This window comes from Microbulbifer litoralis (assembly GCF_023634065.1).
In the GTDB taxonomy this organism is placed as follows: domain Bacteria; phylum Pseudomonadota; class Gammaproteobacteria; order Pseudomonadales; family Cellvibrionaceae; genus Microbulbifer; species Microbulbifer litoralis.
Genome location: NZ_JALKCV010000008.1, coordinates 173,015 through 214,754, shown reverse-complemented (window position 1 = coordinate 214,754; position 41,740 = coordinate 173,015). Strand labels below are relative to the sequence as shown.

Here is a 41,740-nt window from a genome sequence, read left to right as displayed (position 1 = left end):
TCGGGTGGAGATCGAGGCGGTCTCGGACAAGATGATTACGCGGGCGCGGGTGAAGAAAATGGATCGGCGGGGTTCGGAGTAGGCGTAAGGCGCGCCGCGCGCACTGAACGACACCCGTCTCGTGGAGAATCCGGCAGCAGCCGGTGCGCACAGCGCACCCTACCGCTCAGCCGAATTCCATCGACAACCGCCTGACCGGCGCAAAACTCTGTCGGTGAATGGGACTGGCCCCCAGCGTTTCCAATGCCTGCATATGCGCTTTGGTCGGGTAGCCCTTGTGCCCGGCCAGGCCGTAGCCCGGATACTGCCGGTCCAACTCCACCATTTCCCGGTCCCGCGTCACCTTGGCCAGGATCGATGCCGCACCGATTGCGGCCACGCGGCCGTCGCCCTTGACGACCGTATCGCAGGCGTACTGCCAGTCCGGCTTGCGATTGCCATCCACCAGCACAAACTCCGGCTGCACGGGCAACTGCTCGACCGCGCGCCGCATCGCCAGCAGGCTTGCGTGCAGGATATTGAGCCGGTCGATTTCGGCCACCGTGGCGCGGGCGACGGCAAAACTTAGCGCCCGCTCACGAATCAGGTCGAACAGCGCCTCGCGCTTTTTCTCGGTCAGCTTTTTCGAGTCCGCCAGCCCCTCGACCGGCCTCGCCGGATCCAGGATCACGGCCGCGGCGACCACATCGCCGGCGAGCGGGCCGCGACCGACCTCATCCACGCCGGCGAGCAGTTCTCCACCGTAGGGGCAGACATAGGGTGGCAATGTTTTTTTTGTACTCATCGGGCTTCAATCAATTGACAGACGGCGTCCGCCGCGCGCGCGGAGGCATTGCGACGCAGCTGCTGGTGCAGATCGTCGAATTCCCGCTGCAACTGATCGTACAGCAACGGATCGTCGTAGAACTGCAGCAGCGCCGCGCCGAGATTTTCCGGTGTGGCGTCGTCCTGCAGGATTTCGGGTACCAGTTCGCGCTGCGCCAGCAGGTTCGGCAACGACACCCAGGAAGTGTGCAGCATGCGCGAAAAGATCGCGTAGGACAGGCCGGCCATCTTGTAGGCCACCACCATCGGCTTTTTCAGCAACATGGTTTCGAGCGTGGCGGTGCCGGAGGCAATCAGCACATTGTCCGCGGCCGACACAGCGCCGTGGGAATTGCCATCCAGCAGTGTCACCGGTAAATCGCCATAGTTCTCGAGCAATTGTTTCAGTTCCGCCAGTCGCTGCTCGTTCGCCGCCGGCAGCACAAACCTGAGTTCCGGGCGGCGCTGGTGACACCAGCGCGCCGCCTGCAGGAACAGCGGACCAAGCAGTTTCACTTCACCGCCGCGACTGCCCGGCAGCAATGCCACCACCCTGCCGCCGGGGGCAAACCCCAACTCTTCACGCGCCGCCGCGGTATCCACCTGCAGCGGAATTTCGTCCGCGAGTGGGTGGCCGACAAAAGTTACCGGCACCTGGTGCTCGCGGTAGAAATCGGCCTCGAACGGCAACAGCGTCAGCATATGGTCCACCGCGCGGGCAATTTTCTTGATGCGCCCGCGACGCCAGGCCCAGACCGAGGGGCTCACATAGTGCACTGTGGGGATGCCGGCGGTTTTCAGGGATTCCTCGAGCGAGAGATTGAAATCCGGCGAGTCGATTCCGACGAACAGGTCCGGCGGGTTGTCGATAAAATGCCGGCGCAGCGTGCGGCGGATCCTGAGCAGTTCCGGCAACCGCTTGAGCGGTTCCACCAGCCCCATCACCGACAGGCGCTCCATCGGGAACAGCGACTGAGCCCCCAGCCCGAGCATACGCGGACCGGCGATGCCCTCGACCTGCAGGTTCGGGATCCGCTCCTGCAGCGCGGCAATCAGGCCGGCGCCGAGAATATCCCCCGACGCCTCTCCGGCGACGATGCCGATACGGACGGGGTTGTCGTAATCTGTCACGGAATGGATCCCTTTCTTGCCGGGCCCGGGCGGGGCGTCAGTGGGGCAGATTCGAAATCAGCGGGTTATACCGCGGGAGGAGGACTCGAGGGAATCGATCCAGGGCTGGATCACCTCCGACTGTTGGCGCAACTCCAGCAGGGCCTCCAGTGCCTCCTGCATGGTCAGCCCCCGCCGGTAGACGATTTTGTAGGCTTTATTGATCACGGCTATCTGCTCGCGCGTAAAGCCGCGGCGGCGCAGCCCCTCGGCATTGATGGTCTTGGCTTCCGCCGGGTTGCCGGCCACCATCACGTAGGCTGGCACATCCTTGCCGATCGCCGCGCCCATGCCGGTAAAGGCGTGTTCACCGATGGTGCAGTACTGATGTACGAGACTGAAGCCGCTGAGAATGGCCCAGTCCCGCACTTCCACATGCCCGGCCAGCGCGACATTGTTGACCAGGATGGTGTGATTGCGGATCACACTGTCGTGGCCGACATGGGCGTAGGCCATGATCAGGTTGTCGTTACCGATGGTGGTTTCGCCACGATCCTGTACCGTGCCGCGGTGGATGGTTACCCCTTCGCGGATCACGTTGTCGTCACCGATCACCAGGGTGGTATCTTCCCCCTGGTATTTTTTGTCTGGGGTGTCCTGGCCGACAGAGGCAAACTGGTAGATGCGGTTGTTCCTGCCCAGCCGCGTGGGGCCGGTCAGGACCACGTGGGACGCGATCTCGCAGCCGTCCCCGATTTCCACCCCTGGCCCCACTACGGTATAGGGACCAATACGCACCCCGGCACCCAGAATTGCCGACTCGTCGACAATGGCTGTGGGGTGGATGTTCGTCTGCATTCTGCGCCCTGCTCCTCTTATTTAACCGGCATACGGATAATTTAACCCGGCATACGGACGGATCGAGCGCCCGGTTGCCGCCACGAAATACCGGTGAACAACCGGCCCGCGCAGATACCTGCCAACAGTTCGGGCATTCCCGCCGGCCTGACCGGCGACGACACAACAGTGTCTCGTGTTGAACCGAACATTCTAAAAAACAAACAAAAACAAGGAAACCGAACCGGTCACAGTGCGATTGTAATCAAACCTGCTTCACTGCACACAGCACATTGGCGGCTGCCGCCAGTTCTCCGTCGACGCTGGCCCTGCAGGAAAATTTCCAGATGCCGCGGCGCTCGGAAACGACTTCCGACTCCAGCTCCAGCCGGTCGCCCGGTATCACCTGGCGCTTGAAGCGAACATCGTCGATGCCCGCAAACAGGTAGAGGAAACCGTCCTCCGGCTTTTTTCCCAGCGTCTTGAAGCCGAGGATGCCGGATACCTGGGCCATGGCCTCGACAATCATGACACCGGGGAAAATGGGCGCCTCGGGGAAGTGGCCGTTGAACACCTCTTCATTGACCGAGATATTCTTGTAGCCCTTGATGTATTTCCCTTTCTCCAGCTCCACGACCCGATCCACCAGCAGAAACGGATAGCGGTGCGGCAGGTATTGACGAATTTCGCGTACGTCCATCATTCCAAAAGTCCCCAGAAACCACTTCGGGGCGTCGATGCACATCCGCGCACGCACGCCCCGAAAACAACAAACCCAAATATGATTGGCCGGATCAGCTCAGTCTTCCGTCCCTTGCCGATCGGCCCGCATTGTATCCAGCTCTTTCTCCAATGCCTTCAGGCGACGCGCCATCTGGTCCAGCTGGCCGTAACGCACAGCGTTGCGGCGCCAATTGCGACTGTCCGAGAAAGGTGTGCCGCTGGAGTAGGAGCCGGCACTATCGATAGACTTGGTCACCAACGTTCTCGCAGTGATATGGGTGCCATCGGCTACCGTCACATGCCCCACCACTCCGGCGCCGCCGGCGAGGGTGCAGTACTTGCCGATGGTGGCACTGCCGGCTACCGCGGAACAGGCGGCGATGGCTGAGTAGTCACCAATTTGCACATTGTGCGCGATCTGCACCTGATTGTCGATCTTGACCCCACGGCCGATGACCGTATCGCCCAGCGCTCCGCGATCGATACAGGTGACAGCGCCGATTTCCACTTCATCGCCAATCTCGACACCGCCCAACTGGTGAATCTTGGTCCAGCTGCGCTCATGGGGCGCAAAGCCGAAGCCGTCGGCACCGATCACCGCCTGGCTGTGAATGACGCAATCGCGACCGACAGAACAACCGTGGTAAATCACTGCGCCCGGGTGCAGGCGGGAGCCGGCACCGATGACGCTGCCCTCCCCCACGATGCAGTTGGCGCCGACAATCACACCGGCGCCAATTTGCGCCCGGGCCTCTATCACGGCACCGGGACCGATACAGGCTCCGGGATCCACCTCTGCATCCGGATGCACCACGGCGGAAGAGTGAACGCCGGGCTCGGGCCGGGGCGTCCGGTCGTAGACGGCTGTCGCGCGGGCGAAGGCATGGTAGGGATCCGCCACAACCAGTGCCGACACCCGGCACTCGGCGGCCAGGTCTTCGCTGACCAGGACCGCACAGGCCCTGGTATCGGCGAGAAAACGGCGATAGTTGGCACTGGCGAGAAAGCTGACCTGCTCGGGAGTGGCATCCTGTAACGTACTGAGCCCGGAGGGCACCTGTTCGGCATCCGCTCCGGGCGCGAGACGCAGGTCAGCGCCCAGCTGTTGCGCCAGCTGGGCGAGCGTCGGTCTGTCTGTCATCGGGAAATTTCTGCCGGCAGTTTACTTGTCGGCATTCATGCGCTTGACCACCGCTGCGGTCAGGTCGGCACCATCACCGGCGTAGAATGCGGAGTTGGCATCCAAGACCAGGTCGAGCTGCTGCTCCTTGATAATGGCTTCCAGTGCAGACTTGGCCTTGGGGGCCATGGATTTCTGGATATCCTGGCCCACCTGCTGTTCCATCGCGCGCAGCTTTTTCACCGCGGTTTCGAAATCGGAACGCTTGAAATTCATCTTGCGCTGGTGCTCGGCCTTCTGCTCTTCGGACCAGGTAACCGAGTTTTTCTGCGCGTCCTCGGCCAGTTTCTGCACTTCGGCGCGGATGGACTCGGCGCTGCTCTGCAGCTGGGAGTATTCAGAGCTGGTCTTCAGTGCATTGACCTTGGACTTCGCGGCCTCGGTGCTCATGATGGCAGCCTGCAGATTGAATACCGCCACCTTGGTCTCGGCCATGGCGGCGCCGGAGGCCAGGATACCAGCAAGCAGCACTGCGAAAATTTTTACACTTTTAAGCACGTCGGATTCTCCATATTGCTTTATTTATCGTTAGCGGCAACATCACCCCAAGCAGCTATTTTGCGCAGCTTTAGAATCAGAAACTGTTACCCAGTGAGAATTGGAACACTTCCACTTCGTCTTCGTCGTTTTTCTCCAATGCCTTGGCCAGGCTGAATGTCAGTGGCCCGAAGCCGGTAATCCAGGTCAGGCCGATACCGGCGGAGACATTGATGTGATTGAGGTCGACATCGTAGCAGTTGAGCTGTGAATTACCACAGTTGGTATCGAAAACGTTACCCGCGTCAACGAAGAACGCCGACTGCATGGAGCGCTGGTCCTTGACGAACGGAATCGGGAAAATGATCTCCGCACTGCCCTCGACCAGGATATTGCCGCCGAACGGATCCGGCTCCCGGCTGCTGAGGGCCTGCACCTGCAGCTGCCCCGTTTCCGGGTCGATTATATAGGATTGCGTCAACTCACTGGCTTCCACCACGCCGTCGCCGTTGGCGTCCTCCCAGGCGGAATAACCGGTGACATATTGCTCCGGACGCGTGGAGCGCGGCCCCAGGGTATTGCGCTCGAAACCGCGCACCGAGCCGAAGCCACCGGCGTAGAAGTGCTCGAAGAAGGGCAACTCCGAGGTCTCACCGTAGCCCTCGGCGTAGCCCAGGCGGGTGCGCAGCCGCAGTGTCAGGTTGTCGGTCAGCGGACGGAAATACTGGCCGGTAAAAACGGCCTTGTAGTATTCCAGGTCACCGCCGGGCAGGGCGACCTCCAGTGACAGCCGCTGGGAAGTGCCGCGGGTCGCGAGAATACCGCGGTTCAGTGTCGAGCGGGCATAGGAAATGGTGCCGGTATAGGAATCGAACACATCGCCATTTTCATCGACAAAACCGTCCAGATCCGTATTCAGCAGGGACGGGCCCAGCGGCATACTCAGGTTGATCTCCTCCGGCGACTTCTCCTCGCCATCTGAGTCGGTATCGCTGATCGCCGCGGCCACCTCACTCGCCTCTTCCGGCGTTATAACCGTATCGATACCATTGATGGGCACCGGGCTGTCCTTGATTTCCTTGACCGGTGCCGAGCCCACACCGAGCTCCATATGACTGACACCCAGGTTCAGGCCGATCCGGGAAATTTCCGAAATCGGGTAACCGAAACTCAGGCCGGCGCCATAGCGGGTGGTGTTGTAGTCCGACAGGTTGATCTCGGAGTAATCGCGCTCCTGGTAGAACACATTGAAGCCGCGACTTACGCCGTCCGGTGTGAAATAGGGATCGGTGTAGGAGAAATTGGCAACCTGCTGGTAGCGGGAGGTATTGATCGCGAAGCCGACCGACTTGCCGGTACCCAGCCAGTTGTTCTCCTGCACGTTGGCACCCAGCACCAGGCCGTTGGACTGCGCGTAACCGATGGTACCGCCGATGGTACCCGACGGCTGCTCCTCCACCGTGTATTCCACATCGATCTGGTCGGAGGTGCCCGGCACTTCGGTGGTCTCGACCTGCACTTCCTTGAAATACCCCAGGCGCTCCAGGCGCACCTTGGACTGCTCGATGCGCGCGGAAGAGGCAGAGGCAGATTCCATCTGGCGCATTTCGCGGCGCAGCACTTCGTCGGAGGTGCGGGTATTGCCGCGGAAATTGATTCGGCGCACATAGGCGCGCTTGCCCGGGTCGATAAAGAAGGTGACCTTCACCGTCTTGTCTTCCTCGTTGGGCTCGGGCATACCGTTGACCTCGGCAAAGGTGTACCCCTCATTGCCCAGGCGCTTGGTGATGTAGTCGGAGGTGGTGGTCATCAGCACCTGTGAGAAAGTCTGCCCCTCGCGCACCAGCAACAGGCGCTTGATCTCTTCCTCGGGCACGACCGGGTCGCCGGCCAGGTCCACTTCACTGACCTTGTAGACATCCCCCTCGGTCACATTGACGGTGATGAAAACGCTCTGCTTGTCCGGGCTCAGGGACACCTGGGTCGAGTCGATCTTGAACTCCAGGTAGCCGCGGTCCAGGTAATAGGACTCCAGGCGCTCCAGGTCGCCGGTGAGCTTTTCGCGGGAGTATTTGTCGTCGCTCCGCAACCAGGACAGCCAGCCGGTGGTCTGCAGCTCGAAAATCTCCGCCAGTTCCTCGTCGGAGAAAGCCTCGTTGCCGACGATATTGATATGCTTGATCGCGGCCACCGAGCCCTCGTCGACGACGACTTTCAGCTCGACCTGGTTGCGCGGCAGCTCCTTCACCTCGGTTTTGACACTGGCCCCGTAGCGGCCCTGGGCGACATACTGCCGCTGCAGTTCCTGGGCCAGCCCCTCGAGCGTGGCGCGCTTGAAAATCTGCCCTTCGGCGAGGCCGTTCTCCTCCATACCGGAGAGCAGGTCCTCGGTCTTGATGGCCTTGTTGCCGGTGATTTCGATCTTGGAGATCGCCGGGCGCTCGCGCACGGTAATCACCAGCACACCGTTTTCCCGACCTATCTGGATATCCTGAAAATAACCGGTGCGAAACAGCGCGCGGGTGGCACTCTGGATATCCAGGCGCTCGATCTGGTCGCCCACACGCACCGGCAGCGCCGCAAACACGGTGCCGGCAGACACCCGCTGCAGGCCCTCAACACGGATATCGCTGACTACAAACGACTGCGCCACCGCGGTGATCGGCAGGGCCAGGCCGAGGGAGGCCGCTTTCAGAAAATGATTCATCTACTGTCTATCCAGGTTCTTTATTCGCAATTCCAATTGACCGGGAGGGAAGCCGCAGCTGCCCTCCCCCGCCCCTTCCGGGGCCGCCCTACAGGCGCAGAATATCGTTGTAGAGCGCCAGGCCCATGATGCAGAGCACCATGGCCATCCCCACCTGCAAGCCGATCATCTGCACCCGCTCCGATACCGGCGATCCCTTGATCGCTTCGATACCGTAGTAGAGGAGATGCCCACCGTCGAGGACGGGAATCGGCAGCAAGTTGAGGACACCGAGGCTGATACTGAGCAGAGCCAGCAGCGACAGAAACGACTGCCAGCCCGCCTCGGCTGAAGTGCCGGCCACTTTAGCAATGGTGATAGGGCCGCTCAAGTTCTTGGTCGACAGCTGTCCGAAGACCAGCTTCTTGAGGCTGTGCAGGGTAAAAACGGTCTTGTCCCAGGTCTCCTGCAGCCCCTTGTTCACGGCGCCGAGCACCCCGTAGTGGAAGGTGCGCACGCGGTCTTCCGGCCAACTTTCCACCACCGGCAGCACGCCGATACGGCCGATTCTCTCCCCGCTGTCCAGCGTGACCGGATCCGGTGTGACCTGCAGCAACTCGCGCTCGCCATCCCGCTCCACTTCCACCTGCAGGGGCTCGCCGGCCCGGTTGCGGACATACTCAGTCCAGCTGCTCCAGCTGTCGAAGCGCTCGCCATCGGTGGCGATAATCCGGTCGTCCGCCCGGAGGCCCGCCCGCTGTGCCGGGCTGTCCGGAGTCACCCGGGACAGGGTCAGGGTGATCGGCGGTGTCCACAGTTCCAGGCCCGCCTCCGCCACCGGATCCGGCACCTCCTGCCCGGCCAGCCAGCGGTCGATATCCGCCACCATCTGGTAGACGAGATCGGAATCCGGGTAGCGCACGGAAAACTGGATGGTGCCGGTATCGCCCAGGCGGTTGGCCAGGCGCCAGTTGAGCGCCTGCCAGGTGGGAGTCGGCTGGCCGTCGACAGAGATGATTTCCTGCTCCGGTTCGAGTCCGGCGCGGGCGACGATGGAGTCCGGCGCCACCGATTTCACGATCGGCACCGGGCCGGATGTGCCGCCCAGGAACACCACCCAGAAAAACAGGATCGCCAGCAGGAAATTGGCCAGCGGGCCGGCCGCGGCAATGGCCATCCGCGCCCAGACACTCTTGCGGTTGAAGGCCTGGTCCAACTGGTCGCTGGGCACCGGGCCCTCGCGCTCGTCGAGCATTTTCACATAGCCGCCGAGGGGAATCGCGGAAATCGCGAACTCGGTGCCCCGGCGATCGTAGCGCGAGAACAGGCGGCGGCCGAAGCCGACGGAGAAGCGCAGCACCTTGACGCCACAGGCGCGCGCCACCAGGAAGTGGCCCAGCTCGTGAAAGCTGACCAGCACGCCGAGGGCGACCAGGGCCCATATTACCGTCTGAATAAGATCCATATTCGCTTACAGTTCGCCTCTTGCCGGCGGGCCCTGGAGGGCACCCAGTATTTCAAACGCCAGCGCTCGCGCATTGCGATCCGCTGCTTCGACTGCATCCAGCCCGGTCAGTTCAACGGCCTGTGCGGATTTCATGACCCGCTCGATCACAGCCGGAATACTAGTAAATGCCAGCCGTCCTTCCAGGAAGGCCTCCACCGCCACTTCGTTGGCGGCGTTCAGCGACGTCGGCGCACTGCCGCCGGCGTCCATGGCCTCGCGGGCCAGTCTCAGGCAGGGGAAACGCCGCATATCCGGCGCCTCGAAGTCCAGGCGCCCCTGGGCGATCAGGTCCAGTGCCGCTACACCGCTGTCGATCCGCTCCGGGAACGCCAGCGCGTGGGCGATGGGTGTGCGCATATCCGGGTTGCCCATCTGCGCCAGCAGCGAGCCATCGCGGTACTGCACCATCGAGTGGACGATACTCTGCGGGTGCACCACCACCTCGATCTGTTCCGGGCGCGCATTGAACAGCAGGCAGGCCTCGATAAACTCCAGCCCCTTGTTCATCATGGTGGCGGAGTCGACCGAGATCTTGCGGCCCATGGACCAGTTGGGGTGGGCGCAGGCCTCATCCGGCGTCACCCGGTGCAGGTCACCGGTATCGCGGGCCCTGAAAGGACCGCCCGAACCGGTCAGCAGGATTTTCTCCACGCCGCCCCCCTCCAGGTCATAACCCCCGCCAAGCCGGGGGCCACCGGGCTGCGGCAGGCACTGGAAGATGGCATTGTGCTCGCTGTCGATCGGCAGCAGGCTGGCGCCGCTGGCGGCCAGGGCGCGCACGAAGAGCGGCCCGGCCATCACCAGGGACTCCTTGTTGGCCAACAGCACTTTTTTGCCGGCCTCCACCGCCGCCAGTGTCGGGCGCAGGCCGGCGGCGCCGACGATGGCCGCCATCACCGTATCCACAGCCGGATCCGCGGCCACGCGACAGAGCCCGTCCACACCCCAGAGGATCTCCGTAGGCAGGTCTTCCCCGGCCAGCAACTCCCCGAGCTCGGCCGCCCGCTCCTCGCCCGCCACGACGGCGAAACGGGGGGAAAAACGGCGACACTGCTGTGCCAGCTCGCCGACACGCTCACGCGCAGTGAGCGCGTAGATCGAATAGCGCTGCGGGTGGCGCGCCAGCACATCCAGGGTACTGACGCCGATGGAGCCGGTGGAGCCCAGTATGCTCACGGCCTGTCTTTGCGGGGATTGCATAGGCTCGTCAATACCTCTCGGGCCTGTCGCTGCGACGGGAGTTGGCGGACACTTCTTTCATTACAGGTACTTGGGCAGTTCGCTGGCCAGCGCCGCCATGGTAAACACCGGCAGCGCCGCGGTGAGGCTGTCCAGCCGGTCCAGGACCCCGCCGTGGCCCGGCAGTATGCGACTGCTGTCCTTGATGCCCCGGTGGCGCTTGAACATGCTCTCCACCAGGTCGCCGATCACCGACGCCAGGGCGGTTACCAGCACGCCAAACGAAAAAAGTACGGTGTTCTTGAGCGGCAGCTTCAACAGGAAGGAAACCCCCAGCGCCAGGACCAGGCAGGCCGCCAGCCCGCCGAAAAAGCCCTCCCAGGATTTTCCGGGGCTCACTTCGCGGGCCAGCTTGTGCCGGCCGAAACGGCGGCCGACAAAATAGGCGCCCACATCGGCCGCCACCACTACCGCCACCACGAACAGCACCAGCCAGGCGCCGTGTTCCTGGCCGCGCAGGATCACCAGCGCCAGCCAGGCCGGCGCCAGCACCAGCAGGCCGATCAGGCCGCGGGCCCAGCGGCCGCCCCACAGCATGGCGCTGGCCGGGTAGCTCTGCACCCAGAGAAACGCCAGCGCCCACCAGCCGCAGGCCACCGCCAGGATCTGGCGCGCGCGCGAGGTATCGGGGGCGGAAAAATCCATCGCGAACACATACTGGGCCGTGCCGATCAGCGCAGCGCCCAGTGCGGCGAGAAATACAAAGCGCAGCGCGCGGTTGAGATTGGAGAGGTTGGCCCACTCCCAGCCACCGAGCAGGATGACCGCCACCGTGACCGCAGAAAACCAGTTGATGGGCAGAAAGAACAATGCCCCGAGAAACAGGGCCAGCAATACCAGCGCGGTAATTATTCTTTGTTTTAGCACTGTCGAACCCTTTTCTGTCTGCTTCCCGTTTCTATTTCGCCGCCCGCTTCGCCGGGCCGCCGGATCGGTGCAGAGTACAAGATATTGTTGTTACAGGGAATTTTCGGCCACAGCCGCGCGCTCAGGCCTGTGCCGCCAGCCCGCCCTGCCCCCGGCCGCCGAACCGGCGATCCCGGCCGCAATAGGCATCGATCGCCGCATCCAGTGCCCGCACGTCAAAATCCGGCCACAAGGTGTCGGTAAAATAGAATTCGCTGTAGGCCACCTGCCAGAGAATAAAGTTGCTGATGCGCTGCTCCCCGCTGGAGCGGATCAGCAGGTCCACCGGCGGCAGGTCGGCCAGCTGGATATAGTCCGCCAGCGTGCGCTCGGTGATGGACTCCGGCGCCCTCTGCCCGGCGGCCACCTCCTCGGCCATACGGCGCGCCGCCAGCGCGATATCCCACTGGCCGCCGTAATCCGCCGCGATCACCAGGTTGCCGCGACTGCCGTCGCGGGTGATCTCCTCAGCCTCCTCGATGGCGCGGGTGAGGCGCGCCGGGAGCCGGTCCCGCCGGCCCATTACCCGCAGGCGCACCCCTTCATCGCGCATGCGCTGGGCCTCTTTGCGCAGGTAGGAATAGAAAAGGCTCATCAGCAGCTCCACCTCCTTGGGCGGGCGCTGCCAGTTTTCACTGGAGAACGCGAACAGCGTGAGGGCTTCCACCCCCCGGTCCTTGCAGGCTTCGATCAGGTCGCGGATGCGCTCGACACCGGCCTTGTGGCCGGCGGAGGGTGGCAGACCCCGCTGCGAGGCCCAGCGCCCGTTGCCATCCATGATAATGGCGATGTGGCGCGGGCCGGGGCGCGTCTGCGCTTTTTCGGCGGAACCACTGGAAGACATCAAATTTCCATCAGGTCTTTTTCTTTGGCTGCCAGGGCCTGATCCACATCCGCCACATGCTTGTCGGTGATTTTCTGGATCTCGTCTCCGGCGCGGCGCTCGTCGTCCTCGGAGATCTCCTTCTCCTTGAGCAGGGCCTTGACCTCGGCCAGCGCATCGCGTCGGGCGTTGCGGATGGATACCCGCGCCGTCTCCGCCTCGCCCCGCGCCTGGCGGATGAAGTTCTTGCGAGTCTCCTCGGTCAGCATCGGCATCGGGATGCGGATCACGGTACCGGCAGTGCTCGGGTTCAAGCCCAGGTCGGACTTCATGATCGCCTTCTCGATATCCGGCACCAGGCTTTTCTCCCAGGGGGTCACGGACAGGGTGCGCGCATCCTCGACATTGACGTTGGCCACCTGCGACAGGGGCGCATCGGCGCCGTAGTAGGAGACATGGATACCGTCGAGAATGCTCGGGTGCGCGCGGCCGGTGCGGATCTTGTTGAAGTTACCGGCCAGCGCCGACAGCGCCTTGTCCATGCGCGCCTTTGCGTCTTTTTTTATGTCTTCGATCACTGTGTCACTTCCTCTTCGATTAACGTGCCCTCTTCGCCGCCCACAACGATATTGAGCAGCGCGCCGGCCTTGTCCATGCGGAAAACCCGCACGGGCAGGTTGTTGTCGCGGCACAGGCAGATTGCGGTTAAATCCATTACCCCGAGCTTCTTGTCCAGCACTTCGTCGTAGGTCAGGCGCTCGTAGCGGGTCGCATCCGGGTCCAGCACCGGGTCGGCGGAGTAGACACCATCCACCTTCGTCGCCTTCAGTACAAGTTCCGCGTCGATCTCGATACCGCGCAGGCAGGCGGCGGAATCGGTGGTGAAGAAGGGGTTGCCGGTACCGGCGGCAAAAATCAGTACCTCGCCCCGCTCCAGGTGGCGGATTGCGGCGCGGCGGTCGTAGTGGTCGATGATGCCGCTCATCTGGATCGCGGACATCACCCGGGAGGAGATATTGGAACGCTCCAGCGCATCGCGCAGGGCCAGCGCGTTCATGACTGTGGCCAGCATCCCCATATGGTCACCGGTGACCCGGTCGAGGCCCGCCGCGTGCAGTGCAGCGCCGCGAAACAGGTTGCCACCGCCGACCACCAGGCCGACCTGCACACCGATCCCCACCAGCTGGCCGATTTCCAGGGCCATTTTGTCCAGCACCTTGGGGCTGATCCCAAAGCCCTGGTCGCCCATCAGCTCTTCGCCGCTGAGCTTTAACAGGATTCGCTTGTACTTACGGTCTTTGACGCCGGGCATCCATCGGTCCTCTTTTAGCACGGGCAGGGTTTGCCGCCGAACATTACAACAATTTCGGTCATTTACACAGAGGGGCGCCCCGATGCAGCCCGTTCCGGACCCACCGAAGGCACCCCACTGCGAACGGGCACCCGGGGGCACCCGACTGTAAAGGCGATCAGGAAGAGGACTTGACCTGGGCCGCCACTTCCGCGGCGAAGTCCACCTCTTCTTTCTCGATGCCTTCGCCCACTTCAAAGCGGACAAAGGAAGCCACCTCGGCACCGGCGTCCTTGACCAGTTTGCCGACGCTGACATCCGGGTTCTTGACGAAAGGCTGCTCCACCAGGCTGTTTTCCTTCAGGAACTTCTTGATACGGCCACCCATCATCTTCTCGACGATCTCGGCCGGCTTGCCTTCCATATCCGGCTGCGCCTTGATGATGTCCTTCTCTTTCTCCAGCACCTCTTCCGGCATATCTTCCGGCTTGTTCACCTGCGGGTTGACTGCGGTCACGTGCATGGCCACATCTCTGGCCAGTTCCACATTGCCACCAGTCAGGGCAACGATCGCCGCCAGGCGGTTGTTGGAGTGTACGTAGGCACCCACGACCGGCGCTTCCAGCACCTCGATACGACGTACGCCGATGTTCTCGCCGATTTTCTGGACCAGCGCTTCGCGGGCGTTTTCCAGATCGCCTTCCATCAGGGCGGCGACATCTTTCTGGCGGTCGGCGAAGGCCTTGTCCACCACCTTGGAAACAAAGGCCAGGAAGTTTTCATCGCGGGCCACAAAGTCGGTTTCGGAGTTGACTTCAACCAGCACGCCATAGGAACCGTCGTCGGCCACTTTTGCCGCAACCACGCCGTCGGCGGCGGTACGGCCGGCTTTCTTGGCCGCTTTCAGGCCGGAGGCTTTGCGCAGGTCCTCGATCGCTTTTTCGATATCGCCATCGGCCTCGGTCAGTGCCTTCTTGCACTCCATCATCGGCAGGCCGGTACGCTCGCGCAGTTCTTTTACCATAGACGCGGTAATCGCCATGATTCAATCCTCGGGGTTCTGTCACTGAATAATGATTAGAAAAAAGGGGCTGGCGATAAGCCGGGCCCCTTTTCGAGTTCGCAGTGTAACGGCTGCGTGTTACACCACTGTGCCCTGCCGCTTACTCGGCAGCGGCCTCGTCGTCGCTCGCTTCGACGTACTCGCTCTTCGCGCCGCCGGCACCGGCCTCTGCAGCGCCCGCCGCCACGGCGTCCGCCACGGCGGTGGTGTACAGCTTGATCGCACGGATGGCGTCGTCGTTGCCGGGGATAACATAGTCGATACCCGCCGGGTCACTGTTGGTATCCACCACGCCGATCACCGGGATACCCAGCTTGTTGGCTTCCTGGATGGCGATACGCTCGTGTTCGACGTCGATCACGAACAGCGCGTCGGGCAGGCCGCCCATATCCTTGATACCACCGATGGAACGCTCGAGCTTGTCCATGGTGCGGGTACGCATCAGCGCTTCTTTCTTGGTCAGCTTGTCGAAGGTACCGTCCTGGGACTGGGCTTCCAGGTCGCGGTAGCGCTTGATGGAAGCGCGGATGGTCTTGTAGTTGGTGAGCATGCCACCCAGCCAGCGGTTGCTGACGTAGGGCTGGCCAGCGCGTTCCGCCTGCTCCTTGATGGATTTCTGGGCGGCGCGCTTGGTGCCGACAAACAGGATTTTCTTCTTCTGTGCGGCCATCCCCTTGATCACCTGCAGGGCTTCATTGAAAGCCGGAACAGTTTTCTCAAGGTTGACGATGTGAATCTTGTTGCGGGCGCCAAAGATGTACTCGTCCATCTTCGGGTTCCAATAGCGGGTCTGGTGGCCAAAGTGCACACCAGCCTGCAGCATATCGCGCATGCTGACTTGCGGCATAAGTAAAACCTCAATTTTACGGGTTGGTCCTCCACGCATCCCATGCACCAACCCCGCCCCAATATTGGAGAACAGAGCACCCAGGCGCATGTGCCGACACGTGTGCGGCGTTGATTTCGCTCCGGGAGCATCCCGAAGCGGCGCGCTTTATACCACAACGAGCGTCGGGAGGCCAGCGCATTGCAGCATATGAACCGAAGCGGCAGCCTGGTCACCAGCTGTGCGCAAGCCACCACTAACCCGCCACAATCCGCTACAATAGCGCGCCACGCGGTCACATCCGCCACCGAACGACGATACAGGCACCATACAACCCAGGGGTATCCATGACTTCAGCCATCAAGACACCGGAACAGATCGCCAAAATGCGCACCGCCGGCCGCCTGGCCGCGGAAGTACTGGAAATGATAGGCGAATACGTGGTTCCGGGCGTCTCCACCGAAGAGCTGGACCAGCGCTGCCACGACCATATAGTCAACGTCCAGGAAGCCATTCCCGCCTGCCTCGGCTACCGGGGCTTCCCCAAGTCCATCTGCACCTCGGTCAACGAGGTGGTCTGTCACGGCATCCCGTCGGAGAGCAAGATCCTGAAGAAGGGCGACATCCTCAATATCGACGTCACCGTGATCAAGGACGGCTGGTACGGCGACACCAGCAAAATGTACTTTGTCGGCAAAGCCGCGCCCCACGCCGAGCGCCTGGTGCGGATCACCCAGGAGTGTCTCTATAAAGGTATCGAGATTGTCCGCCCGGGTACCACACTGGGCGATATCGGCCACGCAATCCAGCAGCACGCCGAGAAAAACTACTACTCGGTGGTGCGCGACTTCTGCGGCCACGGCATCGGCGACGTCTTCCACGAGGAGCCACAGGTGCTGCATTACGGCAAGCCCGGCACCGGCCTGGCGCTGGAGGAAGGCATGACCTTCACCATCGAACCGATGATCAACGCCGGCAAGGCCGCCACCCGCGTACTTGGCGACGGCTGGACCGCGGTCACCAAGGACCGCCGCCTGTCAGCGCAGTGGGAACACACCATGGTGGTGACGGCCGACGGCGTGGAAGTGCTGACGGCGCGCGGCGAGGAAAGTTTTTAGGACTCGGGACTCGGCACACTCTACAGTCCGGGCTCGAAAGAATACCAATGCTCAATGCGAAGGCCCGGCAGCAGGGCCGCCACGGACTTGCTTACAGGCACCAACGACACCTCAAGCGGACAAACAATGCAGCCGGCCAGTATCCCCTACTTCGAACGCCCCCTCTTCTTCTTCGACCAGGCCCGCTTTCGCCGCGCGCTGGAGCAGGGCGAAAAACCGGCACTGGAGATTTTCAAGGATGCCGCCGGCGGCGCCGAGCGCCAGATGGCGGAGCGCTTTCGCGAGGGCGAGGATGTGCGCACCCTGGTCCACGAGCGCGCCCTGTTTGTCGACTGCCTGCTGCACTATGCCTGGCACCAGTACCAGTGGCCGGACAATATCAGTTTGCTGGCAGTGGGCGGCTACGGTCGCGGCGAACTGCACCCCCACTCCGATATCGACCTGCTGATCCTGACCGACGGCGCGGCGCCCGGCACGGTCGACAGTATCGAACGCCTGGTCGCTTTCCTCTGGGACCTGGGCCTGGATATCGGCCACTCGGTGCGCACCATCGATCACTGCGTGGCGCTGGCGGCGGAGGACATCACCGTGGCCACCAACCTGATGGAGTGCCGCACCGTGGTCGGCGGCGACCACCTCCGCGCCCGCTTGAACGAGCGCATGAGCCCGGACAGAATCTGGCCCGCGGACGAATTCTTCAGCGCCAAGTACGCCGAGCAACGCGAGCGCCACAGCAAACAGCAGGCGGCCGAATACAATCTGGAACCCAATATCAAGAACGCCCCCGGCGGCCTGCGCGATATCCAGACCATCTCCTGGGTCGCCAAGCGCTACTTCCGTGTGCGCACCCTGAAGCAACTACAGGGCAAGGGCTTCTTTACCGAGGAGGAGTTCGCCATCCTGCAGTCCGGCGAGGACTTCCTGTGGCGGGTGCGCTTCGGCCTGCACCTGCTGGCGGGTCGCGCCGAGGAGCGCCTGCTGTTCGACTACCAGCGCGAACTGGCGAAGAAGTTCGGCTACGTGGACAGCGGCGAGCAGCTCGCGGTCGAACAGTTCATGCACAACTATTACCGCATCGTCATGGCGCTGCGGGAGCTGAACGACGTGCTGCTGCAATTCCTCGACGAGGCCATCCTGCACCGCGGCAAGCACCAGGAAGTGACACCGATCAACGAGCGCTTCCAACTGCGCGACGATACCATCGAAATCACCCAGACCAAGGTATTCCTCGAGCAGCCGTCGGCGCTGCTGGAAATCTTCGTATTGATGGCGGAAAACCCCAATATCGAGGGCGTGCGCGCCTCCACCATCCGCCTGATCCGCGAGCACCGCCACCTGATCGACGACGACTTCCGGGCCGACCCGCGCAACGCCGAACTGTTCATGCAACTGCTGCGCTCGCCGCGCGGCCTGTCCACACAGCTGTCGCGCATGACCCGCTACGGCATCCTCGGCCGCTACCTGCCGGAATTCGGCCGCGTTACCGGCCAGATGCAGCACGACCTATTCCACATCTATACCGTCGATGCCCACACGCTACAGGTGGTGCGCAATATGCGCAGCTTCCGCGGCCCCGAAGCCTGGCAGGTACATCCCATCGCCGCGGAAATCCTGTCGCGCCTGCGCAAGCCGGAACTGCTGTACATCGCCGGCCTCTATCACGATATCGCCAAGGGGCGCGGCGGCGACCACTCCAAACTGGGTGTCGTCGACGCCGATGCTTTCTGCCGCCGCCACAATATTCCCTCCCGCGATCGCCGGCTGGTCTGCTGGCTGGTGGAAAGACACCTGCTGATGAGCCAGGTGTCGCAGAAACAGGATATCTCCGACCCGGAAGTGGTCCACGAATTCGCCCGCACCATGGGCGACCGCGAACACCTGGATTACCTCTATGCACTGACCGTGGCCGACATCAATGCCACCAACCCGGACCTCTGGAACAGCTGGCGCGCCAGCCTGATGCGCCAGCTCTACCAGGCCACCCGCCGCGCCCTGCGACGCGGCCTGGAAAACCCGATCGATCGCGACGAGATCATCGAGGAGACCCGCGGCCAGGCGCACAATATGCTGCGTGCCATGGGCCTGCCGCCGGCGTCGGTAGACAATATCTGGGCGCAGATGGGCGAGGATTACTTCGTGCGCGAGAGCGCCGACAATATCACCTGGCACACCGCCGCCATCCACCAGCTGCACGCCGCCAATGAGAAAGGCAAGCCCGGTGACACCCTGGTGCTGACCCGCAACTCCGGTCCCGGCGAACACGACGGTGCGACCGAAGTGTTCGTCTATACCCCGGACCGCGCCAACGTCTTCGCCGCCGTGGTCACCGGCCTCGACATGCTCAACCTGAACATCCACGACGCGCGCCTGTACAACTCCGCCTCCGGCTATACACTGGACACCTTCTACGTACTGGACGAGTCCGGCCAACCACTGCTGGACGAACCGCGCCGCCTGGAACAGATCCGCAACACATTGCAGGAAGAGCTGGCCCTGGTGGAGGACTACTCCAAGGTGATCAAGCGGCGCACACCCCGGCGCCTGAAGATGTTCGAACTGGAAGCGGGGGCCCACCTCACCACCGACCCCGGCGACCTCTACAGTACACTCGAAATCACCTGTGCCGACCGCCCCGGCCTGCTGGCACAGATAGCGCGCATCTTCGTCGACCACGACCTGCGCCTGCACAACGCCAAGATCTCCACCCTGGGCGAGCGGGTCGAGGATATCTTCCATATCACCGACGCCGCCGGAGAGCCATTGCTGGACGAGACCGCCAATCGCGAGTTGGAAAAGGCCATCTGCCGGGAACTGGATGCGATTCAATAACCGGGACTCAGGACTCGGCTGCGAGCGTATCGCCTGAACCGGCCCAGAGTGAAAGCGCAGAACAACGGGAACAATAATCGACAATGAATCCAAATATCGAAAAACTGCAGCCCTACCCGTTCACCAAACTGGCGGCCCTGAAAGAGGGCCTGGAACCGGCGGACAAACCCCATATCGCGCTGTCCATCGGCGAACCCAAGCACGCGCCGCCGGATTTCGTCCGCGACGAACTGATCGACAACCTGGGCCGACTGGCCAGCTACCCGGCTACCAAAGGCATCGATCCGCTGCGCGAGGCCATCGCCCGCTGGCTGTGCGAACGCTTCCGGCTCGATGCCGTCTGTGCCGACAGCCAGGTACTGCCGGTCAACGGCACCCGCGAGGCCCTGTTCGCCTTCGCCCAGGCGGTGGTGTCGCCGGGCGCCAGGGTCCTGATGCCCAATCCCTTCTACCAGATCTACGAAGGCGCCGCGCTGCTCGCCGGCGGAATCCCGCACTTTATCAACTGCAGCGCCGACACCGGATTCAAACCGGATTTCGATTCAGTGCCGGAATCCGCCTGGCGCGACTGTGAACTGCTCTATATCTGTACACCCGGCAACCCCACCGGTGCCCTGCTGGAAACAGAGGACCTGAAGGCGCTGATCGCACTGGCGGACCGCTACGACTTCACCATCGCCTCCGACGAGTGCTACTCGGAACTCTACTTCGACGAGCAGAATCCACCACCGGGCCTGCTGCAGGCCTGCGAGGAACTCGGCCGCGGCGACTACCGCCGCTGCGTGGTGTTCCACAGCCTGTCGAAGCGCTCCAACCTGCCCGGGCTGCGCTCCGGCTTTGTCGCCGGCGACGCGCAGATACTGGAAAAATTCCTGCTCTACCGCACCTACCACGGCTGCGCCATGCCGGTGCCGAGCCAGTTTGCCTCCGTCGCCGCGTGGCAGAACGAACAGCATGTGCGGCATAATCGCGCGCTCTATCGCGACAAGTTTGCCGCGGTGCTGGATATTCTGGACGGCTGCCTGGACGTCAGGCAGCCACAGGCGAGCTTCTACCTGTGGCCGCGGGTGGGCGACGGCGAAACTTTCGCGCGCGAGCTCTTCCGGCAGCAGCATATCACCGTGCTGCCTGGCGGCTTCCTGGCCCGCGACGCGGAGGGAATCAACCCCGGCAGCGAATACGTGCGCATGGCGCTGGTGGCGACGCAGCAGGAATGCGTCGAAGCAGCGAAACGCATCAGGGAATTCTGCAGGTAGCAACCTGTTGCAGGCGAAGAACCAAGATGGCAGTCAAAAACCTCCTCAAAAAAGAACGGGTTGAATACGTCCTCCACAAACTGGAGGAACTCTACCCGGAGACCCCGGTGCCACTGAACCACAGGGATCCCTACACACTGCTGGTGGCCGTGCTGCTGTCCGCGCAGTGCACCGACGAGCGCGTCAACCAGGTGACACCGGACCTGTGGAAGCTCGCCGATAACCCGGCGGATATGGCGGAAGTGCCGGTGGAAAAGATCAAGGAAGTCATCCGTCCCTGTGGTCTGTCGCCGCAGAAATCCAGGGCGATCAGCAAACTGTCGCAGATACTGGTCAACGAATACCACGGTCGGGTGCCGGAGAATATGGCGGCACTGGAAACCCTGCCCGGCGTCGGCCACAAGACCGCCAGCGTGGTCATGTCCCAGGCCTTCGGCCATCCGGCCTTTCCGGTGGATACCCATATTCACCGCCTGGCGCAGCGCTGGGGGCTGACCAGCGGCAAGAACGTCGCCCAGACGGAAAAGGACCTGAAACGGCTTTTCCCGCGCGACAAATGGAACAAGCTACACCTGCAGATCATTTTCTACGGCCGCGAGTACTGCACCGCACGCGGCTGCGACGGCACCGTGTGCCCGATCTGCACCACTTGTTACCCCGCACGCAAGAACCCGAAGAAAACCAAAAAGGCCTGACCGTGACTAGACCTTCAATTGTCCTTTACGGCATCAAGAACTGCGACACCGTCAAGAAAGCCCGCAAGTGGCTGGACAAAAACGACGTGGACTACCGTTTCCACGATTTCCGCGACGACGGCATGGGCGATGTGCCGCTACAGGCCTGGCTGGAGGCGTTCGGCTGGCAGCAGGTGCTGAACCGCCGATCCACCAGCTGGCGCGCGCTCGACGACGGACAGAAGAACGGGATGGATGACGCGGCGGCACTGGCACTCGCCGCCGAGACACCGACACTGATCAAACGCCCGGTAACCGTTGCCGGTGACAGGACACTATTCGGTTTCAGGGAAGCCGACTTCTCCGAGCTGGTTTAAGAGCTCCAGTTTCGGATGGGCAAAGCGCAATCTGCCCGCCCCCAACAAACGCAAGACATCGAGTAAACAGGAAGGATCATGAGCGACATTTACAGCATCGGCTTCGGCATCGGCACCTGCAACAGCAAGGGCGAATGGCTCGAAGTCTACTATCCGCAGCCGCTGTTGAAACCCGACGCGACCGTGGCGGCAGCCGTGACCGACACACTGAAAATCGACGGCAATGCCGCCGTCGCCCTGGACACCAGCCAACTGCAACCGCTGGCGGACAAACTGGCGGCGGCCGGCGCTGAAGAACAGGCGCAGATTCTCAGGCAGTTCGCCCACAGCAAGCGCCCGCTGGTAGCGACGGTGCTGTTCACCGACGAGCCGCCGCAGAACGTGCCCGAGGGCTACCTGAAGCTGCACCTGCTGTCACACCGCCTGGTAAAACCCCACGAAACCAAGCTGGACGGCCTCTTCGGCAAACTGGTCAACGTGGCCTGGACCAATCGTGGGGCCATCGACCTGGCAGAATTGCCGAGCCGCCAGTTGGAAGCGCGCCTGAACGGCGAACACCTGGAAGTGGCCTGCGTGGACAAGTTCCCGAAAATGACCAACTATGTGGTCCCCACCGGTGTACGCATCGCCCACACCGCGCGCGTGCGCCTGGGCGCCTACCTCGGCGAGGGTACCACCGTCATGCACGAGGGTTTCGTCAACTTCAATGCGGGCACACAGGGCCCGGGCATGATCGAGGGCCGTATATCCGCCGGCGTTTTCGTCGGCGCCGGCTCCGACCTGGGCGGCGGCTGCTCCACCATGGGCACCCTGTCCGGCGGTGGCAACATCATCATCTCCGTGGGCGACAACTGCCTGCTGGGCGCCAATGCCGGTATCGGCATTCCGCTGGGCGATCGCTGCACCGTGGAAGCGGGCCTGTATATTACCGCCGGCACCAAGGTCGCGCTGCTGGACGACAGCGGCGAGCTGGTCGAACACGTCAAGGCGCGCGACCTGGCCGGCAAATCCGACCTGCTGTTCCGCCGCAACTCCGTGAGTGGCGCGGTGGAATGCCGGACCAACAAGAGTGCCGTCGAGCTGAACGAGGCGTTGCACAGCAACTGACGGGACTCGGGACTCGGGACTCGGGACTCGGGACTCGGGACTCGGGACTCGGGACTCGGGACTCGGGACTCGGGACTCGGGACTCGGGACTCGGGACTCGGGACTCGGGACTCAAGTAGGGTGCGTCGTGCGCACCGTCCGGTCAATTTCAAAAGAAAACCGAGGCCGAACGTGAAGGCCCTGCTGCCGGTGGCTGTTTGTGAAACGATTGCCGATGAGGCTGTTGAACAAACAGCCACCGGCAGCAGGGCCGCTCCAAAACCTCCTTACGGGCCGAGCTCCGGCGCTCTCCACAGGCCCGGGTGATGGTGCGAGACACACGAGTGAACACTGAGTTCATTCCTACAGCTAAAGGATTCCCAGATTCATGACCCCCACCGTAAAACTTGCCAGCGACCTGATCCGACTCAGATCCGTCACCCCGGACGATGCCGGCTGCATGCCGCTGATGCTCGAGCGCCTGGAGAAAATCGGCTTCCAGACCACCCACCTGCGCCGCGGCGACACCGACAATTTCTGGGCCGAACGCAAGGGCAATGGCGACGGCCCGCTGTTCGCCTTCGCCGGCCACACCGACGTGGTGCCCACCGGCCCGGAGGAAAACTGGCAACACCCGCCGTTTGAACCGGTCATCGAGGACGGCACCCTCTACGGTCGCGGCGCCGCGGACATGAAGGGCTCGCTGGCGGCCATGGTGGTGGCCTGCGAGGAATTTGTCGCGGCCCATCCCGACCACAACGGCCGTATCGCCTTCCTGATCACCAGCGATGAAGAAGGTCCCGCCGCCGACGGTACAGTCAGGGTGGTCGAATGGCTGGAAGAGCGGGGAGAGAAAATTGACTGCTGCCTGGTGGGCGAGCCGTCCAGCACCGAGCGCGTCGGCGACGTGATCAAGAACGGACGCCGCGGCTCCCTGGGCCTGGAGCTGACCGTGTTCGGCATCCAGGGCCATGTGGCCTACCCGCACCTGGCCGAAAACCCGGTACACAAACTGGCGCCGGCGCTGGCGGAGCTGGCCGCCGAACAGTGGGACAACGGCAACGACTTTTTCCCGGCCACCAGCTTCCAGGTTTCCAACATCAACGGCGGCACCGGCGCTACCAATGTGATTCCGGGCGAAGTAAAGGTGATCTGCAACTGGCGCTTCTCCACCGAGACCACGGCGGAGGAACTCGAGGACCGCGCGCGCAAGATCCTGGACAAACACGGACTGCGCTACGATGCAAATTTCAAGCTGTCCGGCCAGCCGTTTCTGACTGCCGAGGGCCCGCTGGTGAAAGCTACCCAGGCCGCGATCCAGTCCGTCACCGGCAAAGCCACGCAACTGTCTACCGCTGGCGGCACCTCCGACGGCCGCTTTATCGCGCCGACGGGCGCCCAGGTGGTGGAACTGGGACCGGTAAACGCCACCATCCACAAAGTGGACGAATGTGTGGCAGCCGCCGACCTGGACCAATTGAAAGACATGTACTGCGGCGTACTGGCGGGGTTGCTGCGGTAGTCCCGCACACCCGTCTTTCTGTCGCGACCGACTTCTATTGAACTGACAGATTGTTTAGGCTGGCCGGGATAATGCCAATAAGAGACCGGCCGACATGCACCAACTGATCAGATCCATTGCGTTGATGGCACTGGCGCTGCCCGCGCTTGCCGCGACGGAGACGCCCGATTTCCACTACGACGATGTATTCAGCCTGGAGTACGCCAGCGATCCGCAGTTTGACCGCGATGGCGAGACCGTATTTTATGTCCGCAACTTTATGGACAAGATGGCGGACAGAAGGCGCTCCAACCTGTGGAGAATCGACGCCGATGGCGACAACCACCGCCCGCTGACCGCAGGCAATTACTCCGACCACTCGCCGCGCCTGTCGCCGGACGGCAATGTACTGGCTTTTGTCAGCGACCGCAGCGGCAAACCGCAAATCCATCTGCTGTGGCTGGACAACGGCCGGTTCCTGCAGATATCCCACCTGCCCCGCTCGCCATCCAATATCCAGTGGTCCAGGGACGGCAGCCAGCTGGCCTTCACCATGTTCGTCCCGGAAAGCAAGCCGCTGCCGGTCAAACTGCCCGACAAACCCGAAGGTGCCGAATGGGCGGAGGGTCCCAAATTCATCGACCGGGCCACCTACCGCGCGGATGGCCGCGGCTATCTCAAACAGGGTCATACCCAGATCTTCGTCATCCCCCGGGAGGGCGGCACGCCGCGCCAGCTCACCTCCGGCGCATTCGATCACGACAGCCGGCTTGCCTGGAGCGAAGACGGGGACACCATCTACTTCTCCGCCAACCGCCACCCGGAGCACGAGCTGGAGATAATGAACTCGGAGATTTACAAGGTAAGCCTGGTCGGCGGCGAAATTGAACCGGTCACCGAGCGCTTCGGGCCGGATTTCAATCCGCAGATTTCCCCCGATGGTGAGCACCTCGCTTACCTGGGGTTTGAGGACCAGAAACTCGGCTACCAGAATACCGGTCTGCGCATTCTCGATCTGGAAAGCGGCCAGAGCCGCGCTGTGGAGACAGCCGAAGATCGCAGCGTCAGCGATTTCGCCTGGGCGGACAACCGGCATATCGCCTACTCCTATGACGACTCCGGTTCCACCCGGATCGCCCTGAAGCGGATCGGCGGCGGCGAGAGAATACTGGCCTCAGACGCCGGGGGACTCTCTCTCGGGCGCCCTTATTCCGGTGCCGACTTTGCCGTCTCCGCACGCGACGAGATCGTCTACACCCGTACGCGCGGCCAACAACCAGCGGAACTGGCCCTGTCCCGCGGCGGCGACGTACACCAGGTCACGGCACTGAACAGCGACCTGGTACCGTTTCGCAATATGGCCCAGATTGAGGAAATCCAGTACAAGTCCGCTCACGATGGGCGGGAGATCCAGGGCTGGGTGGCCTATCCGCCCGGTTTCGATCCGCAGAAGAAATATCCGCTGCTCCTGGAAATCCACGGCGGCCCCTTCGCCAACTACGGCCCCCGGTTTGCCGCGGAGATCCAGCTCTATGCCGCCGCCGGCTATGTGGTGCTCTATACCAATCCCCGCGGCTCCACGAGCTACGGCCACGAGTTCGCCAACCTGATCCATCACAACTATCCCAGCCACGACTACGACGACCTGATGTCCGGTGTGGATGCGCTGATCGACCAGGGCTATATCGACCGGGATCGCCTCTACGTCACCGGCGGCAGCGGCGGCGGCACCCTAACCGCCTGGATCGTGGGCAAGACAGACCGCTTCCGCGCCGCAGTGGTGGCCAAACCGGTAATCAACTGGGAGAGTTTCGTACTCACCGCCGATTTCTCCCGCTTTTTTGTCGATTACTGGTTTCCGGGCATGCCGTGGGAAAAACCGGAAAATTATCGTCGCCGTTCCCCACTGACCTACGTCGGCAATATCACCACCCCGACCATGCTGCTGACCGGCGAGCAGGATTACCGCACACCCATTTCGGAGACGGAGCAGTTCTACCAGGCACTCAAACTGCAGCAGGTAGACACCGCCATGGTGCGCATCCCCGGTGCATCCCACGGCATCGCCGCCCGCCCGAGCCAACTGATCGCCAAGGTGGCATCGGTTCTATATTGGTTTGACCAGCACAAGCCCAGCGGGGAAGAAGCCAAGGTGGCACAGAACGACGGGACCACAGACATGTGACGTCGCCCCGGAAAAAAACCGCAAGCACAGCGACGGCCCCCTGCGGGCCGTCGGCTCCAGTCACACGGCACTTCGTTGTCCGGAATAGCAATTTTGCTTACCCGGCATTCCGATAGCCGCCTTTTCAGTCAAGCAACAACAAGAAGTGTTAACTTCTGTTTGCCGGATTTTAATAAATGTAAATCCGCATATTTTTCATACTGCTATTTACATTTCTTTATCCAGCCTTTTCGGGCCCGGTGATACGCTCCCGCGGATATTATTTTCATTCGATGCGGAGCTATTCAATGCATAAAAACCGATGGAAACTTCCCGCTGTCTGCGCCCTGCTGCTGGCCGGAGGCCTGTTCACCGGCTGTGAAAGCAGCAGTGACGACAGCAGCGACGACGACGAGGATGACAGCCAGCCGCGTCTCGCTGTCTTCAATGCGGTCTCAGATATGGGCACCATCAGCGTGATCACCGGCGATGACGACGAAGAGGAAGTCTGGTCGCACCTTGATTTTGCCGAAAGTGTCTCCGCCGCCGTCAACGACGGGGAGATCGACTACCGCTTCGAAACGGCACTGCCCAGCGACGATATCGATACCTGCGTCGGCGATGAGGATGAGGACGGGGTCAAGGACGACGACGAGTGTACCCATCTCGAGGAGGGTTCCGTCGATATCGTAGATGGTAACGAATACCTGCTGGTCCTGTTCGGGAAATACCAGGATATGGAAGTGCTCCAGTACGAAAAAGAACGTCACCTGTTCGATACCGAAGACGAGGATGAAGACGGCGATGCCGAAGACGAGGACATGGAAGCCTGGTTCCTGCACCTGGCAGAGGACCTGGGCGAAGTGGACGTCTACCTGGAAGCTCCCGGCACCAACCTGTCACCGGTACAGGCCAGGGATACCTTCTCGCTGAAAGGCTCTTTCCAGACCATGGTGGACGAAGGCGAGTATGTGCTCACCATTACCGAAAAAGCCGACCCCACCGCGGTGCTGTTCACATCCGAAACCTTCAAGCTGTACGCACAGACCCGGGTCGGGTTCGCGCTGCGCGACGGAGCGGGTGACGGCACCTCGTCGATCAAGGTCACGCTCTTCCGCGACCAGGACAAAACCCTGCTGGACCGCAATGCCACCACCGAGCTGCGCGTCGCGCACACGGTACCCGATGGTGACAACATCGATGTCTATGCCGGCGGCGACTTCACCACGCCCTATGAAACGGACCTGCCGTTCGGCGAGAGCTCCGACTACCGTGAGATTGCCCCGGGAGACCTGACCAACCTGTCCCTGGACGCAACTCCCACCGGCGATGCGGGCCTCTACCTGGCGCGCGAGGAACTGGACCTGACCCAGGGGCAGAAGGCCAGCTTTTTCTTTATCGGCGAGTCCAGCGACTGGGATGGCCTGAAGGTGAACGATGACACCCGGCGCATCGCCACCCACGCCCAGTTGCGGTTGATCAACGGCGCCAGCTCAACGCTGGATTACTATGTCGTGGACCAGAATGACAATATTTCCACCTTGTCGGCCACCGACAGCCTGTCCTTCCGCGGCAGTTCCGGCTGGCTGACCTTCGACCCGGGCACCTACGACGTGGTGGTAACCGAGACCGGTACCGACACCATCGTCTTCTCGGATACCATCGAGCTGGCAGAGGACGGCCTCTACACCGCCGTCTCCACTAACAACACCGCCGACCCGACAGCGGCGGACATGGTCTACCTGGACGATTTTGCCGAGAGCGAGGAGTAAATCCGGAAGTTTGGGGGCCGTCGGCCCCCATTTTGCAATACCATCTGCGGCGTGTTGATTTCGGCTGGGATAAGGAAGGATACCGGGTTTAGCCTACCCGATGGGATCAGTGCAGCCGCCCCTGGCCGCTGTGTCCGGAGGTCTGGGCCTCGTCGTAACCGTGAGCCAGCACGAAATAATAGATCACCTGCGGCTGTCCCTGCACTTCCGCCAGCAGGTCAAAATTGAATTCTCCCTTCTCTCCCGGTGTGACCTGGACCGACGAGACGTGCTCGGGCTCAATGAACAGTTCCGCCACCGGGCGCTTGCCGCGCATCACCTGTACCAGCAATGTGCGCACATCCTCTTCGGTGAAACGCCAGTGATAGTCGTCCTCGTCATAGACTACTGAGTCGGCCGTACCGGCGCGCAGGACACAGTTGCCGTGCTCGGTCAGCCAGGGCCAGAACTCCTTGAAGGTCAGGGTGGTTTTCATCGCTTTCATCAGTCGTCCAACTGCTCCACGCTATCGGCGCCACCGTCGAGATCCAGCTCGCTGGCGATCTGCCGGCACCAGCGGTTCAGGCGCCCTGCCGTCAGTTCCTCCTGCTGGTCTTCGTCGATGGCCAGGCCCACGAACAGGCCCTCGTCGGAAATTTCCGCCTTCGACGCCTCGAACTCGTAACCCTCGGTGGACCAGTGACCGACAATGGTCGCACCGTTGCCGACGATCACATCGTGCAGCATGCCCATGGCGTCGAGGAAATAGTCCCCGTAACCGAATTGGTCACCCAGGCCGAACAGCGCCACCGTTTTGCCGTTGAAATCGATCTCCTGCACATCCTCCCAGAATTCCTCCCAGTCGGATTGGATCTGGCCGAAATCCCACGTGGGGATACCGAAGATCATCTGATCGTAATCGGCGATCTCCAGTTGCGTGACGTCGGCGATATCGTGAACATCCACCCGCTCCTCGCCCAGGCGCGCGCGGATACGCAGGGCCACCGCCTCGGTATTGCCCTCGTCGCTGCCGTAAAACAAGCCGATTTTGCTCACATACACTCCTCTTCGCCGCCAACTGGCCGGTATTGTCTATCGAGTGGCGGCGTATTCTCCCAGTAATGGCGGGATGCGGCAAGCTGGGGCGAAAATCGGCCGCCGGGTACCCCCGACTGGATCGCGGGGCAAAAAAAAGCCCCCGCAACAGCGGGGGCCAAGGGGGTTGCGAATCGCTCGGGCCGTTGGGGTAGGAAGGGACCCGGTGATCGCACAGGAGTCGGTGGCGTTACCTACTTACTCATCCTTCATGCTTCGCGCGGCGCGCTTCTCGCGATGCTCCTGCCAGCGCGCCCTGCGTTCCGCTTTCAATTCTTCCAGCTTCGCTTTCTGTTCATCGGTGAGGATGGCCTCAAACTGCTTGCGCTGCTGCGCCATCGCCTGCATCTGCGACACTTCCAGCTTGCCCAGCTGTGCACCCAACTGGTCGAGTGTCGCCTGGTCGGCGCCGGCCTCGATCGCCTCGCGCAGCTGCTTATGTAACTCGTGGCGCTTCCCGCGCTGGTCCTCGTGTGCCTGGCGGCCGGCCTCGCGATTGGCTTTCAACTGGGCCTTCTGGCCCTCGGTCAGCGCCAGCTCATCGGCCAGGCGCTCAAACATCCTGTGCTTGAAGTGGGGCGGCCCACCGTGGTGGTCGCCACCACCAAAGGCCATGCTGATCCCGGGCGCTGCCAGCGCGCCGGCCAGTACCATACTCCCCGCCAAAACCTTCCAGTTTTTCATCGACACATCCTCTTTGTTCGCTGTCGGTAGATGCATAGTAGGGGGCCGCCGTGTAAATGGGGGATAACGGCGGTAAACATTTGTTAAGAACGGTTAAAAGCCCGGCCGCGCGGCGTATCCCGCCTCTTTCGTTTGGATATAATGGAGCCACACCAAACCGGGAAGAGATCATGAGCCGTATTCTGCTGGTAGACGACGACAGCGAACTGACAGACCTGCTGCAGGAATTCCTGACAGGAGAGGGATTCGACGTGACCGTCGCCAACGACGGTGGCAGCGGCCTGGAGCTGGCCCAAAGCCGGGAGTTCGATGCCCTGGTCCTGGATGTGATGCTGCCGGTGCACAACGGCTTCGACCTGCTGCGCAAATTGCGCAAGGAGGCCTCCCCCTCCAGCCGCTCGCTGCCGGTACTGATGCTGACCGCCAAGGGCGATACCGTCGACCGCATCGTCGGCCTGGAGATGGGCGCGGACGACTACCTGCCCAAGCCCTGCAATCCCCGCGAGCTGGCCGCGCGCCTGCGCGCCGTGCTGCGCCGGGGCGGGCGCGCCGAGGGCGAGGAGTCCGACAGCAGCCTCACCAGCGGACCCTTGCGCCTGCTGCCGTCGGAACACCAGGGCTACTGGAACGATGAGCTGCTGTCCCTGACCGGCGCCGAGTTCTCGGTACTCAAGGTATTGGTCCAGCACGCCGGCGAGGTGGTGAGCAAGGAGATCCTCACCGAGAATGCGCTGGGGCGCAAACTGATGCCCTACGACCGCTCCATCGATGTCCACGTCAGCAATCTGCGCAAGAAGCTCGGCGAACACGGCGCCAACCGCGACGTGATCATCAATATCCGCGGCGCCGGCTACATGCTTACCCAGGGCGCCGGCCAGTAGCCGCGCCTCGCGAGTCCCCATGCGCAGTCTCTTCTGGAAAATGTTTTTCGGCGCCTGGATCACCGCCATGGTGATGGTGGTGGCGGCGATCTATATCACCCACTTCGGCGAATTCGGCGACCCGCGCCACGAGGAGCGCTGGGAGGGGCCGGCGCTGTTCCGGGAAGTGGTGCGCAATATGCGCATCTCGCGGCGCCACGGACCGGAGCATTTCCGCAACTGGCTCGAGCGCGCACCGAAAAAGGTCCAGAAACAGGTTTTCGTCCTCGACCAGAACGGTCGAGAGCTGCTCGGCAGGCCGGTCCCCAAGGGTATGGCACCGCTGTTCGAGAGCCTCAATTACCGCAACCGCGAGACCCATACGTTTGTCGACAAGAAGCCCACGGTGGGTTTCTTCCTGCCGCTGCGCAGCCCGGACAGCCTGCGCGTGGCCATCATCGCCGGGCACAGCAAGGAGGGGCTGCTGCTGCGCTTCCTGTGGCGCAACTTCTGGCCCATGCTGCTGCTGTCGATGATCGCCTCGGGGGCCGTCTGTTACTGGCTGGCGCGCTACCTGAGCCGCCCCCTGGACCAGTTGCGCGCCGCCACGCGCCGGGTCGCCGCGGGCGAGCTGGATTACCGGGTTTCGCCGGGGCTGCACATCCGCAGCGGCGAACTGGCCGACCTGGCGGAGGATTTCGACTCCATGACCGCGCAACTGCAGGAATCCATGGATGAGCAGCGCCGCCTGATCAAGGATGTGTCCCACGAACTGCGTTCGCCGCTGGCGCGCCTGCAGGTGGCGCTGGGGATCGCGCGGCAGAAGAATGTACAGGGGCTGGACACGGAGCTCGACAAGATCGGCAAGGCCGCCGACTACCTGGAGGATATCATCGCCGACGTGCTGTCACTGCCGGTGGCCGGCGGTGACCAGCGCCCCCTGGACGACGTGGTGGAAATCGAAAGCCTGCTGCAGGCACTGGTGGAAGACCTGAAGGGGGAGGCACAGGGCAAGGCACTGCGTTTCGACCTGCGCCTGGGGGCGGGCGAACTGCTGGTCAGCACCCGCGGCAGTTCGCTGACCGCGGCGCTGGAGAACATCCTGCGCAACGCGATCAAGTACAGCCCGCCCGGCGGCCTCGTCACCGTGACCACCGAGCGCTCGGGCGGCAACTGCTGCATCCGGGTCATCGATTCCGGCAGCGGCGTCGCCGATGACGAGCTGAAGGCGATATTCCGCCCCTTCTACCGCACGGATACCGCGCGCACCCGCGAGAGTGGCGGCTTCGGCCTCGGCCTGGCCATCGCCCAGCGCACCATCCTCCGCCATGGCGGGACCATCAATGCCCACAACGCCCCCGCCGCGGGGCTGTGCGTGGAGATCCGCCTGCCCCTGCTGGAAATCGGGGAACAATGAGCAGTCATTGTTCCCCGACGCCTCTTCGCCGATAATTGCGCCCGGCTGCAGTGAATGCCATCCCTGACACACCGATAACAATGGGGCTTCGCTATGCGCTGGATTCTCTACATCCTGGTTTTCCTGGCACTACTGGTGCTGGCCGGCTTTCTGTTTCCGCGCCAGGTGACACTCGAACGCAGTGTGTATATTGCCAAACCCCCCGAGGCGGTTTTTCCCTACCTGAACAACTTCCGCAATTTCAATCGCTGGTCGCCCTGGCACCAGCTGGATCCGGAAACCGACTACGAGTACAGCGGCCCCGCCGAAGGCGTTGGCGCAGCCATGCGATGGAGCAGTGAAAATCCCAGTGTCGGCAGCGGCAGCCAGAAAATCGTCGCCAGCGAGCCCGATTCACTGGTGCGTACCGAACTGGACTTTGGCGAACAGGGTACCGCCGATGCCGAGTTGCGGCTGCAACCACAGGGCGGCGGCACCAATGTCACCTGGTGGTTCAGTACCGAGATGGGCGCCGGTCCCGTCGCCCGCTGGATGGGGCTGCTGGTAGAGCGTATGGTGGGCAATTCCTACCAGCAGGGGCTGGACAAGCTGAAGCGCGTGGTGGAGTCATCGCCTGCGGCGGAGAGCGGCGAAGAGGTCATGCCGACGGACGAGGGGTCCGACACCGACCTGCCACCGGACCGCGACGATGTGATGGGCGCGGAACCCGGCGGCACGAAAGCACCCCCCGGGGACGGCACCCTGGAGCGCGAGAACGAAGAACCGATCGAGGAGCGGCACTGAGCCGCCGCCTCACTTTCTGCTTTTTGGCTTCTGGCTCCTGGCATTCGCCTGCGGCGGCTTGCGCAGTTTGCGGCGCTGCCGCTGCAGGCCCTGCTTTTCCGCCTGGGTCAGCGGGCGCTGGCTCAACTTCGGCATCCCGGCGGTGACACAGAGGTCGTCGATATCCCGCGGTTCCATTTCAATCCACTGGCCCACCCGCACATTGGACGGAATAAACACATTGCCGTAGCGCACCCGCTTGAGGCGGCTGACGCGCACGCCCTGGGACTCCCACAGGCGGCGCACTTCGCGGTTGCGGCCTTCCATCACCACGCAGTAGAACCAGCGGTTGCTGCCCTCGCCGCCGCTCTCGACGATATCGGTAAAGCGGGCGACGCCATCTTCCAGCAGCACACCGGTGAGCAGCCGCTCTTTCATGTCGTCGTCCACATGCCCCTGGATACGCACCAGGTACTCGCGGTCGATCACCGACGACGGGTGCATCAGTTTGTTGGCCAGCTCGCCGCTGTTGGTAAACAGCAGCAGGCCGCTGGTATTGAAATCCAGCCGACCCACGGAGATCCAGCGTCCGGAGCGCAGCTTCGGCAGCCGGTCGTAGACCGTCGGGCGGCCCTCCGGGTCGTGGCGGGAACAGATCTCGCCTATGGGCTTGTTGTACAGGATGACGCGGCAGCGGCTGTCCTGCGCGGCCGGCAACGGGCGGCCATCCAGTTCCACCCGGTCGTCCCCGGACACGCGCTCGCCCAGTTCCGCCACCTCGCCGTTGACGGTCACCCGGCCGGCCTCGATCGCGCGCTCCATCTCGCGGCGCGACCCGAGCCCGGCTCGGGCCAGGACTTTCTGCAATTTTTCGCCGGCGGGTACTGTGCCTTCACTCATGAGGGGGCTTTTTCCGATTGTTCTGTATCGCGGGTTTCAGCGTCGTCTGCCGGGGGATCGCCGGCATCGTCGGCGGTGCTCTCCGCCGGGGCGAACAGGCTGCTGGGCGGCAGTTCCGCGGCCAGGCCGGCCGGTTCCCCAGGCTCTTCCGCTGGTTCCGGCGCCGGGTCGGCAACCGAGTCGGGCTCCGGCTCTGCTGTGGTTTCGTGTTCTTCCTTCGCCGGGTCCTCGAGCGGCGGGACTTCATCCACCCCGGTTTCCGGGTCCGCACCTTCAACGATCGTCGCTGCGGCAATTTCCTCCGGGTCGCCGGCCAGTCCAGGCGAGGTCTCGTCACTCTCTTCCCCGGCGGAGTCGTCGGGCAAAGAGGCCGCGCCTTCCGCCTCTTCGCCCGCGCTCTCAGCGGCCACCTCGGCGGCAATCTCTGCCACGAGAGCGGCCTCTTCCGGCGACCCGGCTTCGGGCTCTTCGGCCGAGGATTCCTCCCGCAGTTCAGCGGAGGAGGACTCTTCAGTGTCCGTTTCGCCGCCTTCTGCCTGCTCGCCGGATGTCTCTGCGGCTTCGCCACCCGCGTCCGCGCCGCCGTTCTCACCCAGGTCCAGCGCCCGGTTCAGGCTTTCGATATCGCGGATTTCCGCCAGCGTCGGCAGGTCGTCCAGCGTGCGCAGGTTGAAGTAGTCGAGAAATTCTTTCGTGGTCGCGTAGAGAGACGGCTTGCCGGGCACATCCCGCTGGCCCACCACCTTGATCCAGCCGCGCTCGGATAGGGTCTTGACGATATGCGAGCTGACCGCCACACCGCGGATCTCCTCGATATCGCCGCGGGTAATCGGCTGGCGGTAGGCGATGATGGCCAGGGTCTCGAGGATCGCGCGCGAGTATTTCTGCGGTTTCTCTTCCCACAGGCGGTTGACCCAGGGCGCCAGGTCTTCCGGCACCTGGAAACGCCAGCCGCTGGCCACCTGCTTCAGTTCGAAACCGCGTTCGGCGCCGCTGTCGGCAATCTGTTCCAGCACGGCCTTCAATTCGGCCTTTTCCGGGCGTTCGCCCTCGTCGATCAGCGACAGCAGCCGGTCCTCGGTCAGCGGCTGGCCGGCGGCCAGCAGTGCGCCCTCGACAATGCGGCGCAGTAATTCCGGGGCAATGGTCATCATTTCACTCTAATTCAATTCCCCAGCGGCCGCCCCGCGGCGGCCCCGGGCCAGACTATTCGGTTTCCAGCGCGGCGACATCGGCGGCTTCCGGCCCGTCGCCCTCTGCCGCGATCGTGGCCTCTTTCCCGGCCGCAGGCGTATCTTTCCCGGCCGCAGGCGCCTCTCCGCCGATCCCGGCACCGTCCGGCACCTCGCCGCCGAAGATGTCCTCACCGGACTCCGGATTCGGGTCGGGCGTGAAGGCGACCTCGTCGCCGTCCTCGAACGCCTCCACGGGCTCCTGTCCGGCGGCGCGCACGTGGATGGGGCCGAAGGATTCGTTCTGTACCAGCTCCACCAGCGACTCCTTCATCAGCTCCATCACGGCGAGGAAGGTGACCACCACGCCCAGGCGCCCCTCTTCCACGGTAAACAGGCTCACGAAAGGCACGAACTGGCGGTGGCGGATCCTGTCCAGCACCTGGGTCATGCGCTCGCGGGTGGACAGCTTTTCCCGCTCCACCTGGTGGCTCTCGAACATATCGGCGCGGCGCAGTACCTCGGCCAGCGCCACCATGACTTCCTTGAGGTCCACATCCGGGTCCGGGCGGGTGATATTGCGGTCCGGCGCCTGGGCGCTGGCCTGGTGGATCTCGCGGCCGACGCGCGGAATCTCGTCGATATCCTCGGCCGCGGTCTTGAAGCGCTCGTACTCCTGCAGGCGGCGGATCAGCGCCGCGCGCGGATCCTCGCCCTCTTCCTCTTCCTCGGCCGGCGGCCGCGGCAGCAGCATGCGCGACTTGATCTCGGCCAGCATGGCGGCCATGACCAGGTATTCGGCCGCCAGCTCGAAGCGCATGGCCGTCATCATCTCCACATAGGCCATGTACTGGCGGGTGATGTCGGCGACGTTGATCTCGAGGATATCCAGGTTCTGCCGGCGGATCAGGTACAGCAGCAGGTCCAGCGGGCCCTCGAAGGCCTCGAGAATCACTTCCAGCGCGTCCGGCGGGATATAGAGATCGGCGGGCAGTTCGGTAAAGGCCTCGCCCTGCACCATGGCAAAGGGCATCTCGCCCTGGCGCGGGGAGGCGTCGGCGGCTTCGCCGTGACTGTCCGGGCGTTCACTGCCTGCGCCTTCGGCGGTTTCGGCTTCGCTCGCTTCCGGCTGCCCGGCCTCCGCGACTTCGGCGAGTACCTGCTGTTCCGCTTCGGCTAGTAATTCTTCGCTGGACACTCCGCCTCGACCTCACTCATCACCGGCCCCTGCTGACGACGGAGGGGCAAACGCGCGATTATACATCAGAAGGACCGCGCCAATTAGCCCATTATTTCGTCGATAGCGCCGCAGCCCTGGCGGACCAGTTCCGGTTCATCACCGGTCAGGTCCACCACGGTGGTGGCCTCCAGGCCGCAGAAACCGCCGTCGATGACCAGCTCCACCTGGTGCTCCAGGGTATCGCGGATATCGTAGGGATCGGTCAGCGGCTGGTCGTCGCCGGGCATGATCAGGCTGCAGCTCATCAGCGGTTCGCCCAGCGCCTCGATCAGCGCCTGGACGATGGCGTTGTCCGGTACCCGCAGGCCGATGGTCTTGCGCTTGGCGTGCATCAGGCGCCGCGGCACCTCGGCGGTGGCCGGCATGATGAAGGTATAGGGACCGGGCGTGTGGTTTTTCAGCAGGCGGAACATCTGGTTGTCCACCTTGGCATAGCTGGCCAGCTCGGACAGGTCCCGGCACATCAGGGTGAAATTGTGCTTCTTGTCCAGCTGGCGCAGCGCGCGGATACGCTCCACCGCCAGCTTCTCGCCCAACCGGCAGCCGATGGCGTAGGCCGAATCCGTGGGAAACACGATCACGCCGCCGGCGGCGACGATGTCCGCGGCCTGGCCAATCAGCCGCCCCTGCGGGTTTTCCGGGTGAATCTGGAAGAACTGCGCCACTTATTACCCCCTGGAATGGAATTCAACACTGCTGCGGGCGGGCAAACCGGCCGCATCCGGCGCACCGGTTGCCGGCGCGCGGACGACCGGTCACGGCCGGCCGCCACTCTGTTTATTGCCGGCTAGTTTGCCACAGTTTCCACACTGGCTCGACGCCCGCCGGCAGGTGCACCGAGCCCAGCTCCCGCCAGGGCTGCTCCGGCTGGTGGAAGTCGCTGCCCAGCGAGGCGTACAGTGGCGCGCCGTCCTCCTCCGCCAGGGATGCGACCAGCCGCTGCAGATCGCGGGTCTGGACCGGGTTCTGGCGCCCGCACAACAACTCCACCGCGCGGCCACCGCAGGCCGCAAACGCCGACAGCAGGCCGCGCAGGCGGGTGCGTGTCAGCCCGTACTTGAGTGGGTGGGCCAGTACCGCCTGGCCGCCGGCAGCGCGAATGGTCGCGACCGTGTCCTCCAGCGGCGGCCAGTCGACTTTCACGTCCCCGGCCTTGCCGGCCCCCAGGTAGCGCTTGAACGCCTGGGCGCTGTCCTCGACATGCCCGGCCTGGACCAGCCAGCGGGCGAAATGGGGCCGCCCCAGCACGCTGTCGCCGGCCAGTGCCCGCGCGCCTTCCAGGGCACCGGCAAAACCGCGCTTCTCCAGCCGCCCGGCGATCTCCTCCGCGCGCTGGCGCCGCAGTCGCCCGCGAAGCTCGATAGCCCGCTGCAGCGCCGGCGCGCCGGTATCGATATTGAGGCCGACGACATGGACCGGGTGCTTGCCCCAGCGGGTCGAGAACTCGATCCCCGGCAGGATCCCGACTCCCAGGTCGCGCCCGGTCAGCCGGGCCTCGGCGAGCCCCGCCACTGTATCGTGGTCCGTCAACGCCAACAGGGTCACGCCCTGTGATTTCGCCCTCGACACCAGCTGTGCAGGACTTAAAATACCGTCCGAGGCAGTGCTGTGGCAGTGCAGGTCTATCCGGCCGCTGTAAGCCGCATCATTCAGGGTATGCAACAGACATCCTCTCGCTCGGGTAGTGACACCCGTTTGAACATTTACCGGCCGCCGCTGTCAGAGCTGCGCCGGCACAAGTGTGGTGCCTCACACCAGGGATAAGGCTCCGACCGGGTATTCTCACGCAGAACCCGGAGAGACCAGTTTCACCGCTGACCGCGGTACCGTCAGCCGGGAAGCTATGTTGTCAGAGGGTGCTGGACATTATCCAGCACCGCACAACAGCTTTCAGCGGGCATTATCACCGGAACAGAGCATGACCGAAACCAACTCCAGCACCTCAGCGACAGATCGACAGCGCGGGCCGGCCCGGGGCCAGCCGGGCGAGGGGCCCGCGGCGAAAACGGAGCGCCCCCAGCCCAGAAAAGAAAGCCTGCTCGCCAACCTGCTGCTCAATATCGCGATTCCCACGCTGATCCTGACCAAGCTGTCCGGCGACGACTGGCTGGGCACCAAATGGGCGATCGTGGTGGCGCTGGCGTTCCCGCTGCTCTACGGCGCCCGCGACCTGCAACAGTCCGGCAAGGTCAATTTCTTCTCCGCCCTGGGGATTGTCAGCATCCTGCTCACCGGCGGCATCAGCCTGCTGGAACTGGATGCCGAGTACATCGCCATCAAGGAGGCCGCGATTCCCGGCCTGCTGGGCATCGCCACCGTGGTCTCGCTGTACACGCGCTGGCCCCTGGTGCGCACACTGATCTACAACGACAGGATCCTCGACACCGCCAGGATCACCGACGCACTGGACAACAAGGGCAACAGCCGCGCCTTCGACCGCACCCTGCTGCAGGCCTCGTGGATGATCGCCGGCTCCTTTTTCCTGTCGTCGGTACTGAACTATGTGCTGGCCAGGATACTGCTGCAGAGCCCGCCGGGAAGCGTCGCTTTCAACGAGGAACTGGGCAAGATGACCGCCCTCAGTTACCCGGTGATTTTTGTCCCGTCGATGATCATTCTCGGTTTCACCCTTTTCTTCCTGTTCCGCAGGATCGGCAAACTGACCGGCCTCAAACTGGAAGAGATAATGGTGCAGCAATAGCACCCGATAAACACCTATAAGAGCACCGATCGACCATGTGGTACGCAATCATCAGTGAAGATGTAAAAGACAGTCTCCCGCTGCGTAAAAGCGCCCGTCCCGAGCACCTGGCGCGCCTGAACAGCCTGAAAGACCAGGGCCGCCTGTTGATCGCCGGCCCCCACCCGGCAATCGACAGCGAAGATCCGGGCGAGGCGGGATTCAGTGGCAGCCTGGTGGTTGCGGAATTTTCCTCACTGGAAGAGGCCAAAGCCTGGGCCGACGCCGACCCCTTCGTCAGCGCCGGCGTCTACGCCTCTGTAACGGTGAAGCCGTTCAAGCAGGTGCTACCGTAATTTTCAGACCACAAACGCAATTACCGATAAAAAAAGCTGTAATCAGAATGATGAAACAACTGACCGGACTGGCGGCAGCCGCGCTGCTCGCCATTGGTGCCCCCGCCAGCGCGTTGAGCGGGGACACCCGATACATCACCGACCAACTGCACGTGCCCCTGCGCTCGGGCAAGGGCAACCAGTTCCGCATCCTGGACAGCGGCCTGCCCAGCGGCACCCGGCTGGCGCTGCTGGAAGACGCGCCCGAGGACGGCTGGTCGCGTGTGCGCACATCGGCCGGCAAAGAGGGTTGGGTGCGCCGCCAATACCTGGTCGACGAGCCGGTGGCCGAAATCAAGCTGGAAAAGGCGCGCGCCGACCTGGCCCGTTTCGAGGAGATGGACCTGGGCAGCGAAGTGCGCCGCCTGGAAAAGGAGAACGGCCAGCTGCAGGAGCAACTCGCAGCGGCCCGGGAAGAATCCGCGCAGCTCACCCGCGACCTGAAGGAACTGCAGAACCTGTCTGCCGATGCCGTATCCCTGAACAAGCGCCACCAGAAACTGCTGCACCAGCACGAATTGCTGAAGCAGGAACAGATGATGGCCGAGGCGGAGATCCAGCGCCTGTCCAGCAGCGATACGCGCCGCTGGTACATGTACGGTGCCGCCTCCGTGGGCCTGGGCGCCATACTCGCCATGATCGCGCCCTTCGTGCGCCCGCGCCGCCGCCATTCGGAATGGGCGAACTGAATGCTTTTTCAGTGTGGGGCCGGACATTGCGGTAAAGTGTTATAGCATTTGTCGGGGAGGACTCCCCGACCGATGCAGCCGATATGAAAACCCCGGAGACATGGAAGATGCGCACACTGATCCCCCTCCTGCTGGCCTGGCTCACCGCCCTGCCGGCCCTGGCCGACAATCCCGAAGTGGAACTGAAAACCGACCTCGGCACCGTCCGCGTGGAACTCTACGCGGACAAGGCGCCGGCCACGGTGGAGAACTTTCTCACCTACGTGGACAGCGGCTTCTACAACGGCGTGATCTTTCACCGGGTCATCCCCGGCTTCATGGCCCAGACCGGCGGCCACACCTTCGATTTCCAGAAGAAGGAAACGCGTGAGCCGGTGGTCAACGAATCCGGCAACGGCCTCAGCAATAAACGCGGCACCCTCGCCATGGCGCGGACATCGAATCCGGACAGCGCCACCTCGCAGTTTTTCATCAACCTGGTCAACAACGCCCGCCTAGACGCCACAGAGGACAAGCCCGGCTATACCGTTTTCGGCCGGGTAACGGGCGGCATGGACGTGGTGGAGAAGATCGCCGCCGAGCCCCGCGGACGCTATCGCTCATTCCCGGATGCCCCCAATGTGCCGGTGCGCATCCTGAAAGCGAAGCGGTTCGACGGCGACGCCGTGGCGGCGAACAAACAGGGCGACCAAGGAGAGCAGTAGTGATAGCCCTCAGTGTAAATCTCAACAAAATTGCCCTGATCCGCAATTCCCGCGAAGGCAACTATCCGGACGTGGTCGCCCACGGCCGCACCTGCCTGGACGCGGGCGCCCAGGGGCTGACGGTGCACCCACGCCCGGACCAGCGCCATATCCGCCCCGGCGATGTGCGCGACCTGGCCGCCCTGTGCCGCGACCGCGACGGTATCGAATTCAATGTCGAGGGCAACCCCTTTGCCGGTGCGCTCGACGACTACCCGGGGCTGATGCCGCTGGTACTCGAAACACACCCGGACCAGTGCACCCTGGTGCCCGACAGTAACGACCAACTGACCTCGGACCACGGCTTCGACCTGAAGCGCGACGGCGCGCGCCTGGAGCCGATCATCGCCCGACTCCGGGACGCCAACATCCGCATCAGCCTGTTTATGGACCCGGACCTCGACCAGATCGCACTGGCGCGGGAAGTCGGCGCCGATCGCATCGAGCTCTACACCGGACCCTACGCAGAGGCCGTAACCAGGCAGAGCGACGATATCGAAGCCATCTTCGCCGCCCACATGGCCGCCGCCGAACACGCGCGACAACTGGGTCTCGGCGTCAACGCCGGCCACGACCTGAACCTGATCAACCTGCCCCGCTACCGCACCCTGCCCGGCCTGCAGGAAGTCTCCATCGGCCACGCGCTCACCGTCGACGCGCTGAATATGGGCCTCGACAACGCCGTCAACGCCTACCTGAACTGCCTGGCCGGCAACTGACCACCGTGCCGGATGCGCCGTGCACCCGGCAGCGGCAGAAGATGAGACTCCCATGCAAACGCTCAATATCATCGGCGCCGGCAAACTGGGCAGGACCCTCGGCCGGCTGTGGCGACAGCGACAGGTCTTCGAAATCGCCGCCATCTGCAATCGCAG

General features: G+C 63.1%; 40 protein-coding genes and 1 pseudogene (1 of these 41 only partly in view). 18 read left to right on the top strand and 23 right to left on the bottom strand.

Translation table 11 applies throughout. The annotated features are described in order from the left end of the window. Positions 1-166: 166 nt before the first annotated feature. The 15 genes from rnhB to rpsB all read right to left on the bottom strand — a co-directional run bounded on the left by rnhB (position 167) and on the right by rpsB (position 15,493). Positions 167-784 carry a ribonuclease HII gene (gene rnhB / locus MWN76_RS13750; protein WP_250462041.1) on the bottom strand — a complete coding sequence of 206 codons (618 nt, stop codon included), beginning with the start codon at positions 782-784 and terminating at the stop codon, positions 167-169. Further along, positions 781-1,935, bottom strand: a complete 1,155-nt coding sequence (gene lpxB / locus MWN76_RS13745; protein WP_250462039.1) for a lipid-A-disaccharide synthase — start codon at positions 1,933-1,935, stop codon at positions 781-783. The genes rnhB and lpxB overlap by 4 nt, the downstream gene beginning before the upstream one ends. 57 nt (positions 1,936-1,992) lie before the next feature. Beyond that, on the bottom strand, positions 1,993-2,772 hold the full coding sequence (gene lpxA / locus MWN76_RS13740) for an acyl-ACP--UDP-N-acetylglucosamine O-acyltransferase (RefSeq protein ID WP_250462038.1): 780 nt from the start codon (positions 2,770-2,772) through the stop codon (positions 1,993-1,995). 244 nt (positions 2,773-3,016) lie between these two features. Beyond that, positions 3,017-3,454 (bottom strand): 3-hydroxyacyl-ACP dehydratase FabZ, encoded by a 438-nt coding sequence (fabZ, locus tag MWN76_RS13735; protein ID WP_250462037.1) that lies wholly within the window; start codon positions 3,452-3,454, stop codon positions 3,017-3,019. 96 nt (positions 3,455-3,550) lie between these two features. Next, the gene (gene lpxD / locus MWN76_RS13730) at positions 3,551-4,615 is read right to left on the bottom strand and encodes a UDP-3-O-(3-hydroxymyristoyl)glucosamine N-acyltransferase (RefSeq protein ID WP_250462035.1); all 1,065 of its coding nucleotides are present in this window, start codon (positions 4,613-4,615) and stop codon (positions 3,551-3,553) included. A gap of 21 nt (positions 4,616-4,636) precedes the next feature. Beyond that, positions 4,637-5,152: an OmpH/Skp family outer membrane protein gene (locus MWN76_RS13725; RefSeq protein ID WP_250462033.1), complete on the bottom strand. Its 516-nt coding sequence runs from the start codon at positions 5,150-5,152 to the stop codon at positions 4,637-4,639. 76 nt (positions 5,153-5,228) lie between these two features. Next, positions 5,229-7,838: an outer membrane protein assembly factor BamA gene (bamA, locus tag MWN76_RS13720; RefSeq protein WP_250462031.1), complete on the bottom strand. Its 2,610-nt coding sequence runs from the start codon at positions 7,836-7,838 to the stop codon at positions 5,229-5,231. 88 nt (positions 7,839-7,926) lie between these two features. After that, positions 7,927-9,282 carry an RIP metalloprotease RseP gene (gene rseP / locus MWN76_RS13715; RefSeq protein ID WP_250462030.1) on the bottom strand — a complete coding sequence of 452 codons (1,356 nt, stop codon included), beginning with the start codon at positions 9,280-9,282 and terminating at the stop codon, positions 7,927-7,929. A gap of 6 nt (positions 9,283-9,288) precedes the next feature. Further along, positions 9,289-10,524, bottom strand: coding sequence for a 1-deoxy-D-xylulose-5-phosphate reductoisomerase (gene ispC / locus MWN76_RS13710; RefSeq protein ID WP_250462028.1), 1,236 nt, complete (start codon positions 10,522-10,524; stop codon positions 9,289-9,291). A 60-nt stretch (positions 10,525-10,584) separates the two neighbouring features. Further along, complete coding sequence (locus MWN76_RS13705) at positions 10,585-11,430, bottom strand: phosphatidate cytidylyltransferase (RefSeq protein WP_250462026.1); 846 nt, start codon at positions 11,428-11,430, stop codon at positions 10,585-10,587. 121 nt (positions 11,431-11,551) lie between these two features. Continuing rightward, positions 11,552-12,313, bottom strand: a complete 762-nt coding sequence (gene uppS / locus MWN76_RS13700; protein WP_250462025.1) for a polyprenyl diphosphate synthase — start codon at positions 12,311-12,313, stop codon at positions 11,552-11,554. After that, complete coding sequence (frr, locus tag MWN76_RS13695) at positions 12,313-12,870, bottom strand: ribosome recycling factor (RefSeq protein WP_250462024.1); 558 nt, start codon at positions 12,868-12,870, stop codon at positions 12,313-12,315. The genes uppS and frr overlap by 1 nt, the downstream gene beginning before the upstream one ends. Continuing rightward, positions 12,867-13,604, bottom strand: coding sequence for a UMP kinase (gene pyrH, locus MWN76_RS13690; protein ID WP_250462023.1), 738 nt, complete (start codon positions 13,602-13,604; stop codon positions 12,867-12,869). Before pyrH ends, frr begins: the two co-directional genes overlap by 4 nt. Positions 13,605-13,761: 157 nt before the next feature. Then, positions 13,762-14,625, bottom strand: coding sequence for a translation elongation factor Ts (gene tsf, locus MWN76_RS13685; protein ID WP_250462021.1), 864 nt, complete (start codon positions 14,623-14,625; stop codon positions 13,762-13,764). A gap of 121 nt (positions 14,626-14,746) precedes the next feature. Next, complete coding sequence (gene rpsB, locus MWN76_RS13680; RefSeq protein WP_250462019.1) at positions 14,747-15,493, bottom strand: 30S ribosomal protein S2; 747 nt, start codon at positions 15,491-15,493, stop codon at positions 14,747-14,749. A gap of 326 nt (positions 15,494-15,819) precedes the next feature. On the opposite strand from rpsB, the gene map reads away from it, so the two are divergent. The 9 genes from map to MWN76_RS13635 all read left to right on the top strand — a co-directional run bounded on the left by map (position 15,820) and on the right by MWN76_RS13635 (position 28,249). Beyond that, entirely contained in the window at positions 15,820-16,590 is a 771-nt protein-coding gene (gene map, locus MWN76_RS13675; protein WP_250462018.1) for a type I methionyl aminopeptidase, read from the top strand. 126 nt (positions 16,591-16,716) lie between these two features. Next, a complete protein-coding gene (locus tag MWN76_RS13670; RefSeq protein ID WP_250462016.1) occupies positions 16,717-19,419 on the top strand; it encodes a [protein-PII] uridylyltransferase in 2,703 nt (900 codons plus the stop codon). An 83-nt stretch (positions 19,420-19,502) separates the two neighbouring features. Next, positions 19,503-20,675, top strand: a complete 1,173-nt coding sequence (gene dapC / locus MWN76_RS13665; protein ID WP_250462014.1) for a succinyldiaminopimelate transaminase — start codon at positions 19,503-19,505, stop codon at positions 20,673-20,675. A 26-nt stretch (positions 20,676-20,701) separates the two neighbouring features. After that, complete coding sequence (gene nth / locus MWN76_RS13660; RefSeq protein ID WP_250462012.1) at positions 20,702-21,370, top strand: endonuclease III; 669 nt, start codon at positions 20,702-20,704, stop codon at positions 21,368-21,370. Positions 21,371-21,372: 2 nt separating this feature from the next. Beyond that, positions 21,373-21,726 (top strand): ArsC family reductase, encoded by a 354-nt coding sequence (locus tag MWN76_RS13655; protein WP_250462011.1) that lies wholly within the window; start codon positions 21,373-21,375, stop codon positions 21,724-21,726. Between the two features lie 78 nt (positions 21,727-21,804). After that, positions 21,805-22,833, top strand: coding sequence for a 2,3,4,5-tetrahydropyridine-2,6-dicarboxylate N-succinyltransferase (dapD, locus tag MWN76_RS13650; RefSeq protein WP_250462009.1), 1,029 nt, complete (start codon positions 21,805-21,807; stop codon positions 22,831-22,833). Between the two features lie 367 nt (positions 22,834-23,200). Continuing rightward, complete coding sequence (dapE, locus tag MWN76_RS13645; protein ID WP_250462007.1) at positions 23,201-24,334, top strand: succinyl-diaminopimelate desuccinylase; 1,134 nt, start codon at positions 23,201-23,203, stop codon at positions 24,332-24,334. Positions 24,335-24,428: 94 nt separating this feature from the next. Further along, complete coding sequence (locus tag MWN76_RS13640) at positions 24,429-26,498, top strand: S9 family peptidase (protein ID WP_250462006.1); 2,070 nt, start codon at positions 24,429-24,431, stop codon at positions 26,496-26,498. A 287-nt stretch (positions 26,499-26,785) separates the two neighbouring features. Further along, positions 26,786-28,249: a DUF4397 domain-containing protein gene (locus MWN76_RS13635; RefSeq protein WP_250462005.1), complete on the top strand. Its 1,464-nt coding sequence runs from the start codon at positions 26,786-26,788 to the stop codon at positions 28,247-28,249. Positions 28,250-28,355: 106 nt separating this feature from the next. Here MWN76_RS13635 and MWN76_RS13630 read toward each other — a convergent pair whose 3' ends face one another. From MWN76_RS13630 to MWN76_RS13620, 3 genes are all read right to left on the bottom strand, one after another. Next, positions 28,356-28,733: a hypothetical protein gene (locus MWN76_RS13630; protein ID WP_250462004.1), complete on the bottom strand. Its 378-nt coding sequence runs from the start codon at positions 28,731-28,733 to the stop codon at positions 28,356-28,358. Further along, the gene (gene fldB, locus MWN76_RS13625; protein WP_250462003.1) at positions 28,733-29,284 is read right to left on the bottom strand and encodes a flavodoxin FldB; all 552 of its coding nucleotides are present in this window, start codon (positions 29,282-29,284) and stop codon (positions 28,733-28,735) included. The genes MWN76_RS13630 and fldB overlap by 1 nt, the downstream gene beginning before the upstream one ends. A gap of 237 nt (positions 29,285-29,521) precedes the next feature. After that, positions 29,522-30,007 (bottom strand): Spy/CpxP family protein refolding chaperone, encoded by a 486-nt coding sequence (locus tag MWN76_RS13620; protein ID WP_250462001.1) that lies wholly within the window; start codon positions 30,005-30,007, stop codon positions 29,522-29,524. 170 nt (positions 30,008-30,177) lie between these two features. Here MWN76_RS13620 and MWN76_RS13615 point away from each other — a divergent pair, with 170 nt between their 5' ends. The 3 genes from MWN76_RS13615 (at position 30,178) to MWN76_RS13605 (ending at position 33,067) form a co-directional block, all read left to right on the top strand. After that, the gene (locus MWN76_RS13615; RefSeq protein WP_250461999.1) at positions 30,178-30,888 is read left to right on the top strand and encodes a response regulator transcription factor; all 711 of its coding nucleotides are present in this window, start codon (positions 30,178-30,180) and stop codon (positions 30,886-30,888) included. A gap of 19 nt (positions 30,889-30,907) precedes the next feature. Next, positions 30,908-32,284: an ATP-binding protein gene (locus MWN76_RS13610; protein WP_250461997.1), complete on the top strand. Its 1,377-nt coding sequence runs from the start codon at positions 30,908-30,910 to the stop codon at positions 32,282-32,284. Positions 32,285-32,377: 93 nt separating this feature from the next. Continuing rightward, positions 32,378-33,067 (top strand): SRPBCC family protein, encoded by a 690-nt coding sequence (locus tag MWN76_RS13605; RefSeq protein ID WP_250461995.1) that lies wholly within the window; start codon positions 32,378-32,380, stop codon positions 33,065-33,067. A gap of 9 nt (positions 33,068-33,076) precedes the next feature. Here MWN76_RS13605 and rluB read toward each other — a convergent pair whose 3' ends face one another. From rluB to MWN76_RS13580, 5 genes and pseudogenes are all read right to left on the bottom strand, one after another. Beyond that, entirely contained in the window at positions 33,077-33,946 is an 870-nt protein-coding gene (rluB, locus tag MWN76_RS13600; protein ID WP_250461993.1) for a 23S rRNA pseudouridine(2605) synthase RluB, read from the bottom strand. Further along, positions 33,943-35,100 carry an SMC-Scp complex subunit ScpB gene (gene scpB / locus MWN76_RS13595; protein WP_250461991.1) on the bottom strand — a complete coding sequence of 386 codons (1,158 nt, stop codon included), beginning with the start codon at positions 35,098-35,100 and terminating at the stop codon, positions 33,943-33,945. The genes rluB and scpB overlap by 4 nt, the downstream gene beginning before the upstream one ends. 280 nt (positions 35,101-35,380) lie before the next feature. Continuing rightward, a pseudogene (locus MWN76_RS13590) lies at positions 35,381-36,316 on the bottom strand (segregation and condensation protein A); the annotation flags it as partial. Positions 36,317-36,399: 83 nt separating this feature from the next. Next, complete coding sequence (locus MWN76_RS13585) at positions 36,400-37,023, bottom strand: L-threonylcarbamoyladenylate synthase (RefSeq protein WP_250461989.1); 624 nt, start codon at positions 37,021-37,023, stop codon at positions 36,400-36,402. A gap of 112 nt (positions 37,024-37,135) precedes the next feature. Further along, entirely contained in the window at positions 37,136-38,020 is an 885-nt protein-coding gene (locus tag MWN76_RS13580; RefSeq protein WP_250461987.1) for a PHP domain-containing protein, read from the bottom strand. 256 nt (positions 38,021-38,276) lie between these two features. Here MWN76_RS13580 and MWN76_RS13575 point away from each other — a divergent pair, with 256 nt between their 5' ends. From MWN76_RS13575 to MWN76_RS13550, 6 genes are all read left to right on the top strand, one after another. Then, positions 38,277-39,059, top strand: a complete 783-nt coding sequence (locus MWN76_RS13575) for a VC0807 family protein (protein WP_250461985.1) — start codon at positions 38,277-38,279, stop codon at positions 39,057-39,059. Between the two features lie 35 nt (positions 39,060-39,094). Continuing rightward, positions 39,095-39,394, top strand: a complete 300-nt coding sequence (locus MWN76_RS13570; protein ID WP_250461984.1) for a YciI family protein — start codon at positions 39,095-39,097, stop codon at positions 39,392-39,394. Between the two features lie 47 nt (positions 39,395-39,441). Further along, positions 39,442-40,122 carry a TIGR04211 family SH3 domain-containing protein gene (locus MWN76_RS13565; RefSeq protein ID WP_250461983.1) on the top strand — a complete coding sequence of 227 codons (681 nt, stop codon included), beginning with the start codon at positions 39,442-39,444 and terminating at the stop codon, positions 40,120-40,122. Positions 40,123-40,229: 107 nt separating this feature from the next. Continuing rightward, the gene (locus tag MWN76_RS13560) at positions 40,230-40,826 is read left to right on the top strand and encodes a peptidylprolyl isomerase (protein ID WP_250461981.1); all 597 of its coding nucleotides are present in this window, start codon (positions 40,230-40,232) and stop codon (positions 40,824-40,826) included. Beyond that, a complete protein-coding gene (locus MWN76_RS13555; protein ID WP_250461979.1) occupies positions 40,826-41,584 on the top strand; it encodes a pyridoxine 5'-phosphate synthase in 759 nt (252 codons plus the stop codon). Before MWN76_RS13560 ends, MWN76_RS13555 begins: the two co-directional genes overlap by 1 nt. Positions 41,585-41,636: 52 nt before the next feature. Then, on the top strand, positions 41,637-41,740 hold the 5' portion of the coding sequence (locus MWN76_RS13550; RefSeq protein WP_250461977.1) for a Rossmann-like and DUF2520 domain-containing protein. It continues 763 nt past the right edge of the window; only the first 104 of its 867 coding nucleotides appear in the window; it begins with the start codon at positions 41,637-41,639; its stop codon lies off the right edge, out of view.

Coding starts and splice junctions, on each gene's coding strand:
- rnhB (WP_250462041.1), bottom strand. CDS start 784: ATGAGTACAAAAAAAACATTGCCACCCTATGTCTGCCCCTACGGTGGA.
- lpxA (WP_250462038.1), bottom strand. CDS start 2,772: ATGCAGACGAACATCCACCCCACAGCCATTGTCGACGAGTCGGCAATT.
- fabZ (WP_250462037.1), bottom strand. CDS start 3,454: ATGATGGACGTACGCGAAATTCGTCAATACCTGCCGCACCGCTATCCG.
- lpxD (WP_250462035.1), bottom strand. CDS start 4,615: ATGACAGACAGACCGACGCTCGCCCAGCTGGCGCAACAGCTGGGCGCT.
- bamA (WP_250462031.1), bottom strand. CDS start 7,838: ATGAATCATTTTCTGAAAGCGGCCTCCCTCGGCCTGGCCCTGCCGATC.
- rseP (WP_250462030.1), bottom strand. CDS start 9,282: ATGGATCTTATTCAGACGGTAATATGGGCCCTGGTCGCCCTCGGCGTG.
- ispC (WP_250462028.1), bottom strand. CDS start 10,524: ATGCAATCCCCGCAAAGACAGGCCGTGAGCATACTGGGCTCCACCGGC.
- uppS (WP_250462025.1), bottom strand. CDS start 12,313: ATGTCTTCCAGTGGTTCCGCCGAAAAAGCGCAGACGCGCCCCGGCCCG.
- pyrH (WP_250462023.1), bottom strand. CDS start 13,604: ATGCCCGGCGTCAAAGACCGTAAGTACAAGCGAATCCTGTTAAAGCTC.
- tsf (WP_250462021.1), bottom strand. CDS start 14,625: ATGGCGATTACCGCGTCTATGGTAAAAGAACTGCGCGAGCGTACCGGC.
- rpsB (WP_250462019.1), bottom strand. CDS start 15,493: ATGCCGCAAGTCAGCATGCGCGATATGCTGCAGGCTGGTGTGCACTTT.
- map (WP_250462018.1), top strand. CDS start 15,820: ATGACTTCAGCCATCAAGACACCGGAACAGATCGCCAAAATGCGCACC.
- MWN76_RS13670 (WP_250462016.1), top strand. CDS start 16,717: ATGCAGCCGGCCAGTATCCCCTACTTCGAACGCCCCCTCTTCTTCTTC.
- dapC (WP_250462014.1), top strand. CDS start 19,503: ATGAATCCAAATATCGAAAAACTGCAGCCCTACCCGTTCACCAAACTG.
- nth (WP_250462012.1), top strand. CDS start 20,702: ATGGCAGTCAAAAACCTCCTCAAAAAAGAACGGGTTGAATACGTCCTC.
- dapD (WP_250462009.1), top strand. CDS start 21,805: ATGAGCGACATTTACAGCATCGGCTTCGGCATCGGCACCTGCAACAGC.
- dapE (WP_250462007.1), top strand. CDS start 23,201: ATGACCCCCACCGTAAAACTTGCCAGCGACCTGATCCGACTCAGATCC.
- MWN76_RS13640 (WP_250462006.1), top strand. CDS start 24,429: ATGCACCAACTGATCAGATCCATTGCGTTGATGGCACTGGCGCTGCCC.
- MWN76_RS13635 (WP_250462005.1), top strand. CDS start 26,786: ATGCATAAAAACCGATGGAAACTTCCCGCTGTCTGCGCCCTGCTGCTG.
- MWN76_RS13630 (WP_250462004.1), bottom strand. CDS start 28,733: ATGAAAGCGATGAAAACCACCCTGACCTTCAAGGAGTTCTGGCCCTGG.
- MWN76_RS13620 (WP_250462001.1), bottom strand. CDS start 30,007: ATGAAAAACTGGAAGGTTTTGGCGGGGAGTATGGTACTGGCCGGCGCG.
- MWN76_RS13615 (WP_250461999.1), top strand. CDS start 30,178: ATGAGCCGTATTCTGCTGGTAGACGACGACAGCGAACTGACAGACCTG.
- MWN76_RS13610 (WP_250461997.1), top strand. CDS start 30,908: ATGCGCAGTCTCTTCTGGAAAATGTTTTTCGGCGCCTGGATCACCGCC.
- MWN76_RS13605 (WP_250461995.1), top strand. CDS start 32,378: ATGCGCTGGATTCTCTACATCCTGGTTTTCCTGGCACTACTGGTGCTG.
- rluB (WP_250461993.1), bottom strand. CDS start 33,946: ATGAGTGAAGGCACAGTACCCGCCGGCGAAAAATTGCAGAAAGTCCTG.
- scpB (WP_250461991.1), bottom strand. CDS start 35,100: ATGATGACCATTGCCCCGGAATTACTGCGCCGCATTGTCGAGGGCGCA.
- MWN76_RS13575 (WP_250461985.1), top strand. CDS start 38,277: ATGACCGAAACCAACTCCAGCACCTCAGCGACAGATCGACAGCGCGGG.
- MWN76_RS13570 (WP_250461984.1), top strand. CDS start 39,095: ATGTGGTACGCAATCATCAGTGAAGATGTAAAAGACAGTCTCCCGCTG.
- MWN76_RS13565 (WP_250461983.1), top strand. CDS start 39,442: ATGATGAAACAACTGACCGGACTGGCGGCAGCCGCGCTGCTCGCCATT.
- MWN76_RS13560 (WP_250461981.1), top strand. CDS start 40,230: ATGCGCACACTGATCCCCCTCCTGCTGGCCTGGCTCACCGCCCTGCCG.